Source organism: Brevibacterium sp. XM4083 (genome assembly GCF_006489205.2).
GTDB lineage: Bacteria > Actinomycetota > Actinomycetes > Actinomycetales > Brevibacteriaceae > Brevibacterium.
Window position 1 is genome coordinate 285,697 of sequence record NZ_VFYR02000005.1, and the last position, 54,091, is coordinate 339,787.

Sequence of the window (54,091 nt, forward strand, 5' to 3'; positions counted from 1 at the left end):
TGGTCAGGCAGGCGGCCAACACGAGCCAGAGGCGCGGTGTTCGCAGATCCGCGAGCCCGGACAGCATGGAAGACTCCTCGGGCTGTGCCTCGTCCGCCGGGACCAGTCGGGCGACGAATACCACGGCGACCGCCGCGGCGATCCCGAGCGCCCAGAAGGTGCCCCGCCAGCCCACATGTTGGGCGAGGTACGCTCCGATCGGAACTCCAAGCACTGTGGCCAGCGAACCTCCGGCGGCGACCACTCCCACCGCGGAGGACTTCAACGACGAGCCGACGACGTTCGAGGCCACGACTGCGGAGACGGCCCAGAAGGCGCCGGTGGCGAGTGCGGTGACGAAGCGCGCGCCGGTGAGGACTGTGAGGTCCTCGGCGAGCGCGACGACCAGATGCCCGGCGACGAACACGATCAGTGCGATGAGGAGCGTGAGCTTCTTCGACAGCCGCAATGTCACCATAGTCAGCAGCGGTGCGCCGATGACCATGCCGGTTGCGAACACTGTGATCAATGACCCGGCTTGGCCGAGCGAGATGTCCAGGTCGCCGGCGATCTCGGGCAGGATGCCCGCGATCACGAACTCGGTCGTGAGCATCAGGAACGTGCCCAGCGCCAGGACGTAGACGACGAGCGGAAGGCGGAGTTTTGGCGTGTCGTCACTGGGTGCGGTTTGCGTCGGGATGAAAGCCGTGGCGGCTTCGTTGTGCATGGATACCTCGTTGACGGTTGGACTATGTTTGCTCGATATCCATTTGGCATCCGTTCGCGCAGGCGGGGAAGGTCGAGTTCATAGGGGGTAGAAGATCGACCCCCTTCGCGCATGGGAACCCTTCTACTCTTGAACCATGGACAATCGCGACGACATCAAAGGCTTCCTCGCCAGCCGCCGCGCGAAGCTGACGCCCGATATGGTCGGGCTTCCTACCGGCACTCGCCGGCGTGTGCCGGGACTGCGCCGCGAAGAGGTCGCTGTTCTCGCCGGGGTGAGCACCGAGTGGTACACCCGCCTGGAGAAGGGCCACATCGGCGAAGTGTCTGCCGAGGTCCTCGACGCGGTCGCCGCAGCGCTGCGACTCGATGACGACGAACGCACTTACCTGAACGACCTCGCTCGCGCCGCCAAGCCCACCCACCGGAGGTCTGTCCGTCGCCGCGACGTCCCGATCGCGCCACAGGTACAGTGGATGCTCGACTCGATCACCGGCTCCGCCGCTTTCGTGCGCAATGGACGCCTCGACGTCATCGGCTCCAATGCCCTCGGTCGCGCTCTGCACTCACCGATGTTCGCCAGCCCTACCTCTGTGGATGGGACAGCGAACTTCGCCCGCTACCACTTCCTCGACGAAGGATCCAAGGACTTCTTCATCGACTGGGAGTCAGGAGCCGCCGCGACCGTGGCGCTCCTACGGGCCGAGGCCGGACGCGATCCTTACGATAAGATCCTGCGAGAGCTCATCGGCGAGCTGTCCACGGCAAGTGAGGCGTTCTCCGCATACTGGGCCTCCCATGACATCCGCATCCGCCACGAAGGCACTAAGCTCCTGCAGCACCCCGAGGTTGGCGAGATCGAATTGACATACCAGTCAGTCGGTCTCCCCACGGGCAAGCGCACCCGGCATGACCTGTCGATCTACACGGCTGAACCCGGCTCGCCGCACGAGGAAAGCTTGAAGCTGCTGTCGACCTTGGCGGCTCCAAGCGAGGGAGCGCACCCGACGACGCGCTGACGGCTGACGCGCGTCAGCCAAGCTGTAGAGGCTGGAATGTGGTGGAGTTCCGGTTCAACGTGTAGTCGCGTTCCGGTTCACCCTCAGTCTTGCTGCTGATCTGTGAGGGTGAGTTCGATGATCCAGGGCCCCGGTTCCGTGATGGAACCGGGGCCCTGTTGTCGGGAATCACAGGTAGGGCTGCGTGATCAATTCGAGGTAATGCCCTGAGGGGTCGAGCAGGTAGACGCCTCGTCCACCGTGCTCGTGGTTGATCTCGCCTGCACGGGTGCGCTGAGGATCTGCCCAGTGGTCGCGTCCGCTCGCCGTGATCTGCGTGTAGGCGCGATCGAAATGTGCATCATCGAGTCGGTAGGCGTAGTGCTGTGGTGGGAAATCGATCGGCGGGGTCGCGAACTGAAGCAGTACGCCGTCGCCGATCTGGAGGTTGAGGAACGGGCCCCATGCGGGGGCGTCGTCGGCCTCGAGAAGATCGCGATAGAACCGGGCCATTTCGGTCGGGTCCGTGGACGCGATGATCGTGTGGTTGAAGTGTGCTGTCATGGTTCTCCTTGTTGTCTCGTGGGTGAAAGTGGCTTCACTCACGCAAGGAGGTGCGCGGATCAGGGAACGACCAGATTGCCGTTCCGGGAGCGGCCGACAGCGGCCTGGCTGGTCATCATCGTCATCATCTTAGTGGATCAGCGGGAGCGGTCTCGCGCTCACCTCCGATGCCGCTGCTGGAGGTTGGTCGTGCCGGAGCCTGGTGGAGTTCCGGTTCACTGTGCAGCTGTGGGGCCTTCTTTGCCGCCCCACGCCCTGGCCAGTTCGAACCAGTTCCGGTTCGCGACCAAGGTGATCGTCTCGGCGGAGTCGACGGTGATCTGGTGAGTGAACTTGTCCGCGCGGAACGGGATGATCTCGTCTACGACCGGATCCTCGTGTGGTTCGTACATGTCGAGCGTCAGAAGCGACCGCGTCCGAGTGACGGGTGTGAGCCAGGCGAACTGGCGCTTCACGCGGTATGCCACCTGGGTGCGGGCGAATTGCTCCTCTGCCCCTCCGGCCGCTGCGATCGATGAGGCGAAGGCTTCATAGTGAGCTCGAAGAGAGCCCGGGAACAGTGTGTCGGGTCCTGTCATCGCGCGTCCTCCTGACGGAGATCACCTCGGTCAACCATTGTACGCATCGATCTCGTCGTTGCCGAGCGAAGTCGTGACGATGCGTACAGTCGGTCGATCAGAAGTACGTCGCCCTGCAGCGCAGGTCGTCGTGGGCGAGCTGGCCCTGTGGCGGCGACCGAAAGGGGATGGTGTTGCCGGGTGACAATCTGATGGCTGGTCGTGCCGGAACCCGGTGGAGTTTTGGTTTAACGCTTAGCGGTATTGACGAATTCCGTTATATAGTTGTTCCATGATCAGATCGTTCGGCAGTAAGGAAACCGAGCGCATCTGGCATGAGCAATACGTCAAACACGTAGACCGGATGGTCCAACGAGCGGCTCTGCGAAAGCTCGAATTGATCCACGCGGCGAACGATGTCGAGGATCTGAGGATTCCGCCAGGGAATCGTCTGGAGCGACTCGTCGGAGATCGTGCGGGTCAGCACAGCATCCGGGTCAACGCGCAATGGCGCATCTGCTTTGTCTGGAGAGAGGGAGGAGCGGACGATGTCGAACTCGTCGACTACCACTGAGAGTGACCTGATCGAGCCTGTCCATCCGGGAGAAATCCTGATGGAGGATTTTATCGAGGGTTTCGGGATCACCCAGAACAAGCTTGCAGTGTCCATCGGAGTGCCGCCGCGCCGAATCAACGAGATCGTGCACGGCAAGAGGGGGATCACCGCAGATACGGCGATTCGGCTGGCACGGTACTTCGGGACCTCGGAGGAATTCTGGATGAACCTGCAGTCAAACTACGAGCTGCGGATCGAACGTCGGACACTGCGGGACAAGGTCGCCGCGATCACGCCGCTGCAGGTTGCGTGACGCGTGTCCGAAATAACGATGAACATTGTCGTTGACCAGCGTGCTCGACGTTTGGGATTGTTGTGAAGTACCAATTCAATGTAAATCGTCAGTGGCGCACCCCGCGGGCAGGGCGACTGAGATCTCGTCGTGCTTGTACTCACTCGAGCCGGCGACTGTCTGGTGTCTAATTTGATCGGTTCTGTTCAGTCGATGCGCGAACACAATAGGCTGTTGTCCGATGGCCCTTTCAACTCGTACCGCAGCGCGGGTAATTTTGCTCGATCCCTCGTCACGCGTGTTGCTTTTCGAGGGACGCGATCTTTCAGATGGTGACGATATCGTGCGATTCTGGTTCACGGTGGGCGGCGGCGTAGAACATGATGAGTCTCTCACCGACGCTGCCGCGCGTGAGCTGCGTGAAGAAACCGGACTGACTGGATTGTCGATAGTGGGCCCGTTCCATCGCCGAGTTGCGAACTTCCTCAACCACGGCGAACGCGTCCTTCAGACCGAACATTTCTTCGCCGCGCGAGTCACCGCTGCCTCAGCACTCAAGTGCGAGGGATGGACGGAGCTGGAACGTGTAGCGATGACACGGTGGCGATGGTGGTCGCAGGCTGAGCTGAAAAGCACGACCGTAACGTACTTTCCCAGGAATCTTCCGCAACTTATCGCGAGGGCAATTGAGCTTGTTTAAGGAGGATCACGATGGAAACGTTCACCTCTGCGTCTGGCGTCGGATCGGGGGGCTTCGCTGATCGTCTTTTGGCGCGTACTCTAACGACGGTCTATGATTCGCACGCCATTGCTGACGTCTTCTGCCGCGTCCCATGTCAGGCTGAGTTCCGATGACTGTTGAGTTTCAGATTTCGCCCGACCTCGATGACCGGAAGCTGTCGGACCTGCACCATCAGGCATTCGGAACAGAGTCGACGGCAGTTTTCCCGTGGTCAGCTCGTCTCGAACGGCACAGCATCTTCTGGGTGACGGCAGAGGTCGAACAGCATCTTGTCGGATTCGTCAATGTCGTTGGGGACGGCGGTGCCCACGCCTTCATCCTCGATACCGCTGTACTGCCGGCATACCAAGGTCAGGGTCTTGGCTCCAAGCTCATCGACATGGCAGTTGCCGAAGCCCGCGACCGAGGATGTGAGTGGATGCACGTCGATTTCGAGCCTCGCCTCGCAGACTTCTATCTGAAAGCGAACAGGTTCTATCCGACGCAGGCGGGACTGCTTCGGTTGCAGTGAGGATCGTCCGTGCAGCAATGTCCCCGAATTCCGGTGCGAAACGACACTCTGGCGCGCCATCAAAGTATGGTCCCCAGCATCTGGGAGAGGCACCCAGCGACTGGGTGTCGACCGAGAGCCTGTCCGTGAAGGATGATCTGTGACTAATGTTCGCCATACCGATTAGCTCGAAGGTGTCAACGGAGTTCTAGCGTGACAGCGCAATATTTGTTCTAATGACCAAAAACGGATCTGTTTCACACTGACGGACGTCGCACGTAAGGGCTGGGGTCGTTGACTCGCGTTGGCAAGATCGAGCCGATCCACCCAGGGGAGGTCCTCATTGAGGACTTCATCGAGGGATTCGGTGTGACCCAGAACAAACTCGCCGTGTCGATCGGTGTGCCCCCGCGGCGGATCAATGAGATCGTGCACGGCAAGCGCGGGATCAGCGCAGACACGGCACTGCGCCTCGCGAGGTACTTCGGTACGTCTGCGGAGTTCTGGATCAATCTGCAGAGTCACTACGAGCTCGACCGTGCGGAAGAACACGCGGGGGAGCAGATCGCGTCGATCACCCCGCTGAGCGTCGCGTATCGCGTAATGGGCGAAGCTATCCAGAGCGCGGCACCCGACACGTCTGGCTTTACCCTGCAGGTCTACGTGCCTACTGATCAAGTCGCTTCGGCGCGGCAGTTCTATGCCCGTCTCTTCGGGCGAGAACCCGACTTCGAACCTCACGATGACTTCCTTGAGTGGGCACCGATCGCCGGGCAGGAATGCTTTTTCCAGGTGGCTGGCCGGTCGCCCGCACTCGCTCTGGGAAGCCGAGTGCGGTTCCGTGTGCGCGATCTTGCGGCAGCTGTGGCGTTCTTGGACGAGTGCGGCATTGCGCATTCAGTTCCCGCTCGGTTGCCGGATGTGGTCGCCTTTCTCAACTTCGCCGATCCGTGGGGCAATCAGCTCGGTTACTACGAGGACCTTGTGCCGACAGAACAGCAACGGACGTACTCGGGTACCTCGGTATCCGACGAATCTCAGTTCGAAGACCATCAAGTCTGAGGGCCATGCCGATGGCACGGCGAGACTGCCCAATGCCGAAGAGAATCGACGATGCCCCGAACCAACGTGTATGACGGAGTGGTCCTACGCAGGCTCTGACACTCACACTTTGCCGGCTTTTGCAGTGGTAATCGGGCAACATGTTCGCATGCGGACGAGCGCGGATTCGTCGGCACCAGCACATCCCTCAAGCACGCCTATGAATGCGATGATGAGGAGCCGATGTTCGGCCCGCCCAACCATCACTGCGAAGGGATCGAATGACGATGACATCCGACCGTGGGAGGTTTGTGCGCCGACTCGTCGCCGTCGGCATCGCCATTTCGGGGTGGGCGATCGCACTCCTCGTCGTCCGCGTGGGGTTGGACTGGTCAGATTCGCAGCCGTATGCACCCTGGGTTGAGACGTACTACATCGTTCTTGCCATCACGGCTGTGCTTCTCGCTGTCGTGGCAACCGTCACCGGAGGACTGCTGTGGCATCGAGCCCGACTTCGCCCCGAGTGAACCGAGACGTGAATCGGTCGCCCGAAGCACATGACGGTCATCGTTGACCGGAGCGATGCCCGACCGGAAGCGCCCGGGTCTGCTGAGCCGAGGCCGGCGAGACCTGCCCGGACAGACGCTGACTGTCCTGCGACCAATGGGCACCAGATGATGAGTGTCGTTTAGACTGAACTCGGTGGCGCTCAGCGTCACCTCCTGCACTTCCACGTGAGGATCACGTGAATCATCGCGGAGAGACTTGAGTTCCTCAGGACAAGTCCGGATGGGGTGCGGCGCTCCAACGCGCCGACTTCTGCCCGCCGATGTTCGACATCGGCCGATGAAAGGACATGACATGTCATCGAAAGATGAGAAGAACCTCACGCAGGTCATCGACAAGATCGCAGCCATGGATGAGCCGAGACGCTCGACTATGCAGCAGGTGCACGACCTCATCGTGGCGACCGCACCGGAGCTCAAACCCAGGATCTGGTACGGGATGCCCGCCTACGCCGCCTCCGCGAGCACTCCGGCACTGATCACCCTGCGCAACGACGAACGGCTGAACCTCGCGCTCACCGAGAAGGCTCCCTTCCGAGCTGCAGGTGGTGAGGACGGCTCGCTCATGCCTGCGGCCTGGTACTTCGAGACCGTGGATGCCGACGCGGAGAAGCGAATCGCGGAGATCGTTCGCTCGGTGGTTGGCTGACAGCATTGCACAGTGCTCTTCCCGGCGATGGGCTCTCGCCGGGAAGAGCACGGGTCGGTGCCCGAGTGCTCCTGAGCAGACCTGTTCAGGCCATGCACGGATGTGGCAAGATGGCTTTCCTCAGATGAGGCAACGGGGTCGAAGAGTGCGGTGACCCGGACGGCGGCTGAACGCCGTGCCCGCTCGATCTGAGTTTTCCGGATTCCTCGAAGGAGAGTGCGCGATGTCAGAGTCAACGGTTCGCTTCAGCCCGGACAACAGCAATGTGCTCTCGTGTCTGGGCGGTCTGCAGGAACTCGCGGGCTCTTGGCGCGGACACGGATTCAACCTGATCTCCCGACCCGACTACTCCGGGCACGCGAATCTCTATCTCCAGCTCAACCAGACCGAGGAAACCTACGACGTCACACCGATCGGCTCACCGGTGCCCAACCGTGCCTGCGGCGGAGACGGCGTCGATCTCCACGGCCTCACCTACCTGCACAAGGTCAGCGACAAGGACACCCACAGCGCGCTGCAGATCGAACCCGGCATGTGGATGATCCAACCACCGGCCGAATATCCGCCCCTGCGCAACCCCTCGAACGGGCAGATCGTCTACCGCATGTCGTCGATCCCGCACGGCAACACCCTCATCGCCCAAGGAACGGTCGTGCCGTTCTCCGGTGTGCCACCGGTGCTTCCGATCGGCGACCAGCCGTACGGCTACTCGGACTTCCTCTCGTTCAACAGCACCCCGATCACCGGCGTGACACCGCCTGAGGAAGCGATCATGAACGCGGCAGGCAGTTCGGAGGCCGGAACTTCACGCACCGACCACCTCAAACCGTTCCAGCAGTTCGACCTCAGCGTCCCCGAAGGCCCGGAGAACCCCCGCACTCCCTATGACACGCACCCTGCGGAGCCACCGCTGCCCGACCACATCCTCGGCGTGCCGATGCAGGACGTCGTCAACGATCCCATTCGCCTTCTCCAAGCCGATATTCATGACAAAGTCGAGGCCGGTTACTCGATCGACGGAGTCGCGATCAACGTGATGACGCAGGCCAAGGTCGGCTTCCGCAAACACCGGAACGACCCGTATGGCCCGCACGTCACCGTCGAACCGCAGCTCGCCGAGGGCGGTCTGACGAACTCGCCCTTTCTGCTCGGGGGCGTGCCGACGGGAGACAAAGGGCCGAACGCGCAGACCACCCTCGTCTACGCGACCATGTGGGTTGAGAGGCTCACCCATCCGGACCAGCCGACGATCATGCAGATCCAATACGCACAGATGTGCGTCCTCAACTTCCGCATCCTGCTCATGCCGGACCAGGGCATCGTCGGTTGGCCGCACATCTCGGTGGCCACACTTCGCAAGACCTTCGGCTGATCGCCCAGCGCCATCCACGATCGCCCTACGGCATGAACGAACGCCAGCGGCCCTTTCGCCGCTCGAAGGCGAAGCGCTCTGAGCGCAGTCGGCGGATGCGCGTGACGACATCCGGGGCGTAGCTGAACGCCGCGTCGGTGTCAGCGAGTCCGTCGAGCACCGCAGGGTATCTCTCGACGGCCAGTTCGATGCGACGGCACAGGATCACGCGGGTATCCGCCGATGACGGTGACCGCTCGAAGTCGAGGATCATCCGATCATGCGCGGAGAGCTCGTTGACGGTGCCTGGAACCACGACGCTCAGTCTCACACGAACCCATCGACGTATACGAACCCCGAGGTCACAGCGCCGAGGTTCGCATCACGTCGATCAGGCGAGGAGTCCGATCAGTGCAGGCGGGAGGCGATACCTCAGTGCCCCTTCGCCTCGTACTTCTTCGGCTCGGGCAGGCCGCGCTCAGCCCGCACTCGGCGCGAGACGGATTCGACCGCGCGGAGGGCGTCGACGACCATCTCCGGGGTCACCGGGAACGGCATGTTGTGGATCGTCTCCTCGGGCACGGTCGCTGCCTTCGCCACCGCTTCAAGCTCCTTCGTGTCATCGGGACTCAGCCCCACCTCGGTGAGGGTGTTGGGCAGACCGACGAGGGTCGTGAACTCGATGAAGTCCTCGATCTCCTCGGCATCGGCGCCTTCCATGATCAGCTGGGCGAGAGTACCGACGTTGACCTTCTGCCCGTGGGCGAGACCATGCGTCTGCGGAGCCGCGGTCAGCCCGTCGTGGATCGCATGGGCAGCGGCCAGCCCACCGGCCTCGAAGCCGAGACCGGACAGCAGGGTGTTCGCCTCGACGACGGCCTCGAGGGCCGGGGTGACGGTCTTCGCGTTGACCGCGTCGATCGCCGCCATTGCGTTGTCGTGGAGGATTTCCCAGCTCAGATGCGCCAGCGCGGTGCCGGCCTGGGTCGGGCGGCCGCCGGACATCGTCTCGCCGGTGCCGCGTGCCGTGGCCCGCGCTTCGATCCAGGTCGCGAGCGCATCGCCGATGCCGGCGATGAGGAAGTTCACCGGTGCGTTCGCCACGAGCTGGGTGTCGATGAGGACGAGATCGGGGTTCTTGTGGAAGAAGCGGTACTCGAGGAATTCGCCGTCAGCGGTGTAGACGACCGACAGGCCCGAGGTCGGGGCATCCGAGGACGCTGCGGTGGGAATCGATGCCCACTTGATGCCGGCCTTGTGCCCGGCGGCCTTGGCCGAATCGATCGCCGAACCTCCGCCGAGGCCGACGACGACATCGTGACCGCCCGACCGGATGCGATCGACCAGTCCGTCGATCGTCTCGGGGGTGGCGAATCCGCTGAACGACTCGCGGACTACGTCGATGCCCGCGTCGGTGAAGCTCGTCTCGATCGGTGCTTCGACGAGTCCCCAGACGGTGTCGTCGGCGATGAGCAGTGGAGTGGTGCCGAGGGGTTCGAGATGTGCGGCGAGGTCGGCGATGACGTTCTTCCCCTGGACGTAGTGCGAGGGGCTGGAGAATGCGTACTGGGTCGTCATGGGGTCTGTCCTTCCTGCGTGCGGCTTCCCGAGCCGACGCGACGAACCGTGGATGAGACCCGTCGGTCAGCCGATGGGGATCGCTCCTGTGCCGGAGCGCGCGGCCAGTCTATGCCCGTCGCCGAGGCGTCTCCACCTGACAAGGTGACTGTTCGATCACGTCAGCGACGTCCGGCTCTGCTTGGATCCCCGTGGCCAGCGGTTTTGCCGCTGTCGCCGTCGCCGTCGCCGTCGCCGGCGTCCTCCGCCTCGGCGTCGTCGAGAAGCTCGACGAGGGCGGTGAGCGCGGGCGGCTGCCAGCGGCGCTGGTGACAGATGAGCGAGATGCTCCAGTGGAGTGCTGCGTCGCGCAGGCCCAGGGTGACGACGCCCGGGGCCTGTCTGACAGCCGATTCGGGAAGCAGGGCGATGCCGAGCCCGTTGCGGACGAACGCGAGGATCATCGCCGCTGTCGAGGATTCGACCATGACCGATCTGCGCAGGCCCACCGCGCGGAAGGCATCGTCGGCGATCGCGCGGAGTCCGAAGCCGGCAGGGAAATCGATGAACGGATCCTCAGTGATGTCGGCCAAGGTCACGGTCGACTGCGTGGCGAGCTCATGGTCATCTGCGACGACGAGGACGACCGGAGTGCGCGCGATCTCGCGCACCGACAGCGCCGGATGCGGCGTGGGATCCGAGGAGAACGCCGCGTCCAGCTGGTTGTCGATGACATCCTGGCGCATGCCCACCGATCCGGTCGGTGAGGAGATGAGCTGCAGCTCGACGGCGGGGTAGCGCTGCCGGAAGCGGGCAAGCAGGTCCGGCAGGTCGAACGGCGGTTCGAAGGTCGGTGCACCGAGGCGAAGCCGACCGCTGACCACCCCGTCGGCACGCCGCACCGCTGCCAGGGCCGCCTGCTCATCGGCGAGCAGGCTCTGTCCCCGCATGAGCATCTCCGTCCCGGCAGGGGAGAGGTGGAACTGCCGCGTCGTCCTGATGATGAGCGGCACGCCCACCTCGCGCTCGAGGGCCTTGACCCCGGCCGACACCGTGGACTGCGAGACGTGGAGGGACTCGGCGGCACGAGTGAAGCTCTGGGAGTTCGCAACGGCGACGAAGTACTCGAGCTGACGAAGATCCATCCACCAATTATCGCATGAGGCGATTTCTCCTATCCGAATTATTCGTTGGACACGATGGCTGGGTGGGAGGACAGTGGAAAGGGCGTCCGGTGGACAGGGCGCTCCGAGCACCGAGAGGCAGGGACCCGAATGACGACGACACTCGACCGTGACCGCAGAGCAGTGAGCACCCGACACGGCGTCGGGTTCTGGCTCGTCGCCGCCGCCTTCCTCATCGGCATGGCCTACTCGACGCTGCCGACCCCGCTCTACCCGCTCTACGCCGAACGGGACGGCTTCTCGACGTTCGTCGTCACGATCGTCTTCTCCGTCTATGCCGTCGGCGTCGTCATCAGCCTCATCCTCGTCGGCCACATCTCCGACTGGGTGGGACGCAAGCGCATCATCATCCCCGCGCTCGCCCTCGAGGCCGCCTCGGCGATCATCTTCCTCCTCTGGCCCGACCTCCCCGGACTCATCGCCGCCCGGTTGATCTCGGGACTCGGCGTCGGCATGCTCACCGCCACGGCGACGGCGCACCTGCACGAACTCCACAGCCGTCACCGTCCGCACGCAGCCACCTCGGCGCGCTCCGAGGTCGTCTCGATCGCTGCGAACATCGGCGGTCTCGGTCTCGGCCCGCTCGTCGCCGGATTCCTCGCCCAGTACGTCACGGGTCCCCTCGTCGTGCCCTACCTCGTCTTCCTCGTCCTTCTCCTCGCGTCGATCGCCGCGGTCTGCCTCGCCCCCGAGACCGTCGACGTGCTGCCGTCGCGGCCGAGCTACCGCCCCCAGCTTCCCGGCGGCGCCGGATCGGGGTCGGGATTCTGGCAGGCGGGAGTCGCGGCGCTCGCCGCGTTCTCCGTCTTCGGTGTCTTCACCTCGGTGACTCCGGAATTCCTCGCCGAGGCGCTCCACGAACCCAGCAGACTCATCGCCGGTGCGGTGACGTTCGTCGTCTTCGCCGCCGCCGCGTTCGCCCAGACCGCAACCCAGCGGATGACACCGCTGGTGCGGCTGAGGGTCGGCGTGCTCGCCGAGATCATCGGGTTCGGATTCCTCGTCGCCGGCTCGGTCTCGGCGAGCCTCGTGCTCTTCCTCGTCGGGGGAGCGGTCGCCGGTGCCGGGGCCGGCTTCCTCTTCAAGGGCGCGGTCGGCACGATCCTCGCGACCACCTCGGCGGACCGTCGCGGAGCGGCCCTGGCCGGTCTCTACCTCGTCGCCTACCTCGGTCTCATCGTCCCCGTCGTCGGTCTGGGCCTGGCGGTCACGATCCTGCCGTCGACGACGGCGATGATCGGGCTGAGCATCATCCTCGTCATCGTGCTCGCCGGACTCGGTCTCAGCACCGTCCCCGGGGTGGGCCGGTCGGAGGCAGCGCGCGGGTGAGCGTCAGCGGTCGACTACGCTTGTCGACATGGCCAGCTCCCTGCACATCCGCCCGGCACGAGGCGCCGACGATTATCCGCGGCTCGTCGACATCTGGCGTTCGTCGGTGCTCGCGACGCACGATTTCCTCGCCGCTGACCACCGTGACGCCATCGAGGAGCGGTTCGCCTCGGACTACTTCCCGAATGTCAGGCTCACCGTCGCCGAGCGCGACGGAGTCGCCGTCGGCTTCGCCGGCACCGTCGATGGCAGCCTCGAGATGCTCTTCATCGACGCCGATCACCGAGGCGAGGGAGTCGGGACGAAGCTTCTCGACCATGTCATCGCCGCCGAGGACGTGACGGCCGTCGACGTCAACGAGCAGAATGAGCAGGCGTACGGGTTCTATCTGCGCCGCGGGTTCACCATCACCGGACGCAGCCCCGTCGACGCCGCAGGTCTGCCGTATCCGCTGCTTCACATGAGATTGGCCCGGGGCTGAGTGTCCGGGGCCTGACGGCAGACCCGGACCGGTGTCAGTTCCCGAACTGCTCGAGCAGCGCCTTCGCGGAATCCTTCCCAAGTTGGTTCGCCGCAAGCGGGCTGTCGCCGGTGAGGAGGTTGCGGTCGCGCGTCGTCGCTCCTGTCATGTCCTCGTTGGCGATCTCGATGCCCGCCTCCGTCAGCGCCTTTCCGAGCGCCCACGGCATCTTGCCCGGCAGGTAGCCGATCTCGATGTTCGCGCCTTCGTCGAGGGTATCCGGGAACGCGACGATCCGGTATCCCGCGAAGGGGTTCTCATCGCGGCCGACACCGGAGGCCAGCAGTGCGGCCGGGCCGTGGCAGAGGGTGATGATGAGTCGGTCGTTGTCGAGGAAGTAGTCGAGGGTCTCGCCGAGGACAGCGCTGAAGGGGATGCCGTTCATCGCACCGTGACCGCCGGGAATGAAGATCGCCGCGTAGTCGTCGAGACCCTGTTCGAGCACCTCGGTGAGCTTCTTCGGCGCCTTGAACGCCTCCTTCGTCTCCTCCCACTCCGCGGTGACGGCCTCGTCGTCCTTCGGGTACGCCCACCATTCGAACTTGCCCGGTTCGCCGTCGAGGGTCGCGATGTCGATTGCGTAGCCGGCCTGGGCGATGTGGTACATCGGCAGGAGCGTTTCGACCGGGTGGTTGCCGGTGGAGAAGAACGTCTCGTTCTGCATGAGCATGTAGCGCTCGTCGGTGGCGATGACGAGCACCTTCCACTTGCCGCCCGTGTACGTCTCGTCGGTGCCGAGGCCGTCGAAATCGGTCGTCGGCGCCGTGTACTGCGACAGCGAGTACGGCGACGGGAAGAAGGCGTTGTTCTCCGCCGGGTCCGGGGTGGGCTGGCGGTCCTGTGCTGAGTCGGCCATGGGGTTCCTTCCGAAGAGCGTCGCCGAGGTAGTCCCCGGCTGGCAGCGGATGTGCAAGGCATCTTGCTGCTCGGTACGGCTTCAACATAGTTCACGGTGCGTGCGCGCACAAGGGACCGACGACGCCGGTGGGCCGGGAATCGGCTGTGAGCCCAGCGGATGTGACACGATGAGCCCATGTCACCGCCGACACCGATGCTCCCGACCCCGACGCTCACCACGGACCGTCTTCGCCTGGGGCCGTTCGCGGAGGCCGACGCCGAGGCGCTCTATGCGCTGCAGTCGAATGCGCGGGTGCTCGAGTACTGGGATTCGCCGCCGTGGACCGAGCGGACGATGATCGCGCGTTTCATGGCCGGCTGCCGGAACGTTTCATGGCCGGCTGCCGGAACATGGCAGAGAACGGGACCGGCGCACGGGTGGCCGTCGAACGGAGCGCAGACGCCGCGTTCATCGGCTGGGTCACGTTCAACAGCTGGAACCCCGATTTCCGGAGCGGATCCCTGGGATTCTGCTTCGCCGAGGAGGTCTGGGGACGCGGTTACGCGACCGAGGCGGCGAGGGCCACGCTGGCGTGGGCGTTCGACGCCCTCGACCTCAATCGTGTGCAGGCCGAAGCCGACACGCGCAACATCGGTTCGGCCCGCGTGCTCGAGAGGCTCGGCTTTCGCCGGGAGGGGACCCTGCGCGAGGACTGCATCGTGGGCGGTGTGGTCTCCGATTCCTGGGTCTACGGGCTGCTGCGGAGGGAGTGGGACCATGGCCCGGATTGAGCTGCGTCCGCTGCTCGGCTATGTTCAGGCGACCGTCACCGATGGTGGCGGCACAGCGGAGATTGTTTGGGTGGGCAACGGTGGGTGACTACCATCCGTGGATCGTCGAGCTCTATGACAGCGACAATCCCGGTGGCGCCGACCATGAGTACTTCGGTGCGCTCGCTCACCGAATAGGTGCCCGATGGATCCTCGACCTCGGCTGCGGGACGGGATTGCTCACGCGCTCGCTCGCCGTGGACGGACGCCGAGTCGTCGGAATCGATCCGTCGGCCGCGATGATCGCCTTCGCGGCGAGTCGAGATGAAGGACAGCGCGTCGAATGGATCAACGGCGATTCGACTGCGGTCCCGGCCGAGCGCTTCGACCTCGTCATCATGTCGGGAAACGTAGCCCAGCACATCAGCGACCCCGACTGGCAGGGCACTCTCCTCGACGTCCGCGCTGCACTGCGCACAAATGGAGTCCTGGTTTTCGAGAGCCGCAATCCGAGCGCTCGCGCGTGGGAGACGTGGTCGCAGCCCGAGGCGACGACGCGGATGACCGAACACGGGCCGCTGGAGGAATGGGCCGATGTCGACGACCTCGGCGAAGGTCGCATCCACGTCCGGTTCTCGAATCGTTTCGTCGACACCGATGAGGTCCTCGTTGAGGACGAGACCTTCGTCTTCCGCAGCAGGGAAACGCTGGAAGCACAGCTGACCGCAGCCGGGTTCACCGTCACCGAGGTGTGGGGTTCCTGGTCGCGCCGAGCATTCGTCGGAACCGAACCGCTCATCATCATCGAGGCGCAGGCAGTGTGATCGGCGCGTAGACTGCGTCGGGTCAGCCGTCCGCGCAGAAGGGGGTCCGTCGTGTTCACCGCGCCGCCGCTCGTCATCGCCGTCGTCCTGTTCCTGGTGCGCGGTCTGCTCGCCTTCACGTTCTTCCACGAATCACTGCTCAAGCTCAAGGACGTGCGCCGCTTCGCGAAGAACGACGGCCTGCCGCTGCCGCTGGCCTGGTTCGTGCCGATCGCGGAGTTCGCCGCCGCCCTGTCGTTCGCCACCGGTGTGCTCGCCCAATTCGCCGGCATCGGCGTCGTCGTGCTCATGCTCATCACGATCTCGATGCAGAACTTCCGGTGGCACAGCAAGTACTGGGCCGCCGACAACGGGTGGGAGTACGACCTCTTCCTCCTCACCCTCGCCGCGGTGATCGCAGTCTTCGGCGCCGGCCCGATCGCGATCCCGACACTCTTCGGCATGGCGTAGCGGGATCAGCCGAGGTCAGCGGGGCACTCCGGCGGCATAGGCCGCCTGCCCGGCGTGCTGGGCGGCATCGTCGACGATCGAGACGAGGCGGACGCCGCGGGTCACCGGGGGAGTCCAGTTCTCATCGATGACGACGTCGAAGTCCTCCGCGCTCAGCCGGTTCGCGTAGTCGATGAGGGCGCTGAGTGCAGCGGTGGCGTAGTCGACGAGGAGCCCCTGATCGTTGACGACGATCTCCGAGGCCTGCTCGGGGGTGTGCCCGTAGCCGATGGTGTCGCCGATCGGACCGAGGTCGAAGCGGTCGCGGTACCGCTCCCACACCTGGTCCTCACCGGTGAGGCCGGCGAGCTGGACATCGACCTCGCGTCCGATGTGCCACAGCAGCCACGCGACCGAATTGGGATGGGACCCCGGGTGAGCGTTGAGCTCCTCGGGGGTGAGTGTCGGGAGGTTCGCGATCGTCTCGAGGGGACGCTTGGCGACATCGGCGAAGAGCTCAGTGATCGTCATGCCTCCTATTGTCCTCCGGCAGGGCCGGTTTGAGAGGTGCCGCGCACAGAATTCTTCAGCCCGTCCCTTCCCCGGGATGACGGCGATCGCACGCGATCGGCACCAAACGCCGGGCCGCCTCGGCGGAATAAATGATCGCCGGTCGCGGCTGTTGTGGGCACCACCCATCGTCAACGAAGGAGCAAGCACATGTCGGACTCAGGTCGCGTCGTCATCCTCGGCGGACACGGGAAGGTCGCCCTGCTGGCGGCCCCGAAGCTCACGGCCGCCGGCTTCGCCGTCGACTCGGTCATCCGCAACCCCGACCAGGCCGGCGACGTCGAAGCCGCCGGGGCGCATCCGGTCGTCCTCGACATCGAAACCGCGGACACCGATGCCCTCGCCGAGGTGTTCGCCGGTGCCGCGGCGATCGTTTTCTCCGCGGGGGCCGGCGGCGGCAGCCCCGAGCGGACCAAGGCCGTCGACCTCGAGGCCGCCAAACGCGCGATCGACGCCGCCGAACAGGCCGGAGTCAAGCGCTTCGTCATGGTCTCCTTTGCCAGTGCGAGCGTCGACCGCGACCGCGTCGACCCCGAGAGCTCGTTCTACCCCTACGTCGAGGCCAAGGCCGGGGCGGACGCCTACCTGCGTGAGAGCCCGCTCGACTACACGATTCTCGGACCCGGCGGTCTGACCCTCGAGCCCTCCAGCGGCAAGGTCCTCATCGCCGATGCGGCCGGCGATCTCGATGGTGAACGCCCGGCAGACGTGGTGCGGGTGACCTCCCGCGAACTCGTCGCTGATGTCATCACCTACGTCATCGCCAATGACGCCGACGTGCGAGAGACCGTGAACTTCTACGACGGTGCGACCCCGCTCGCCGAGGCTCTCAGCTGAGCCGATTCCACAGCCGGTGAGTCAGTCCGCTGGGCGTGCTCACCGATTCGAGAGCGAAGCGCTCGTCGATGACGCCGGGATCGTCCCACAGTCGCACCCCGGTGCCGAGGACGATCGGCACGGTGATCGTGTGCATGAAGTCGACGAGGTCGGCGTCGAGGAACTGTCTGATCGTCGACGGGCCGCCGCCGAGCCGGACATCGAGTCCGCCGGCGGCGGCCTTTGCCGTCTCCAGGGCCGTGGCGGGGTCGGCGTCGATGAAGTGGAAGACGGTGCCGTTGGCGAACTCGATGGGCGGCCGGGGATGGTGGGTGAGGATCAAGCACGGAGTCCCGAACGGCGGCGCATCATCCCACCACCCCTGCCAGCCGTCGTCGGGCCACGGTCCGGTCTGAGGGCCGAACTTCTTGCGGCCCATGATCTCGGCGCCGATGCCCTGGCCCCACGTGCTGAAGAGCGCACGGTCGACGGTGATCGGGGCATCAGCGCGATCGACGCCCATGATGACTCGACCGTCGAAGCGGGAGAAGAGCGCCGCGGCGTTGCCGATGGGCTCATCAAAGGTGACGTGGTCGCCCGCGGCGAAGCCGTCGAGGGAGACGAAGAGATTGTGAATGCGCGTGCGGAACATCGTTGTCCTCCGGAGCCGGTCGATTGTCGGCGACAATGGACCCCAGCGTAGGATGATGCACTTGCAGAACACAACCACCTGAGGGAGGGCGCGTGGCTGGGCAACCGCGGTCAGGATGTGCGATCAATGCCGCCGTCGAGGTGCTCGGCGATTCGTGGAGCCTCATCATCCTCCGCGACATCGTCTTCGGCGGTCGCCGCCGCTTCCGGGAGCTGCTCACGCAGAACAACGAGGACATCGCCTCGAACATCCTCGCGAGCCGACTGAGGAAACTGGTGGACGAAGGGCTCCTGACCAAGGCGGAGGCGGTCCGTGGTCAGAAGGTGACCTACTCCCTCACCGAGGCGGGGATCCAGACCCTGCCGGTCATGGTTGCACTCGGAACCTGGGGGATGACCTACAGGCAGACCTCGCGCGAACTCACCGTGCGCTCCCGCCTCCTCGCCGAATCACCGGATCTCGTGGACGGGCTCATCGACGAACTGCGCGAGACCCACCTCGGCGTTCCGCGTCCCGATCCGGATTCACCGCGCGCTTCAGAACGGCTGCAGGCTGCCTTCGAAGCGGAGATCGCCGGAAGCTGAGTCGATCGTCGAACCTGGTTGCGGCCGGCGCCGATGATCGGTGGATTGCCGTGCTGAGGTCGCTTGGACGATTCTGTTGTCTGATCCTTCGAGGTGTGGTTCCATGGAAAAAGCAGTTGCAGAATGCAATCGCCTTGGTCTGAATACTGATCCCGAAGGAGCGATCATGGAGAGCAGACTCATGGCCGGCATCAGCGTCGGCAGCGAGCAGGACTCGCCGTCCCCTGGGGTCGGGTGCCGCATTCTCCCGATCACCGATCCGGACGGAGACCAGGTGGTGTTCTTCGGTGAGTGAGTTCGCAGACGATCAGGGCGCACCTGTGACCGCGACGATCAGCCTCGGTGCTGATATCGCACACCCGGTCTCTGCAGTGTGGACCGCCTTCGCCGATACAGATCAGCGCGTGCAGTGGGGAGTCCCCGAAGGGGAGGAGATGGTCTGCGACATCGACGAATTCCGCCCCGGTGGATCGATCCGCGCCCGTTGCGGGGCGCCTGGAGCACTGGAGTTCGCATCGACTGGGCAGTACTGCGCTCTCATGCCGGAGCGTCACATCGTGACCACCGAGACGCTTACCAAAGCCGACGAGATCCTCTCGACCGCCATCATCACCTGGACCCTGACGGCCACCTCGACAGGCACCAGAGTCGAGCTCGTCGACCAGGTCGTTTCGTTCGTCGGTCAGGGGATGATCGACGGTCACCGCAACGGCCACGACATCTGCCTGCGACAGCTCGGCGCATTCCTCAGTTCGTGAGATCCGCAGCCCACGGAAGGTCGGCGCCAATACGGCCGACGGTGATCCCGGCCAGAGCCGATGCCATGTCGCCCAATGACGTCAGCTCCGCAATGCCGAGGTCGGACACCGCCGACGTCGCGGCATGCAGATCGTGGATGAGGGAGACCATGAACGTGTCCCCGGCCCCGATCGTATCCGCGACGTCGACCCGAGCCGAAGCCACCCTCACCCGCGCCGAGGCGGTCGCCAGGATTGCGCCCTCACCCCCGCGAGTCATCGCCACCAGGTCCGGACCAAGGCCGAGCAGGCGATCGACCTGTGCTTCTTCGGCGAGGTCGGGGTAGAGCCAATCGGCATCGACATCGCTGAGCTTGAGGACGTCGACGCGTGCGGCGAGTTCTTCGAAGCGGGCCAACGCCGCCGCGTGCCCGCCGATGATCGTCGGTCGGATGTTCGGGTCGAACGTCACCAGTCGCGTCGACGCGCGGTGGTCGTCGAGCAGGTCGTCGATCGTCGCTGCCCCGGGTGACAGGAATGCCGCGATCGACCCGATGTGGAGGGCCTCCCAGCGCTCATCTTTGACCGGTGTCGGATCGGGATTCCAGCGCAGGTGGAAGTCGTATTCAGCCGACCCGTCGGCGGAGAGCGTCGCGCGCGCGGTCGAGGTCGCACCCTGAGGGGACGCGTGGACGGTGACGTTCGAGGCCCGCAGGTGGGAGAGGACGAATCCGCCGTGGAAGTCATTTCCGAGGTCCGTGAGCAGAGCGACCTCGTCACCGAGGCGACCGAGGCCGAGTGCGACGTTGGCCGGTGCGCCTCCAGGGGCGTACCTGTCGGGTGCGTCGGGAGTCGCGACGATGTCGATGAGGGCCTCACCGATGACGAGAGTGGTCATCTGCTCAGTCTATGGATCGGCGGTGGTCGTCGATGCTGAATCGTCTGATCGCGCGGGAGCGGTTCTCGGTGCGCAGCCCGGGATGCGACCCGATGTGGACGGCTCGGGCAATCGCACACCGGGGAAGGAGAATCGTAGATGACTCGAAACTCTCTGTGACCTGAGTCTCTCTCATGTCAGTGCCGGATGGCACCGTGAGGTCATGGACAACATCACGGAGAACCCAGAGATCAGGCACCTCGACGACGATTCAGAGTCGCGGCTCAACCCCCTGCCGGGAGAATGCGTCGTCTGCTTCGTCCACCGACAACTCGCCGAGTTCGGGTGCGACGACACTCATCGCTTCGCCGAGCGCTTCCGGGAGCAGACGGCACCGAGGGCTACCGCACTGATCCCGCGACTGCGAGGAATGGGAGCAGAGCACTGCGACTGCCAATTGTTCCGCGAAGTCTTCACCTTCGCACCACGGCCGCTGCTGGCTCGGGGCATCTTCGCTTCGACCATCGGCGGCAGGTTGGATGCCGAAGAGCTGACCGACATCGGAGTGTTCGCTGACCCGAGAGGGGACGGACGCGGCATCGGATACGGCCACCTGAAGACGGGCCGAACCGTCGATCGGTTCGACTGGTCGGACCGGCGCGAATACGTCGACACCGCCGGGTACGACGACGGAGTCGGATTCCCCGGCATGGACGGTCCCGCCGGATACACCGACATCTTCGGTTTCGCGGAGGACGACTACCCGTTCGGGCGCGAACGAGTCGACGCCCCGACACCGGCAGCGATCTATCTCTGCTGTCAGTACGTCCGCCGCGGCTCGACACAGGCATGCGGCAATTGGCAACGGGGGAGACGACGTTCGCGGTGGGCGGACCAGTGGAGGATGATGCCGCCGGACTACTCCAGCGGCCCCAGTCCCTTCTGACAGCTCTCCGGGTCGGCAGATCCGGCAGAATGACCGTATGACTCTGCCGCTCTTCCTCGACTGCGACCCGGGCATCGACGACGCGATCGCGCTCGCCTACCTCCTCTGCCAGGACGACATCGACGTCGTCGGCATCGCCGCCTCGGGCGGGAACGTCCCCACCGCGCAGGTCGTCGAGAACACGCTGGGGTGGCTCACGCTCGCCGGACGCGACGACATCCCCGTCCACCCGGGCCATGCCCTGCCGCTGGTTCGCCAGGAATCAGCGGGCGCACAGACGCCACCCGGACCGACTGCGGGAGAGCCCGAGACCGCCGACATCGAGTACGCGGACCTCACCCACGGTCAGACCGGTGCCGGGTACGCCGCCCTGCCGGAACCGACGGTGCCGCTCAGCCCCACCTCGGCGGCACAGGCATGGGTCGACGCCGCCCGCGCGCACCCCGGCGAGCTCATCGGCATCGTCATCGGGCCGTCGACGAACCTCGCGCTCGCCCTGGAGATCGAACCCCGGCTGCCTCTCCTGCTCCGCCGTCTCTTCATCATGGGCGGGGCCTTCAACTACCGCGGCAACACGCACCCGACGACGGAATGGAACGTCACCTTCGACCCCGAATCGACCGCCGCCGTCCTCGCGGCATTCGACCGGGCCCGTCGCGAGCTCCCCGACATCGCTCTGCCCGTCATCGCCCCGATCGAAGCCACCGAAGCCGTGGCGATGACCCCCGAACGCTGGGCGGCCATCCTCTCAGGCGATGCGGACGACCGGTGGCACGCCGTGCTCCGCGAACTCGGCGAGGCCCTGCGCTTCTACTTCGAGTTCCACGAATGGGACGGACTCGGCTACCTCGCCCACATCCACGACCCCTTCGTCGTCGCCTGCGCCCTCGCGTGGGCCCGCGAACCCGACCGGCCGGAGAGCACCCTGCCCTGGGCGCGAAGCGCCACAGCACCGGTCGACGTCGAACTCACCGGTACACTCACACGAGGCGAAACCGTCGCCGACTGGCTGGGGCGGTGGGGGAGAGAACCCAACGCAGAGATCATCCGCTCGATCGCTGCCGACCTCTTCCTCGACCACCTCGGCGCCACACTGAAGAAGGGACCACACCATGGTTAGAGACACGACCACCCGCACCCTGTCTGGGCAGGGGCCAGCCGCACCGACTGGTCCCGGACAAACCCCCATCACTCTCACCCTCACCGTCCTCGGCACCGCCGTCATCCTCGCGACCTACCTCGTCGTCCTCCTCACGCAGCCCGCCAACCTCGGCACCGACCTCGGCCACACCACCCTGTGGGTCATGGCCGGGTACCTCGCCGGCGGCATCCTCCTCGCGGCCGGCACCCTGCCGCTCATTCCGCGCAGCATCATCGCGCTCATCCCCGTAGCCATCGCCCTCAACATCGTCATCGGCCAGGTCGTCGGCACGCTCACCCCGATCCCGCTCTACCTCGACTCCATCGGCACCGTGATGATCGGCGTTCTCGCCGGACCGGCAGCCGGAGCGTTCACCGGCATCATCTCGAACCTCATCTGGGGAGTGACCCTCAACCCCAGCGTCATCGCCTTCACCACCGGCGCTGCCTTCATCGGCGCCGCCGCCGGATGGGCCGCCCGCCTCGGCGCCTTCCGCACCCCCTGGTTCGCGGTTCTCACCGGAGCGCTCGCGGGAATCCCCGCCGCAGCCCTCGGCGCCCCGGTGGCCGCCTACGTCTTCGGCGGCGGACTCGGGGCCGGCACCGGTGGCATCGTCGCGGTCCTCCAAGCGGCCGGACAGGAGATGCTCGCGGCGACACTGGCCCAGAGCATCGTCTCCGACATCATCGACAAGGCGCTGATCTTCGGCCTCGCTTACCTCGTGCTCCGCACCCTGCCCCGCCGGATCCTCGACAGGTACCCGTTCACCGAGCACAGCCGTCCCCCGCAGGCGCGCGCCGCGCGTCTGAGCTGAATGGCGACAGCGATCCCGGAATCCCGAACCCCCTGGCACCCGGCCACCGACCTCATTGTCATGGCCTGCGCCCTCTTCCTCGTGTTCGGGATTCCGTCGCCGGTCGTCCCCGCCGCCGTCATCCTCGGCACGCTCATCGCAGCGGTGACGACGAGGAGGGTCTCTCTGGCCCGATGGGCGCTGACAGTGGCGGCACTGAGTCTGCCGCTGCTCATCGTCGTCGGACTCGTGCAGGGACTCTTCTACCCCGGGCCGGCGGTGACCGTGCTCTGGCAGTCCGGGGCCGTTCGCGTCACCGTCGAAGGACTCGCGATCGCCGCGCAGATCTGGCTGCGGGTCACCGCGCTCATCGCCCTCGGCGCGCTGTTCGGGCTCGGCAACGACTCCGCGCGGCTCTTCGACGGTCTCATCGCCCTCCGCCTGCCCGCAGCAGTGGCCTACATCTGCGCCTCCGCGCTCAGCCTCATCCCGGATGTGCGCCGACACACCACCGAAGTCCTCGACGCCCTCGCCGCCCGCGGATGGCCGACGCACCGCTGGGGAATGCGCATCCGGCTCCTCCCGCGCATCGTCGCAGGCCTCTTCACCTCCCTGCTCGTCGGGGTCGACCAACGCCATGAGGTCCTCGACCAGCGCGGCTTCGCCCGCTCCGACCACGCCGTCGCCCTGCAGGATCACCGCGATGGTCGGGTGCAGTCCCTCATCCGCCGAGGCGGCCCCGTTCTCACGCTCATCCTCGTCGTCGCCTCGGTGGCAGGCCTCCTGCCCCTGCCCAGCGCCGACACGCTCCTCGGAGGTTGGGGATGAGCGCCGTGCTCGACCTCGCCGGGGTCGACGTCACGTACCGGACGGCGGTGATGCCGGCGCTCTCCGACATCAGCCTGCGACTCGATCCCGGACGGATGCACGCGGTGCTCGGTCCGCAAGGGGCGGGGACCTCGACACTGGCCCGGCTCACCGTCGGACTGCTCAGCGAGCAGGCGACCGTGACCGGCCACGCGGTCGTCACCGACAGCGCCGTCATGCTCGGTGACGATCCCGAGGCGCAGCTGTCGGGGATGACGAGCATCGTCGGCGACGAGGTGCAGCTGCCGAGCCGACTCCACGGCGTGGCCGCCGACAGCGCGCGGATGGCGGCCGCGCTCAGTGCTTTCGGTCTCGACGGCCTGTGGGACCGACGTCTCGACACGCTGTCCGGTGGACAGCGGCAGCTCGTCGCGCTTGCCGGTCTGCTCGCCCTCGACCCCGTGCTCCTCGTTCTCGACGAGCCCGCGCTCTCACTCGACCCGCGGATGCGCCGCAGTCTCATCGCCGGGCTGCGCGCCCACACGGACTCCGGGGGCGCGGTCCTCCTCACCGGTCATCAGTTCGACGACGTCGCCGAGGCCTGCGATGCCGTCAGCTTCCTCTCCTCGGGCACACTGAGCGCCGCCGTGGAACCGTCCTCCCTCGGGGACGCGGCGATCGCGGGGCACGGGGTGTGGACATCGGTGCCGGGGCGTGCACCCGGCCGGTCCCGAGACGCAGTCGCCCTCGCCTCCGAATCCGCTGAGCGGGTGCCCGCCGAACCTGACGCAGGACAGCAGGCCCCTCACCCACGCGCATCCGGTGCGCCCGTGCTCACGATCGACGGCCTGCGGGTGGAACGGGGTGAGGCGGTGGTCCTCGACGGCGTCGACCTGCGACTGCATCCGGGTGAGCTCGTCGCACTCACCGGGGCGAACGGCGCCGGGAAGTCGACGCTGCTGCGGGCGCTCCTCGGCCTCCTCGACCGCAGGGCCACGGTGACGGGCGCAATGAGCGTGCACCGCCTCGGCGAGGACATCTCCCTGCCGGGCATGCCCGCCTGCCGGCGAGCCGCGCATCTCGGGTGGGTCGGTCAGGACCCGGGCACTCAGCTCTCGGCAGCGACGGTGGCGAACGAGCTGCGGCGAGCCGCGCCCCTGCCCCGGCATCGGCGGCGTGAGCGTGAGGCCGTCGTCGCAGAGCGGACCGCGGCGGTCGCCTCGGCGATGGCATTGGTGGGACTCACCGAGGCGGCCGAGGCCCATCCCTTCGACCTCGGGACTGCGCGGCGGAAGGACGTCGTCATCGCCTCAGCGCTCATCACGGAACCGGCGGTCCTCCTGCTCGACGAACCCACACAGGGCAGGGACGCGGCGGCGATGGAACGGCTGAGCGCAGTCGTCGCGGACTTCTGCGAGCGAGGCGGAGCCGTCATCGCGGTCACCCATGACCGACGGTGGGCGCGATCGGCCGCCGACCGGATCGTCACGCTCGACGGGGGTCGCCTCGTCGCGGCGGGCGTCGACGTCTGAGCGCGGCCGGTATCGCCATTCAGGGGTGCGTGAGCGGCGGGGCGTGCTCAGTAGTCGTAGGACGAATCGGTCGTCAGCGTGCCCGGGGTGCGGAACTTCTGGAGGTGGATGTGGCGGGCGAAGCGGATGACCGGGCGGATGAGCATCTCGATGCTGCCGAGGACGAAGAGGCAGGTGCCGGCGAACATGAGGGAATCGGAGAAGAACATGAAGCTGCCGATGAGGAACCACAGGCCGATGAGGACATCGTTGGCGATGCTGATCATCTGGTAGCGCTGGCGGATGACGATCTCGTCGTGTCCGATGTGCATGATGAGGTCGTGTTCCTGCGTGGTCAAGCAGTCCTCCGGAGGATGAGTGGGAAAAGGGCCGTTGTGATTTTACGCGGGGCCGCGGTGCGCGCGCCATCCGAGACCGGTCACGGCGGCGGACTCACAGGAAGACTCAGCCCGCGTGGAGGTCAGCCGGTGGTCGCTGCGGGCTGCGGACATGCGGCGCTGCCGACCAGGTCGCTCGGAGGCGGCGCCGATTGTGCAGTGCGACGCTTCGGAGCGTGGGCGCCGGAATCGAGGACACGAGATCGTCACGCACGCGTCATGCGGGGGACGAGCCGGCGCGGCCGTGTCCGTGGGGTCGGCTACAGTCAGAATCACCGACTCTCAACACGCGCCAGAATCTCAATGAGGAGACATCATGAGCCGTTCCGTACAGATCACCGTTGACTGTCATGACCCGATCCTCCTCGCGAGGTTCTGGGCAGAGGTCCTCGGCTACGTCATCCCCGGTCCACCCGGGACCTCGCTGTCCGACGGGCAGGATCCGTTCGATGCGTGGAGGGAGTTCCTCGAGGGGCTCGGCGTCGAGATGAGACCGGAGGACATGCGTGCTGCGATCGAAGACCCGGCCGGGCGCGGCCCGCGGGTGTTCTTCCAGACAGTCCCCGAGGACAAGACGGTGAAGAACCGCATCCACCTCGATGTCCGTGCCGCTCCAGGACTGCAGGGCGCCGATCGGATGGACGCCCTCGAAGCCGAATGCAATCGACTGGTCGCCCTCGGGGCCACGCGGTTGCAGCGGTTCGAACCGAAACCGCCGATGGAGGCCGGTTTCATCGTCATGGCCGATCCCGAGGGCAACGAGTTCTGCCTCGACTGAACCGGCTGCCTGGACCGGCCAGGCTGCCCGGATCGACCACGTTGCCGCGGTCGACTTGTCGGCCCGGACCGATCCGATGATAGTTCTCTTAGATTCCTGACGGGCTCTCGGCCGCGTTGCTACCGTGATTGGTATGAAGACTGCGAAGCCGACCTACCTCGCCGCTGTCGTCACGCTCGCCTTCAGCCTCGCCTTGACCGGGTGCGCCGGCGGGAATGCCAAATCCCAGAGCCCAGACGCCGCGTCGAGCCAGCCGACGCAGGCCGGAGCGGTCGGCTCCGCATCGGCTGAGGAGAGCGAACAAGCCGGCCAGACCGGGCAATCTGACCAGTCCGATCAAGCTGGACAGACTGGTCAGTCCGGACAGACTGGTCAGTCCGGGCTGTCGGCCGACGCCGACCTGAGCAGAGCCCAGCCGCAGGTGACGCCCGAGGACGCGATCACCGCAGCGCAGACCGACGTCGGCGACGGCACCGTCCACGCCATCGAACTCGACCACGACCGCCGTGACGACGCGTGGCAGTACGAGGTGAAGATCCTCTCCGGCACGACGGACTACGACGTCACGGTCGATGCGGACTCCGGCGACGTCGTCGGCCGCGACGAGGACACCACCGACGACTCCGAGCAGGCCATCGACCTCAGCGCCCCGATGACCTTCGACGAGGCGCTCGGCCTCGCCGCCGGGCAGGGCACAGGGCGGCTGACGAGCTGGAAGCTCGAATCCGACGACGGTCGCGTCGAGTATCAGTTCGACTACGAGGACGGCAGCGCGGACACCGAGGTGACCGTCGACGTGAACTCGAAGAAGGTCACCGTCGACAACTGAGGTGATCTCGCGCCCGGTCCGACGCCCGTGTGCCCCGGTCCGACCCCTGTGTGTCACCGCCTCGGGCTAGGCTGATCCCATGCACGCCAACGCTGCGCCTCCGGTCGGCCGCCTCGAAGTCATCACCGGTCCGATGTTCTCCGGCAAATCCGAAGAGCTCATGCGCCGTGTCCGCCGCGCTCGCATCGCGGGCGTCAACGCGCTCGTCATCAGCCATTCTCTCGACACCCGCGCCGAACTCTCGGCCGTCACCTCGCACATCGGGGTCAACATTCCCGCGATCCCCGTCGGCAACGTCACCGACCTCGCAGCGGTCGCCGCGACGGAGGACTTCGACCTCATCGCCATCGACGAAGCTCAGTTCTTCGGTCCCGACCTCGTCCCGGTCGTCGACGACCTCCTGGCCACGGGTGCCACGGTCATCGTCGAAGGCCTCTGCGTGACCTTCGACGGCGCACCGTTCGAACCGCTGCCGACCTTCATGGCGCTCGCTGAGGACGTCACGAAGCTCACGGCAGTCTGCACGATCTGCGGCCGCGACGCCGTGTTCCATGAGCGCATCGCCGCGCAGCCGACCGGCGCCGCCACCGACATCGACGCCAGTCACGTCGGCGGCCTCGACTCCTATGTCGCCCGCTGCCGCGTGCACTTCCGTGAGGGAACGGCGTGCACCGATCCGGACCGGCCATGAGCCCGGCACCTTCCTCACCCTGATCCCGCGGCGGCCCTGTCGTCAGCCGGGCAGCGTCACTGCTCGATGGCAGCCCACGTCTCCCGCCAGATGTCGGCGAGCGCTGCGATGTTGTAATGCGCGTTCAACCCGCTCGGCTGCGGCACGACGCGCAGAGCGACGTCCTCCGGCCAGCCGGGAATGAGCGAGGTGTCCTGGACGCCGAGCGTCGCCTTCGGCTGGGAGAACGCGATCCGGAACGAGGTGATCCCGGCGATCGCCACGGCTGCCGGTCGAATCTCGGCCAAGCGCGCGACGAGCCGGGCACCGCCGGCGCGCAACTCCTCGTTCGTCAGCTCATCGGCCCGGGCAGTGGCCCGTCCGACGAGGTTGGTGATCCCGATGCCCCGGGAGAGCAGATGCTCCTCGTCCTCGGCGGAGAGACCGAGCGAGGCATCGACGAGGTGATCGGTCAGCCCGCCCCGATGGAGCGAGGGCCAGAAGCGATTGCCCGGACGCGCGAAGGGCGCATTGACCGCCGCCGTCCACAGTCCCGGATTGATGCCGACGATGAGCAGGGAGAGTTCTCCGGGCCCGACCGGGAGAACATCGTCGATGGCGTCGGGATCGTCGGTGGCGAACTGCGCGAGGTCGTCCTTCGTCGGCTTCCGCCCGCCGAGCGGCGATGGTCTGCGGGGTCGGCGATTTTCGGCTGGCACGCCACCCAGACTACCGTCGAAGGACGACGCGTCGAACGGAGGCCCGCCATGAGCCACGAGCACACCCGGCCCCGCCCCGGTGAGTCCGCGCCCTTCCACTTCGAGTCGGTGTGGCGGGTGGCCGATCCCCTCGCAGCGGTGTGGTCGGTCCTCACCGACGTCGAGGCCTGGCCGCAGTGGTGGCCGGGCATCGCCGCGGCCACCACAGACGACTCCGGTGTGCACCCCGGCAGTCGCGCGGGGATCACCGTGCGCAGCCCCCTCGGCGTCGCGTTCGACATCACGCTGTCCATCGAGGGTCTCACTCCTGCGCGGCAGGTGCGCCTCGTCGCCGACGGCGATCTGCGCGGCTTCGGCGTCTGGACCCTCGCGCGCACCGGGCCGCTCACCGCGATCTCTTCGACCTGGTGCGTGACGACGCGTCGGCGCTCCGTCCGGGTCCTCAGACCGGTCTCCGCCGGCATGCACGGCTTCGTCATGCGAGCAGGCGAGGACGGACTCCGCCGCCGCCTCAGCGCACTGGCGTAGACCCCGCCGCAGCCCACGCCTCGATGCCTCCGGCCAAGGACCGGATGCGGATGTCCGGCGGCACCTCGCTGCTCATTGCCGAGACGGCGCGAGCCGACCGCACCCCCGACTTGCAGTGGACGACGATGTCGGCGGCAGGGCCGACCGCCTCGGCGAGGGACTGCCAACCGCGGTCGACGACGTCGGCAAGCGGGACGTGCACGCTGCCGGGGATCGCCTCGAGCTCCCGCTCCCACGCCTCCCGGACATCGACGATCACCGGCGCCGGGGTGAGCGCGCGGACCTCGTCGACCGTGACCTCCGCAACCCCGACCGGAGTCGGGGCTCCCACCGCCGGTGCCGCACAGGCGAGGGCCACCTCGGCGAGATCCGTGACTGCGGGCCGGTCCGGGTCGGGCGAGAAGCGCAGCGTCGTCAACGTCGTGCTCAGCGCATCGACCCGCAGCAGGCGGCCGAGCAGGGGATCGCCGATACCGCAGATGAGCTTGATCGCCTCGGCGGCCATGACCGACCCGACGAGACCGCAGAGCACCCCGAGCACCCCGCCTTCGGCACAGCTCGGCACGGAATCGGCATCGGGGATGTCGGGGAAGAGGTCACGCAGCATCGGACCGTGACCGGGGAAGAACGTGCTCACCTGCCCCTCGAAGCGGAAGATCGTTCCCCACACGAGCGGTGTGCCGGTGAGTTCGGCGGCGTCGTTGGACAGGTAGCGGGTCGCGAAGTTGTCCGCCCCGTCGATGACGAGGTCGTGGCCGGCGAAGAGTTCGAGGGCATTGTCCGGGCTCAGCCGCTCGGCGATGGTCTCGACGGTGAGGGCGGGATCGAGCCGGAGCAGGGCGTCACGTGCGGATTCGACCTTGGGACGGCCGACATCGGCATCCCGATGGAGGATCTGGCGCTGCAGGTTCGAGACGTCGACGACATCGTCGTCGATGACGGTCAGCTGCCCGAGCCCAGCCGCTCCGAGGTACTGGAGGACCGGGGCGCCGAGACCGCCGGCGCCGATGACGAGGACTTTCGCCGTGCGCAGGCGGCGCTGACCGGTCACCCCGACATCGGGCAGGCTGAGATGCCGAGAGTAGCGGGCGATCTCCGCGGGGGTGAGCTCGGGTCCGGGGTCGACGAGCGGTCTCACGGCCCCATCACCAGGTTCTCGACCGAGGTCGTGCGGGCGGTCTCCGCGGTGACCCGTCCGTCGTCGGGGGACGAGGCCAGCGCAAGCGGTCGTTTGGGGATCCGTCCCGCCCCGGCCGCCAGACGACCGGCGTCGACGGCGAGCCGCATCGCCTGCGCCATCGCGGGGGCGTCGTGCGCACGAGTGACGGCGGAGGCGAGCAGCACCGCGGTGCACCCGAGCTCCATGGCCAGGGCGGCGTCCGAGGCGGTGCCGATGCCCGCGTCGAGGATGACGGGCACCTGGGCGCGGGAGACGATCGTCTCGATGTTGTGCGGGTTGAGGATGCCCAGGCCCGAACCGATCGGAGCGCCGGCGGGCATGACCGCGGCGGCCCCGGCGTCCTCTAGCCGCTTCGCCAGTGCCGGATCGTCGTTCGTGTAGGCGAAGACCGTGAAACCGTCGAGGACGAGCTCCTCGGTGGCGCGGAAGAGTTCGACGGGGTCGGGCAGAAGGGTGTCCTCGTCGGCGATGACCTCGAGTTTGACCCAGTTCGTCTCGAGCGCCTCGCGGGCCAGCTGAGCGGTGAGCACGGCATCGCGGGCCGTGTAGCAGCCGGCCGTGTTCGGCAGTGAGCGGATGCCCAGCCGTTCGAGGAGCGCGAACACCGAATCCCTGGCTTCGGCGTCGAAGCGGCGGATCGCGACCGTCGTCAGCTCTGTCGCCGAGGCGGTCAGGGCGTCCTCGAGGATGCGCAGGGTGCTCGCCCCACCCGTGCCCATGACGAGGTGGGAGTCGAAGGTCACGGTGTCGATGGTCCAGCTCATGTCAGCCTCCCTGGACTGCGGTGACGATGTCGACGGTGTGGCCGTCGGTGATGGTGAAGCCGGCCCACAGGCCGCGGCGCACGACTTCGCCGTCGACGGCGAGGGCCACCCCGAGGCGGCCGCCGTCGACCGGGGTGCCGTCCTCGCTCAGCTGCCGTCCGGTGATGTCCTCGACGAGGGTGCGGGCGGTCGTGCCCGCGGTGATGTCCCGGCGGTCGCCGTTGAGAGTGATGGTCATGATCCCTTCCTTGCTGTCAGTAGTGGCGCAGCAGGTGGCTGCGGTGATGGTGGCGGGTCGGGCTCGAACCGTCCCGGTGCCACGGCTTCGCGCGCACCGACGGGCAGCCACGCGGAGTCGGCGCCGAGGACGAGATCCGCACCGAGGCGGGCGCCGAACGGTGCGAGGAGCACCCCGTGGCGGAAGTACCCGGTGGAGACGACGAGACCGGGGTCGCTGCGGCCGAGCAGAGGGAGGTCGTCGGGCGAACCGGGCCGGGCCCGCGCGGTGATCTCCGTGATCTCACATCCAAGGAGCCCGGGAACGAGGCGTTCGGCGTCGTGGAGGAGACGGTGGACGCCCTCGGCGAGGATGCCCGCCTGACCGTCCTCCCGGGACGTCGCCCCGAGGACGAGCTCCCCATCGGGGCGCGGCACGACGTAGACGGGCCGACCGGCGACGAGTCCCCGGATCGTGCGGGTGAGCAGCGGGGGAGCGTCGGGGTCCGAGCGGAGCCGGATGACATCGCCGTGGACGGCCCGCAGCGGCAGCGGCGGAGCCCCGGCGATCGCATTGTGCGCCATGCCTGCGGCGAGCACGACCTGATCGGCGCGGGCTCGGCGCCCCGAGGCGAGCACGACTCCGGTCGTCCGAGCCGGGGCTTCGCCGGCCGGTGACCCCTCCTCGCCGACCAGCCCCGTCACCCGATCCTCGATGACGCGGTCACCGAGGACGGTGAGCAGCGCGCGCGTCACCCGCCGGGGATCGATCGCATGATCGCCGGGAATGAGGACGGCCCCGCACACACCGGGAGCCAGGGCGGGTTCGAGGTCGCGGGCCCGGGAACCGGTGAGCAGTTCGAGGTCGGAACCGGCCGCGGACTGAAGCGCGCTGAGTTCGCACAGGGCCGTGAGATCCGCGCGGTCCCCGGCGCAGACGAGCGTGGCGGTCGTCGTCTCCCCGAGGTCGGCCCCCGAATCCCGGGTCAGTGCCGCAGTGAAGTCGGGGTAGAGGTCGGCGGAGACGCGCATGAGCGGAAACAGCGGAGTCTGGCCCCACGCGATCTCGGCGGCAGGGGCGATCATCCCGGCCGCGGCCGATGTGGCACCCGTGCCTGGGTGCGGATCGATGACGGTGACGGCCGCCCCGCGCCGGTGCAGCTCCCACGCCGTGGCCAGGCCGATGATCCCGGCGCCGACGACGATGACGTCCATGCGATTCTCCCTCCGGCGGCATGACCCGCATCAGGTGAGGCGGTCGGCACGAAGCCCTCTCAGCCTCCCAGCGAGGCTCCCGCGAACTCCTCTACTCTAGGAGCATGGTTCCCACGATGCCAACGTCTCCCGCAGTGCAAGACCCTGTCACCGCCCCTGCTGAGCACGCGGGCCACCCGGTCGACCGCGACGCCTCCGGGCCGGATGCCGCGCGGACCCGTGCGCTCGCCTCCGCCCGGCTCTACCTCTGCACCGACGCCCGCACGCAGCAGGGCGACCTCGGTGAGTTCCTCAACGCCGCCTACGCCGGGGGCGTCGACATCATCCAGCTCCGCGACAAGGGTCTCGAAGCGCGGGAGGAGATCGCCGCCCTCGAGATCCTCGGCGATGCCGCGCGCCGGCATGGGAAGCTCTTCTCCGTCAACGACCGTGCCGATGTCGCCCTCCTCGTCGGCGCCGACGTCTTCCATGTCGGGCAGGGCGACCTGACGAGCGCGCAGGCCCGCACGGTGCTCGGCGACGACGTCATCCTCGGCCGGTCCACGCACTCGGTCGAGCAGGCGCTCGCCGCAGCCGCCGACCCGGAGATCGACTACTTTTGCGTCGGCCCCGTGTGGGAGACCCCGACGAAGCCGGGCCGCCCGGCCGCCGGACTCGATCCGCTGGCGGAGGTGAGCGGGAGTACGGAGAAGCCGTGGTTCGCGATCGGCGGGATCTCCGCCGGTGACCGTCTCCGGGCGGTGCAGGAGACCGGGGCGACGCGCATCGTCGTCGTCCGCGCGATCACCGAGGCGCCTGACCCCGCCGAGGCGGCCGCTCGGCTGCGGGCGCAGCTGGCATCCGCTGACCCCGACACGACCACCGGCACGACCACTGGCACGACCACGAAGGACGGCACCCTGTGACAATCCTCATCGCCGGAGCCGGGGCGACCGGCGGCGCCTTCGGCACCCGCCTCGTCGAAGCCGGACGCGACGTCGCCTTCCTCGTCAGGCCCGCCCGTGCCGAGGCTCTGAGAGAGACCGGACTGCGATTCATCGCCCCCGACGAGGACCGGACGAACCCGGTGACCGTGACGACAGCGGAGGAGCTCGCAGCCGACCCCACCCCGGTCGACCTCGTCCTCGTCGCCGTCAAGGCCGGTGCCCTCGAATCGATCATCGCCGACCTCCGCCCGGCCGTGGGACCCCAGACCCTCATCATCCCGTTCCTCAACGGGATGGCGCAGATCGGCCGCCTCGAAGCGGAGTTCCCCGGACAGGTGCTCGGCGGCCTCGTCAAGATCGTCGGCACGATGCGCGGGGCCGACATCGTCCAGATGACGGATCTCGCGACGATGACGATCGGCCGCCTCGGCGGGGGAGAGGTCCCACCCGCGGTCGTCGACGCGCTCGACGTCCCGGGCTTCCGGCTCCAGGTCATCGACGGCATCGACGACGCCCTGTGGGAGAAATGGGTGTTCATCGCCGCGGCCGGAGTCGTCACGTGCCTCTTCCGGGCACCGGTGGGCGCGATCATGGCCGCCGGCGGCGAACCCCACGTCGTGGGGATCATCGACGAACTCGAAGCCGTCGCCATGGCCGCCGGCCACCCGGTCTCCGCGCGGGCGCGCGCCGCCACCCTCTCGATGCTCACCGCCGAGGGCTCCGCCTTCACCTCCTCGCTCTACCGCGACGTCACGGCCGGACTGCCGAACGAGACCGAGCACATCCTCGGCCACCTCCAGACCACGGCACGCGACCTCGGCGTGCCCACCCCGCTGCTCGATCTCACTCTCGTGCAGCTGCGAGCAGGCGAGTTCGACCGGAGCGCGTGAGCCTCGAACGCTGCGGCCCCGGAGCGCACCGTCGTACCGCGACCGCGGCTCCGACCGCAGGCGCGGGGACCGCGGACTCGGGGTCTGCGGTGACGGGGACCGTGCTCCGGGGGCCGACGGTCAGGCCGGTCGCGGACTCGGTGTCTGCGGTCCTCCGCTTCACACGGAGACGGCGGACCGCCTCGGCGAGGGTGGTGAGGGTGAGCGCGATGCCGACGCCGAGGACGACACCCCACAGCGGCTGATCAGCGAAGACGGCCCCACCGAGAAGCCCGATGCCCGTCGAGTAGGCCGCCCACGCCAGCGCCCCGAGGACGTCTGCGGCGAGGAACCGGGGCAGGGGATAGCGGAGCATCCCCGAGGCGATCGTCGTCGCCGTCCGCCCGCCGGGGATGAACCGTCCTGCGACGAGCATCGCGCCGCCCCGAACGGCGAACATCTCCGCCGTCGAGGCGAGCAGTCTGCGCAGCCGGGCCGACCGGACCCACCTGTCGGTGGCGCGACTGCCGCCGCGGCCGACGAGGTGGGCGGCGAGATCGCCGAGGAGCGCACCGACGGTCGCCGCCGCGATGATGCCCGCCGCCGCCGGACTGCCGGTCACGGCGTACGCGGCGGCGGTGATGACGACGGTCTCCGAGGGCACGATCGGAACGAGGGAGTCGAGGGCGGCGACGACGGCGATGAGGAGATAGAGCCACGGGGAGGTCAGCGTCTGCTGGATGAGGTCGAGAGCGAAGTCCATGGTCATCGACCCTAGTGACGCAGCCGTGGCCGCCGGTACGAGGCGGAGCGCAGACTGCGGGCGGGCTCACCCGAGCCGATGATGCGGAAAACCGGAACGAGAAGTGAGGTCTGACCCCTCCAGACGCCCTGACCTGCGTTGCTACGATCGAGCCATGCCGTGGCCCGCGACGATCCCGCGCGAACCCCGCATGTTCCTGAAGCGGTGGTCGCTCTCCGTGCTCGGGGTGCTGTGGGGCGGCCTGCTCTGCCTGCCGCTGCTGCTCGCCGCATGCTTCCCGCCCGCCTCGGCGCTCTCCCGCCGCGTCCTGGCCTGGGAGCGGAACCGGCAGGAGCGGACCTTGGGCATCGTGCTCGCCGACGCCCGGCCGGGGCGCGGATTCTTCGCCCTGACCGGCCTCGTCGCCCTCCTCATCGCCGTGCCCGTGGTCAACCTCCTCACCGGCTTCGTCTTCGTCACCCTCGGCGCGCTCATCCAGGGCCTGTTCGCCGGTGGCGGGGTGACGATCAGCTTCTCACTGTGGACGATTAGCCAGCCGCTGCTGCTCGTCGGCGTCCTCTACGGGGCGGCGAACCTCATCGGCGCGGTCCTCCTCGCCGAACTCGGCAACTGGCTGCACGGGCGCATCGACGCCTCCGCCGGGCAGGTGAGCCGACCGACCGCCGTCCACAGCCGCATCACGGAGCTCATCACCACCCGCCGCGGGGTCGTCGTCGCCATCGACGACGAACGCCGCCGCATCGAACGCGACCTCCACGACGGGGTGCAGCAGAACGTCGTGTCCCTGTCCGTCCTCATCGCCCGGGCCCGCCGGGCACAGGACCCGGAGAAGGCGGCCGCCCTCCTCGACAGTGCGCTCGTCCAGTCCCAGGACCTCATCGACGAGATGCGCGAGGTGGCATGGCGGGTCTATCCGACGGCCCTCGACGAGCACGGGCTGGCGTCGGTGCTCACGCGCATCGCCGACCACTGCCCGGTGCCGGTGTCCATCCTCGAGCAGCCGGGCAGGCGCATCCCGCAGGCCGTCGAATCGGCCGCGTACTTCGTCGTCCGCGAAGCCGTGACGAACGTCGTCAAGCACGCCGACGCCTCGGCGATCACCATCCGCGTCCACGACGGCGGGTCCGCGCTGGTCGCCGAGGTGGTCGACGACGGCCGGGGAGGCGCCGACCTGCGCGGGGGCGGGCTCCAGGGCCTCTCCCGGCGGGTCAGCGCACTCGACGGCCGACTCGAGATCATCAGCCCCGTGGGTCAGGGCACGACAGTGAGAGCGGAGATCCCCTATGACTGAGCCCATCCGCACGAATGCGCCGACGCCGGCGACCCCTGACGCGCTGCGCGTCGTCCTCGCCGACGACGCCGTCCTCCTGCGGGAGGGCGTGCGCAGTCTCCTCGAGGACGAGGGGATCTCCGTCGTCGCCTCCGTCGATGACGGTACCCAGCTGCTCGCCGCCGTCGACGCCCTGTCCCCGCAGCTGGCGATCGTCGACGTGCGGATGCCGCCGACGCACACGACGGAGGGCCTCGAGGCGGCGCTGACGATCAAGCGCACCCACCCGGACATCGGGGTGCTCGTGCTCAGCCAGTACGTCCTCCACGAGTACGCGACCGAGCTGCTCAGCTCCGAATCGGTCGGTGTCGGCTACCTGCTGAAGAACCGGGTCACCGACATCGACAGGTTCCTCGACTCGGTCATGCGCATCGCCGCCGGCGGCACCGTCATCGACCCCGAGGTCGTCCGGCAGCTCCTGCGCACCTCGGAGCGGCAGTCGACGCTCGAGGCGCTCAGCCCCCGGGAGCACGACGTCCTCGAGGCGATGGCCGAGGGCCTGTCGAACCGCGGCATCTCAGAGCGCCTCTATGTCTCGATCAGCTCGGTGGAGAAGGCGATCAGCGCGATCTTCGACAAACTCGACCTCCAGGCGGGGGAGACGACGAGCCGCCGGGTCGCAGCCGTCCTGCGCTTCCTCGACCGCACGTGAGGGCACTCCGATCTCCGCTCGGGCTCGGATCCCGAAGCGCTGACCATTCTGCACGAACCGCTCGCGTCACCGTGATGTGATAAGAATGGCCGGGGCCCGCAACCGGGACCCGACCGAACGCGAGCAGGGGACACGATGCCACAGCCGACCACCTCGGCGACGACCACCCGGAACGAGAACTCCCGGGAACTCAAGCGGGGACTGCGGTCGCGTCACCTGCAGATGATCGCGATCGGCGGCGCCATCGGCACCGGCCTCTTCCTCGGATCGGGCGGCACGATCTCCCAGGCGGGCCCCGGCGGGGCGCTGCTCGCGTACGCCGTCATCGGGATCATGGTCCTCTTCGTCATGCAGTCCCTCGGCGAGATGTCGACCCATCTGCCCGTCGCCGGGTCCTTCCACACGTACGGCTCGAAGTACGTCAGCCCCTCCTTCGGCTTCGCGATGGGCTGGAACTACTGGTTCAACTGGGCGATCACCCTGGCCGCCGAACTCGTCGCCGCCGGTGTCATCATGTCGTTCTGGCTGCCCGACGTGCCGTCATGGGTGTGGGCGGCCGTCTTCCTCGCCCTCCTCACCGGCCTCAACTTCCTCTCGGCCCGCGCGTTCGGCGAAGGGGAGTTCTGGTTCGCCGCGATCAAGGTCACAGCCGTGCTCGCGTTCCTCGTCCTCGGCGTGCTCATGATCGCCGGCATCATCGGCGGCAGCTCACCGGGACTGAGCAACTGGACGACCGGGGAGGCGCCGTTCGTCGGCGGGTGGGTCTCGATCATCTCCGTGTTCATGATCGCCGGCTTCTCCTTCCAGGGCACGGAGCTCGTCGGGGTCACCGCGGGCGAATCCCGGGACCCTCGTCGCGACATGCCGCGGGCGATCCGGACCGTGTTCTGGCGGATCATGCTCTTCTACATCGGGGCGATCGTCGTCATCGGATTCCTCCTGCCCTACACGGATCCGTCGCTGCTGGCCGCGGCGGACAACGACGACATCACCGCGTCGCCGTTCACCCTCGTCTTCGAGCGCGCGGGCATCGCCGTGGCCGCGAGCGTGATGAACGCCGTCATCCTCACCGCGATCCTCTCCGCCGGCAACTCCGGACTCTACGCCTCGACCCGCATGCTCTACGCGATGGCGAAGGACGGCACCGCCCCACGGCTGTTCGCCCGTCTCAACGCCCGCGGGGTACCCGTCATGGCCCTCTTCGCGACCGCGTTCATCGGGCTCTTCGGATTCCTCACCGAGGTGATGGGCGACGGGGCGGCGTACACCTGGCTCATCAACGTCTCCGGTCTCTCCGGGTTCATCGTGTGGATCGGCATCGCCTGGTGCCATTTCCGCTTCCGTCGCGCCTACGTCCGCCAGGGCCATGACGTCGCCGCCCTGCCCTACCGGGCACCGCTCTTTCCCATCGGGCCGATCATCGCGCTCATCATGCTCATCGTCGTCGTCGCCGGGCAGAACATCGAAGCCGTCGTCGACGGCCGCGTCCTCGAGGTCGCCTCCGCCTACATCGGCCTTCCCGCCTTCCTTCTCGTGTGGGGCATCTACCGGCTCGTCAAGGGTCGCCCTGCCGGACTCGTGCCCCTGGAGAAGGTCGACGTCGGCGGACTCGAGATCAGACCCGAGCGCTGAGCTCGGGCACGGGTGGCCGGTGGCGTTCACCCCACGCCCCGTCATGGATTAAGCTAGGCTTGCCTAAACTCCGACGAAAGAGATCCATGCGCAGAATCCTCGCCCCCATCCTCGCCTCCGTCCTCCTGCTCACCGCCTGTTCCGGCGGCGGCGCCGACGATGCGGAGACGGCCGCGACCGGGGCCAGCGTCGACACGAAGTTCGGTGCCGTCGAGGTCCCCGCCGACCCGCAGCGCGTCGTGGCGTTGGGCTGGGGTGACGCGGAGACGGCGCTGGCGCTCGGCGTCCAGCCCGTCGGCGCCTCCGACTGGGTCGAATTCGGCGGCTCCGGCGTCGGCCCGTGGGCGGATCAGCTCTACGACACCCCGCCGGAGATCATCGCGACCCTCGAACCCGACTATGAGGCGATCGCCGCGCTCGAACCCGACCTCATCCTCGACACGAAGAGCTCGGGCGAGCAGGAGCGCTACGACCGTCTCAGCGAGATCGCCCCGACCGTCGGTCCGCCCGAGGGCGGCGACAACTACCTCACGTCCATGGATCAGCAGGTGACGATGGTCGCAGAAGCCCTCGGCGAGGAGGACAAGGGCAAGAAGCAGCTCGAGGACCTCGACGCCGAGTTCGCGGCCGCCCGGGACGCCAACCCCGAGTTCGCGGGCAAGTCAGTGACCGTGGCGGCGAAGACGTCCGAGGGCTGGGGTGCCTACATCAAGGGCACCGAGCGCGTGCAGTTCATGGAGAACCTCGGTTTCACGCAGTCGTCGACGATCGACGGACTCAAGCCGGAGGGCTTCACGGTGCCGGTGTCGGAGGAGAAGCTCGATGACCTCGACGCGGACCTCCTCCTCGTCTTCCCCATCTACATCCCTGACTCCGAGGTCACTGACGATCCCGCATTCCAACGGATTCCCGCGGTCGCCGACGGTCGCTCGGTCGTGCTCACCCAGGACGACGACGAAGTGCGGAAGGCGTTCTCGCTCAACTCCGTGCTCTCGGCGCGCTACGCCGCGCAGACGATGCCGGAGCTCCTCAAGCCCGCGGTCAAGTAGCGGCGTGCGGCAGGTGGCGCGAGAACCTCACCGCCTGCTCGCCCGCTTCGCCTCATCGGCCAGCCACGCCTCGAGTCCGACGTCGATGATGCGGGCGTGGCGGATCCGCGCGAGTGCGGGAATCGCGATCCACTCGGCTCTGTCGGTCGTGCCGTCGACCTCGAGGGTGCCGAGGCTGCCGCCGACGATCCGCGCAAGATAGACGACCCGCACACCCTTGAAGGGGCGCCCGCTGCGGCGGTGCTTCTCCGTGAAGCTGTGCGTCGTCAGCGGGCGGAGGAGTTCGGCGTCGAACCCGGTCTCCTCCCGGATCTCCCGCACGGTGCCGTCTTCGATGCTCTCCTCGTAGTCGATGCCTCCGCCCGGCAGCGTCCACAGGGCACGGTTGGGCTCGCCACCGCCGTTGAACCAGCTGAGCAGGATCTCATCGCTGTCGTTGACGATCACGGCGTAGCCGGCGACGCGCGTGTCGTATTCGGAGAAGTGCAAGTCCATGTCCACACCCTACCCATGAGTTGAGAACACCCTCGGCGCGGACTTCCCAATTCCCATCCCCATGCCTAGGCTGAGGCCATGGCCGACACGCGCGCAGCACGCTCCCAGACGACCTATCCCGGCGACAAGATGTCGAGCACCCGCGTCATCCCAGCTTCACCGGCGGAGATCTTCGCCGTGCTCGCCGATCCCGGCCGCCACCAGGACACCGAACCCGGCGACTGGGTGCGCTCGGCGATCTCGGCCGAACCGATCACCCGCGTCGGACAGGTCTTCTCGATGAACATGTTCCTTGAGCAGGCCGGCGGCGCCTACCGGATGGACAACGTCGTCACCGCCTTCGAACCCGACACGGCGATCAGCTGGGATCCCGGCCAGGACGACGGCACGGGCGACGTCGCCGTCGGCGGCTGGCGCTGGCGCTATGACCTCGCCCCCGTCGACGGGGGCACCGAGGTGACTCTGACCTACGACTGGTCGGGGACGACGCAGGCGGTGCGCGATGATTTCGGGGGCTTCCCGGTCTTCCCGCCGGCCTTCCTCGACGCCTCCCTGGCGGCGCTGGCGAAGACGGTGACAGGGCGCCGCTGACGGGTAGGCTGGTGACGTGAGTGAGATCGCCAGCAGACGCATCGGAGACACGGGGAAGCTCATCGTCTTCCTCCACGGACTGTTCGGGCGCGGCAAGAACTTCGCGTCGATCGCGAAGGCCCTGAGCCCGGAGTTCTCGAGCCTCCTCATCGACCTCCCCGATCACGGGGAATCGGCGTGGACGGACGCCTTCAGCTACGTCGCGACCGCGGATGCCGTGGCCGCCGCCATCACCGAGGCGACCGATCCTGAGGATCGCCCCGTCCACCTCGTCGGCCATTCCCTCGGGGGCAAGGCGGCAATGGTGCTCGCACTGCGCCACCCCGACCTCGTCGACCGCCTCGTCGTCGTCGACATCGCCCCGAGCGGTGGGGGAGACGTCGGCACATTCGACCACCTGCTGACGAGCCTCGCCGAGCTCGACCTCGACACCGTGGCCTCACGCACCGAGGCGGACGCGGCGCTCGCGGAGAAGATCCCCGACCCGACGGTGCGCGGCTTCCTCCTGCAGAACCTCAGACCGGATTCGGGCGGCTACGCGTGGCAGCCGAACCTCACGATGCTGCGGGCGAACCTCCCGGTCATCGGCGGCTTTCCGGAGGAGTCCGACCTCGTCGATGCGGCCACCGGTGCGACCCGGTTCCCCCGCCCCGTGCTCTGGGTCGCCGGCGCGGAATCGGACTACATCGACCGTGCACAGCTGCCGCTCATGCGCTCCTTCTTCCCCCGGACCACGCTCGTCACCGTCAAGGGGTCGGGACACTGGGTCCATTCGGAGAAGCCCGAGGCGTTCGTGACGGCTCTGCGGACGTTCCTCAACCGTCCGGAATATGCTGGCTGAACACGGCGTTGTCGCCACAGAGGACGCTGCCTCGACCGCCGAGGCGACGGCAGCGGCCTCGGACACGCTGAACTGACATCGATCCCACAGGAGGAACGCGTGAGCGCACCCATCGACCAGACTCCCAAGTTCGCCGACTACGCCGACGGATCCCGCCTGGTGAGCACCGACTGGGTGGCCGAGCATGCGAGCGATCCCGGCGTCGTCATCGTCGAAAGCGACGAGGACGTCCTCCTCTACGAGACCGGCCACATCCCCGGCGCCGTCAAGGTCGATTGGCACACCGAGCTCAACGACCCCGTCTCCCGTGACTATGTCGACGGTGCGGGGTTCGCGGCGCTCATGGCCGCCAAGGGGATCTCCCGTGACGACACCATCGTCTTCTACGGCGACAAGTCCAACTGGTGGGCCGCCTACGCGCTGTGGGTGTTCTCGCTCTTCGGCCACGCCGATGTCCGCCTGATGGACGGCGGCCGTGCGAAGTGGGAGGCCGAGGGCAGGGAGATGACGACCGAGAAGCCGCAGCGGGAGACCACCGACTACCCGGTCGTCGAGCGCGACGATGCGACGCTGCGGGCCTTCCTGCCCGAGGTCAGGGACGGACTCGGCACACGTCCGCTCATCGACGTCCGCAGCCCCGAGGAGTACAGCGGCGAACGCACCCACATGCCCGCTTACCCCGAGGAGGGCGCCCTGCGCGGCGGTCACATCCCCGGGGCGCAGTCGGTGCCGTGGGCGAAGGCCGCGAACGAGGACGGCACCTTCCGGACCGCGGACGAGCTGCGCGCCATCTACACCGACGGCGCGGGCCTCGGCACCTCCGACGACGTCATCGCGTACTGCCGGATCGGGGAGCGCTCGAGCCACACGTGGTTCGTCCTCCAGCACCTCCTCGGCTACGACCACGTCCGCAACTACGACGGATCGTGGACGGAGTGGGGCAACGCGGTGCGCGTGCCGATCGCCACGGGCACCGAACCGGGCGAGGTGCCGGCGCGCTGATGGCCGACGACATCACCACCTCCGACCTGCCGGACTCGCTGGCCGAGATCGTCACCGACTTCGCCGAGACCGAGCCGGCCGAGCGGCTCCAGCTGCTCCTCGAGTTCTCGAGTGAGCTGCCCGAGCTGCCGGCGAAGTACGCCGATCATCCCGAGCTCCTCGAACCGGTGCCCGAATGCCAGTCGCCGATCTTCCTCGTCACCGAGGTCGACGACCCCGAGAGCGGAGAGCAGGCGACCGTGCGCCTCCACTTCTCCGCCCCGCCCGAGGCGCCGACGACCCGCGGGTTCGCCGGCATCCTCTCCGAAGGCCTTGACGGGCAGTCCGCGGCGACGGTGCTCTCCGTGCCCGCGGACCTGCCTCTGCGGCTGTCGCTGACCGACGCGGTGAGCCCGCTGCGACTGCGGGGGATGAGCGGAATGCTCTCGCGCATCCAGCGTCAGGTTTCTGAGAGGATCGGCAAGATCACATCCGCATGAGCGCGGAGGCGGTTGGCTGAGCGACGCATGTGGGCTAGATTGTGGTTAGCCTGTCCTTAATCAATCGACCTCCGAGGATCTTCCGATGACTGCTCTCGCCACCCCCGCCTCGGCGACAGCAGACTCCCCTTCGAAGCCCTCGACCTCGACCGCACTCAGGGCGAGACGCGCCATCGGCCTCGTCATCGCGCTCATCGCGCTCGTCGTCGTCATCCTCGCCTCCCTCGCGATCGGCACGCGGGACATGCCGGTCTCGGAGGTCATCGGCGCGTTCGTGGCCCCCTCCGGCAGCGACGATCAGCTCGTCGTCCTCGAGCTGCGGTACCCGCGGACCGTGCTCGGCATCATCGTCGGCATGGGACTCGGGCTGTCCGGGGCGCTCATCCAAGCGCTCACCCGCAACCCGCTCGCCGATCCCGGCATCCTCGGCGTCAATGCCGGGGCGTCGTTCGCCGTCACCGTCGGCATCGGCTTCTTCGGCATCACCTCGATCAGCGGCTACGTCTGGTTCGCCTTCCTCGGCGCCCTGCTCGCGACGACCGGCGTCTACGTCATCGGCTCCGCCGGACGCACCCGCACGGTCGATCCCATCCGGCTCACCCTCGCCGGGGTCGCGGTGGCCGCGGTGCTCACGGGACTGACGAAGGGCATCCTGCTGACCAACGAACGCGCGTTCGACGCGTTCCGCTCGTGGGACGTCGGCGCGATCGCCGGCCGCGGCTTCGACACGGTCTCCGCGGTCGTCCCGTTCATCGCGATCGGCATCGTCCTCGCGCTGGCGCTCTCGCACTCGCTCAACGCCGTCGCCCTCGGCGACGATCTCGCCGCGAGCCTCGGCACCTCGGTCAACCGCACGCGGATCCTCTCGATCATCGCCGTCACCCTCCTCGCCGGAGCCGCCACCGCAGCGGCCGGTCCGATCGGCTTCATCGGACTGATGATCCCGCACATCGCGCGGTGGATCGTCGGTCCCGACCAGCGGTGGATCCTGAGCTATTCGCTCATCCTGTCCCCGATCCTCCTGCTCGCCTCCGACATCATCGGCCGGGTCGTCATGAAGCCCGGTGAGCTGCAGGTCGGAGTCGTCACCGCGTTCGTCGGCGCCCCCGTCCTCATCGCGCTCGTGCGCCGGAAGAAAGCGAGCGGCCTGTGAACCCGACATCAGCAGGCGCGGACACCAGGCCGGTCCGCGAACTCGTCCCCGGCAAGGGCGCGGCCGCGGGGGAGCGGATCGACTTCGGTCGGCCGATGGCCCGGGTGCTCGGCCACCGCATCGACGTCCGTGTCGTCGTGGCCGCCGGCATCGTCGCGCTCCTCGCCCTCGTGTGCGGCTTCTTCGGCCTTCTCCTCGGGGAGTTCTCCCTCACCCCCACCGAGGTGTTCGAAGGTCTCTTCGGAGCCGCTGACAAGCGCATCGTCAACACCGTCGTCGGCGAATGGCGGGCCCCGCGGATCGTCGCCGGCATCGTCCTCGGCGCCGGCCTCGGCGTCTCCGGTGCCGTCTTCCAGTCGCTGACGCGCAATCCGCTCGGCAGTCCGGACATCATCGGCTTCTCCACCGGCGCCTACACCGGCGGCATCGTGACGATCATCTTCTTCGGGTCGAGCTTCGTCTCCACCGCCTTCGGCGCGATCGTCGGCGGCATCCTCACCGCCGTCCTCGTCTACGTCCTCACGTGGAAGGGCGGTGTCCAGGGCTTCCGACTCATCATCGTCGGCATCGCGCTCACGGCGATGCTCAGCGCCTTCAACACGTGGCTGATCATGCGCGCCGACCTCGACCTCGCGATGGCCGCCGCCACGTGGGGTGCCGGCACCCTCAACGGCATGGGCTGGTCGACGATCCTGCCGGCGACGATCGCCACGATCGTCCTCGGCATCGCCTGCGGACTCTTCTCCCGCGACCTCGGCACGCTTGAGCTCGGCGACGACACCGCGAAGGCTCTCGGGGTGCGCAACGAACCCGTGCGGGCGGCGCTCATCCTCGTCGCCGTCGCGCTCGTCGCCGTGGTCACCGCCGCTGCCGGTCCGATCGCCTTCGTCGCCCTCGCCGCCCCGCAGATCGGACGGCGCATCGCGAAGTCGCAGGGCACGAGCCTGCTCATGGCCGCCGCCGTGGGCGCGCTCCTGCTCGTCGGGGCCGACCTCATCGCCCAGCACGCTCTGGGTGAGATCCAACTTCCCGTCGGAGTCGTCACCGTGTGCATCGGCGGCGTCTACCTCATCTGGCTACTCGTCCAAGAAGCTCGGAGGGCACAATGAGCGCTCACACCATGGCCGCAGACCTCGCATCCTCAGGGGTCGACGCCCCGGCGCCGCTGATGGCGGAGAACCTCGACCTCGCCTATGACCAGCGCCAGATCGTCACCGACCTCGATGTGCGGATCCCGGAGGGGAAGTTCACCGTCATCGTCGGGCCGAATGCGTGCGGCAAGTCGACGCTGCTGCGGGCCCTCGCGCGTCTCCTGCCGCCGGCGAATGGGACCGTCCTCCTCGACGGCACCGACATCACGAAGCTGAAGACGAAGCAGATCGCCAAGCGCCTCGGCCTGCTGCCGCAGAGCTCGATCGCCCCGGAGGGCATCACGGTCGGCGAACTCGTCGCACGCGGCCGCCACCCGCATCAGTCCTTCCTCAAGCAGTGGACGGATGACGACGAGATCGCCGTGCTCTCCGCGCTGCGAGCGACGAACGCCGAGGAGCTGTCGGCCCGTCAGGTCGATGAGCTCTCCGGCGGTCAGCGGCAGCGGGTGTGGGTCGCGATGGTGCTCGCCCAGGAGACGCCGCTGCTCCTCCTCGACGAGCCGACGACGTTCCTCGACGTCGCCTTCCAGATCGAACTGCTCGACCTGTTCGCGCAGCTCAATCACGAGCACGGGCACACCCTCGTCGCCGTGCTCCACGACCTCAATCAGGCGTGCCGCTACGCCGACGAGATCATCGCGATGAAGGACGGCGCGATCGTCGCCCAGGGCGCCCCCTCGCAGATCGTCACCGCCGAGCTCGTCCACGATGTGTTCGGCATCGATTGCAGCGTCATCGACGACCCTGTCACCGGCGCGCCGATGATCGTGCCCGGCCCGCCGAAGAAGACCTTCGCCGAACGCGCGGAGAAGGCCCGCGCCTGACGGGTGCGCGGCCGCTCAGCTGAATCCGGGGGTGCCGCCTACCGCTTGGCGGTCCCGTCGCCGTCAGCCCCGTCGGTGGTGGGCCGGGCGGTGTTGGTCCCGTCGGTGGTGGGCCGGGCACCGTCAGGCCCGTCGGTGTCGGGCCGACGGGTCTGTGTGCCGGTGTCAGACGCGTCCGATGCGGCACCCTGCGCGCTCCGCGCATCGGCGACTCGAGCGCCGCTCGCGGCCGTGTGATCGGATGAGTCGTGGTTCGGCTTCTTCACGAGCTTCTGGATGCCGATCGCGATCGCCGCGACGTTGGCGCCCCAGACCGCACCGAGGATGAGCGAGAAGAACGTGTTGACGAGCCAGCCGAGGATGCCGGCCACCTCGCCGGCAGGTGCCTCGAGGCTGTGGACGAAGTCGTAGATGGCGGTGAAGCCGAGTTCGTCGGTGCCGACGAGGATGATGTGGCCGCCGACCCAGAGCATCGCCAGGGTGCCGATGACGGAGAGCCCGCCGAGGAGCTTCGGCATCGCCTGGACGAGGAAGCGCCCGAACTTCTGCGCACCCGGATTCTTTCGACCGGCGAGGTTGAGGCCGATGTCGTCCATCTTGACGATGAGGGCGACGACGCCGTAGACGCCGACGGTGATCGCCAGCGCGACGACGACGAGGATGATCGCCCGGGACAGCAGCGGCTCGTCGGCCACCTCGTTGAGGGCGATGACCATGATCTCGCAGCTGAGCACGAAGTCCGTGGTGATCGCCGAGCGCACGATCTTCTTCTCACGACCGGCCTCATCCTCGGGCTCCTGCCCGGCGGCCTCCTCCTTGTCGTCGTGCGCCTCGACCCAGCCGAGCTTCTCGAAGATCTTCTCGGCCCCCTCGAAGCACAGGTACGTGCCGCCGACCATGAGCAGGGGAGTGAGCAGCCACGGGAGGAACTGACTGAGCAGGAGGATGATCGGCAGGATGATGACGATCTTGTTGAATAGCGAGCCGAATGCGATGCGCTTGATGATCGGCAGCTCGCGCTTGGGATCGACGCCTTCGACGAACTTCGGAGTGACGGCGGCATCGTCGACGACGACGCCGACGGTCTTGGCACCGGCACGCGACGCACCGGCGGCGACGTCGTCGAGGCTGGCCGCGGAGAGTCTGACGAGTGCGGCGACATCGTCGAGGAGGGCGAAGAGGCCGCCGGCCATCTACTTCTCCCCGCCGTGGTCGCGGATCAGCTCGCCGAGGCGGTTCCCGCTCTGGTCGAAGACCGCGAGGACATCACCGTCGGCCTCGACCCGGCGCACGCGCCCGAGCCACGTCTTCATTCCCGGCGCGGCCATCTGCGTGGTGAGGAACGGGGCGATGACTGCGCTGGCGTCACCGTCAGACTGCCAGGTCGTCACAATGCGATTGGCCCCGTCGCTTCCGTTGAGAGTCCCGTCGGCCGCGAGTGCGAGGAACGCCTTCGAATCCTTGCCTGCCGACCACTGTCCGTCGAGAGTCACTTGTCCTTCTCCAATCCGCCGATGACAGATCCCTGCCCGTCTTTGACGGTCATGACATCGCCTTCGACTGTAGCGGTCGCCGCCTTCGACAACCACGCGTCGACGCCTGCACACGCCTTCTGAGTGCTCGTGAACGATTCGATCACGATGGTGTCGCCGTCGAGCGTCCACGAAGTCTGGATTCTGTTGCAGCCGTCGGACCCGGTCAGCGTTCCGTCATCGGCGAATTCGAGGAACGGATCTCCGGCCTCCGGTGAGGACCATCTGCCGGTGGGATCGAGTTCCGCCGCGGCGGACCCGGTCTGAGAGGCCGTCTCGCTGGGTGCCGAACTTGTGGGTGATTCGGCAGGAGAGCCTGTGCTGCACGCGGCAAGGGGCAGCGTCGCCGCAAGGGCGACCGCGCCGAAGACGCGCCGGAGGCCGGGAGACAGTCGGTGCACGCTGAGGGTCGTCATGCACCGATCATAACGGGGACGCCCGAGAGGTCGATCCCCATCGCCGACGAAGCGGACGAATCCATGTTTTGTTCGTTTTGTTCACCGGCAACACGCAAACTTGTTGCTTCGCACCGTTGCCGATCCGTAACCTGGCACACGGTTGACACCTGTTTTCGTGACCTGTTTGTGACAGTGCAGATGACTGCTGGATCGGCATGTTCACGGACTCACCAGACAATCGCATCAATGAATCCGACCAAGGGAATCCAAGAGTATGCAGAAGAAACTCGTGCAGAGTTCGCTCGCCCTGTCCGCTGTCGCAGCGCTCAGTCTCGGCAATGCGTTCTTCGCGTCGCCTGCGATGGCCACCGCCGCCCCGCAGAAGCTCGACGTGCAGAGTGACACCCAGATCCAGAAGGCGCTGTCCGACATCGAAGGCGTCAATGCCTACGGTGAGCGCGACGGCAAGCTCAGCCTCGGCGTCGAGAAGAAGACGCAGGAGATCAAGGATCTCGAGAAGAAGTACTCGAACATCACGATCACCGAAGGCATCAAGGAGCTTCAGCCGTACGCGAAGAACGACCTCGTCGGTGGTGCCGGGTACCTCGTGCAGACCCCGGCCGGCGGCGGCGTCTGCTCGACCGGATTCTCCGGCTGGGACGACGCGGGCAAGCCGGTTGTCCTCACTGCGGGTCACTGCGCGAAGAACTACAACGCCGACACCGGTGAGATCAACGGTGACTCGACCGTCGACCAGACCGAGCGTCCGAGCACCGCGCAGGCCAACGGCGGCGAGGGCTTCGATCCGTCGGGCCTCGGCATCGCCGGCAAGTGGGGCTTCACGAGCTACGGCAGCGGTGACCTCCTCGACCCGACGGACCCGAATCCGCCACTCCCGAAGGAAAGCGACATCGACTTCGCCGTCATCAACGTCGACGAATCGAAGTACAACGTCAAGAACGGCGTGACCGACTGGACCACCGCGGACACCGAGGACCTGTCCTCGAGCCTCGCGACGAACATCGCGAAGGTCGGTGCCCATACCGAAGGCAAGATCCAGAAGTCCGGACGCACCACTGGTCTGACCGAGGGCGAAGTCATCCCGCGCGAGGAGTACGACTACGACTTCACCAACGTCGGCGGATACTGGGTGCACGGCTTCGGCGTGAGCTCGCCGGCCGACAAGCCGTTCTCGCAGCCGGGCGACTCCGGTGGAGCCGTCTTCCAGGGTGAGACCGCTGTCGGCGTCATCTCCGGCGGCGGACCTGCCGACGACGGCACCCAGTTCGGTTGGGTCGCTGACCTCGACTACTCGCTCGAGCAGTCCGGCCAGTCGTTCAACGTCGAGAAGCCGGGCACGGAGACGCCTGAGGCCCCAGCCGCTCCCGTGGTCGAAGATCAGACGATCAAGCCCAACGGTGACGTCAAGGGCAAGGCAGCGGCGAATGCCGAGGTCAAGGTCGCCTGGAAGCCGGCAGCCGATGCCGGCACGAACAGTGCGCAGGCTGCGACGGAGGGCTCGGAGACGGTCAAGGCCGATGCCGATGGCAACTTCGTCCTCGAAGGCCCCGAGGCCGCCGGCGATTACGACTACACCGCGACGGCTGTCGTCGACGGTCAGGAGTCGGAAGCCGCTGCCTTCACGGTGACAGTCGAGGAGGAGAAGACCGAGACCCCGGCTCCGGTGGAGCGCGGAATCACGGTCGACCCGAAGGAGATCGCCGCCTCGGACTTCGTCCAGAAGGACAAGGCCGTGCAGATCACCGTCAAGGGCTTCGACGAGGGCGAGAAGGTGTCGCTCAAGCTCGTGTCCGGACCGGAGAACGTCAAGGGCATCGAACTCGACGAGACGGCCAACGCCGATGGCGTCGCCGCCTTCTCGATCTACGGGACGAGCGCCTCCGACCCCTCGGTCTACGTCGGCCAGTACGACGTGTCCGTCACCGGTGCCAATGACACCGAGGACGAGTCGGCTCTGACCGGGTCGTTCAAGGTTGTTGCCGATGAGAAGGGCAACGGCGGCGGAAGCGACGACGGCAAGGACGGCGGTGACGGCGGCGGCGACCTGCCCCGCACCGGTGCTGAACTCACCGGTCTCGCTGCCGGTGCAGGTCTGCTCCTCGTCGGCGGCGCCGCTGTGGTGCTGACGATGCGTCGCGCGAAGAAGAACTGAATGCGCTGAGAGTCGCACAGTGACCGACTCTGGTCGGTCGCGGTGTGAGCACAGTTGACAGGGCGCCCTCGGTGGAGACACTGGGGGCGCCCTTGTTTTCCGTTTCGTGATGCTGCACTGCGGCAAGCGCCCGATGAGTCGAGATGTTGCCGCGCCGGGGCCGAGCGGCGTTCTGGTGCGGTTCTCACAACTCAGCAGCGGTCTGAACTGGAACGAAGACAGTCCCATCGCTCGGTCTCGCTGGAGCAGTCTTCTGTTTCGTTCATTTAGTTCACAGGAACAGACCCCATTTCTTGGTGGTCCATGGATGCGGCCCGTAACCTGTTTGTGACTAAGGTCATCACTTTGTGACATTGGCAACTCCCCGAAGAAGAGAGACGGAAAGTATGCAGAAGAAGCTCGTGCAGAGCTCGCTCGCTATGACCGCCGCCGCGGCCCTCGGCCTCGGCAGTGCGTTCTTCGCGTCCCCTGCGATGGCCACCGGCCCGCAGAAGCTGGACGTGCAGAGTGACAAGCAGGTCGAGAAGGCTCTGGCAGAGATCGATCCCGGGAACGTCAACGCCTATGGTGTGAAGAACGGGAAGCTCAACCTCGGCGTTCAGGAGAAGACCGCCGAAATCGAGGACCTCGAGAAGAAGTTCGACAATGTCGATGTCATTGAAGGCGTCGGCGAGCTCGAGCCCTATGCGGCCAACGACATCGTCGGTGGAGCGGGTTACCTCGCAACGTCTCCTTCCGGTGGTGGAGCGTGTTCGACCGGTTTCTCCGGCTGGGACGGGGCGGGTAACCCGATCGTCCTCACCGCTGGACACTGCGCGAAGGATTACAACGCGGACACCGGTGTCATTTCGGGGTCGACCACGGTCGACCAGACTGAGCAGCCGGCGACCGCTCCCGCTGCCGGAGGCGACGGATTCGTTCGATCCGGACTCGGTGTCATCGGCACCTGGGGATTCACGAGCTACGGCAGTGGCGACTACCTGGTCGGTGACGACCCGAACGGATGGCCGCAGCCGAAGTCCACTGACATCGACTTCGCCGTCATCAATGTCGACGAGGCCAAGTACGGTGTCAAGAACGGCGTGACCGATTGGACGAGTGCCTCGACCAACGATCTGTCGACGAGTCTCGCGACTGATATCAAGCAGGTCGGCTCTGAGCAGCCTGGCAAAGTGAAGAAGTCCGGTCGCACTACCGGAGTCACCGAAGGCGATGTCTGGACGGAATACAACGAGCGGTTCCAGTACGCGAACATCGGCGGATACTGGGTCCACGGATTCGGCGTCCGGTCGGAAGTCAGTGACCCGTTCTCGCAGCCCGGTGACTCGGGTGGAGCCGTCTTCCAGGGAGACACTGCCGTCGGCGTGATCTCGGGTGGCGGACCTACCACGTCGAACGGCACCACGTTCCAGTTCGGTTGGGTTGCCGACCTCGACTACTCCCTCGAACAGTCCGGCCAGAGCTTCAAACTGACCCCGCCGGACAACGGTGGCGGCGACGATGCGAACGCCGACTCCACCGCTGGTGCCGAGGCTGATGCCTCGACCGGTGCCAATGCTGATGCGGGCGCTGACGGTGCCGAGGCTGACGCTTCGACCGGTGCCAATGCTGATGCGGGCGCTGACGGTGCCGAGGCTGACGCTTCGACCGGTGCCAATGCTGATGCGGGCGCTGACGGTGCCGAGGCTGACGCTTCGACCGGTGCCAACGCTGATGCCGGTGCTGACGGTGCCGAGGCTGATGCTTCGACCGGTGCCAACGCTGATGCCGGTGCCGCCGGTGCCGAGGCTGACGCCTCCGACGACGGCAACCCGGAACAGCCGGAAGCGCCGAAGGCCGGCGACCAGACGATCAAGCCCAACGGTCAGGTGACCGGCCAGGCCACTCCGAACGCTGAGGTGAAGATCACCTGGGCACCGAAGGCCGGCACGCAGTCCGCTTCGAAGCAGACGGCGGGTGCCAAGGCTGAGGCCGCTCCGACCGGTGCGGAGACCGTCAAGGCCGACGCCGACGGAAACTTCACCATTGAGGGCCCCGAAGCTGTCGGTGCCTACGACTACACGGCCCAGGCTGTCGTCGACGGCCAGGAATCCGAGGTCACGAAGTTCACCGTGACCGTCGAGTCCGCTGATGACGCGAACGCTGCGGCCAACGGTGACGATGCCGAGGCTGACGCTGGTGCCGAAGCCGATGCCGGTGCCGATGCCAAGGACGCCAACGCGGACTCGGGTGCCGACACGAAGGATGCGGGTGCCAACGCCGCAGCCGACGCGAAGGACGCCAACGCCGACTCGGACGATTCGAAGGACGGCGAGGCCCCGGCCGAGCGTGCGATCTCGATCACCCCGAAGGAGATCGTCGACACGGACTTCGTCCAGAAGGACAAGGGCGTGAAGATCACCGTCAAGGGCTTCGACGAGGGTGAGAAGGTCACGCTCAAGGTCGTCGCCGGTCCTGACAACGTCAAGGGCATCGAGCTGACCGAGACCGCGAACGCCGACGGTGTCGCCGGATTCTCGATCTACGGCACGAGCGCCTCCGACCCCTCGGTCTATCGCGGCAAGTACGACGTGTCCGTCACCGGTGCCAACGACACCGACGACGAGTCGCCCCTGACCGGTTCGTTCACGGTCGTCTCCGATGACCAGGGCAACGGCGGCGGTGGCAGCGACGACGGTGGCAAGGACGGCGGTGACGGCGGCGGCGACCTGCCCCGCACCGGTGCCGAGCTCACCGGCCTCGCAGCCGGTGCCGGCCTGCTCCTCGTCGGCGGTGCCGCTGTGGTGCTGACGATGCGTCGGGTCAAGAAGAACTGAGACTCTGTGATCACTGAGTGATCGCTCGAGCACAGCAGAAGCGCCCCTGGTGGACATCACCAGGGGCGCTTCGCCGTCCCCGAACTCTGCGCTCAGTCCCGATCGCGGTGCTCGATCCTGATCTCTGCGCTCAGTCCCGATCGAGGTGCCCAATCCTGATCTCTGCGCTCAGTCCGGTTGGTCGTCCCACTCGACTGGAATCCTCACGCCGGTCTCCCATTCTTCGCGGAGAATCGCATAGGCGACGGCATCGAGCCGGTCACCGCCCTCGACGGTCCAGGCTCGCCGATGGTGAGCCTCCTTCGTCCACCCCGCCCGGACGAACACCTTCCGCATCGCGACGTTGTCCGCCCTCGTCATTCCTTCGAAGCGCTGCGCCGAGGTGGTCGTGAACAGATGGTCCGTCACCGCCCGCAGGATCTCCTCGCCCAAGCCCCTGCCGCGGTGATCCGCCGCCACGCGCAGATCGAACTCCGGAGTGTCATCGCCGAGGTCATCGATCCGCACGAGGCCGATCCGACCCAGCTCGGCGTCGACGACCCACAGTGCGACACCGTCGTCGCCGAGGAAGCCACCGGAGTCGACGAACTCCGCGGCCTCACCGACCGACCGCACACCCGCCCGCGCATGGTACGGAAAGGCGTTCGTCGAGAAGAACTCGATGAGTGCGGTGCGATCGCGGCCGCCGGGAACGATCGGTTCGAAGGATATGCTCATGGCAC

63 protein-coding genes, 1 pseudogene and 1 riboswitch (1 of these 65 cut by a window edge) are annotated in these 54,091 nt (G+C 67.2%); of the genes and pseudogenes, 42 read left to right on the forward strand and 22 right to left on the reverse strand.

Annotated features, from left to right (window positions below):
- Positions 1-706, reverse strand: the 5' portion of a protein-coding gene (locus FJ887_RS16450; protein ID WP_137824706.1) for an MFS transporter. It extends 539 nt beyond the left edge of the window; 706 of the gene's 1,245 nt are visible here — the first part of the coding sequence; it begins with the start codon at positions 704-706; the stop codon falls past the left edge of the window.
- A gap of 136 nt (positions 707-842) precedes the next feature.
- On the opposite strand from FJ887_RS16450, the gene FJ887_RS16455 reads away from it, so the two are divergent.
- Entirely contained in the window at positions 843-1,724 is an 882-nt protein-coding gene (locus FJ887_RS16455; RefSeq protein ID WP_137824705.1) for a helix-turn-helix transcriptional regulator, read from the forward strand.
- A gap of 168 nt (positions 1,725-1,892) precedes the next feature.
- Here FJ887_RS16455 and FJ887_RS16460 read toward each other — a convergent pair whose 3' ends face one another.
- Positions 1,893-2,267, reverse strand: a complete 375-nt coding sequence (locus FJ887_RS16460) for a VOC family protein (RefSeq protein WP_137824704.1) — start codon at positions 2,265-2,267, stop codon at positions 1,893-1,895.
- Between the two features lie 215 nt (positions 2,268-2,482).
- Complete coding sequence (locus tag FJ887_RS16465; protein WP_137824703.1) at positions 2,483-2,845, reverse strand: DUF5655 domain-containing protein; 363 nt, start codon at positions 2,843-2,845, stop codon at positions 2,483-2,485.
- 271 nt (positions 2,846-3,116) lie between these two features.
- Here FJ887_RS16465 and FJ887_RS16470 point away from each other — a divergent pair, with 271 nt between their 5' ends.
- The 8 genes and pseudogenes from FJ887_RS16470 (at position 3,117) to FJ887_RS16505 (ending at position 8,532) form a co-directional block, all read left to right on the forward strand.
- Positions 3,117-3,398: a type II toxin-antitoxin system RelE/ParE family toxin gene (locus tag FJ887_RS16470; RefSeq protein WP_137824702.1), complete on the forward strand. Its 282-nt coding sequence runs from the start codon at positions 3,117-3,119 to the stop codon at positions 3,396-3,398.
- Positions 3,373-3,693, forward strand: a complete 321-nt coding sequence (locus tag FJ887_RS16475; protein ID WP_137824701.1) for a HigA family addiction module antitoxin — start codon at positions 3,373-3,375, stop codon at positions 3,691-3,693. The genes FJ887_RS16470 and FJ887_RS16475 overlap by 26 nt, the downstream gene beginning before the upstream one ends.
- Positions 3,694-3,913: 220 nt before the next feature.
- Complete coding sequence (locus FJ887_RS16480) at positions 3,914-4,372, forward strand: NUDIX hydrolase (RefSeq protein ID WP_137824700.1); 459 nt, start codon at positions 3,914-3,916, stop codon at positions 4,370-4,372.
- A 151-nt stretch (positions 4,373-4,523) separates the two neighbouring features.
- A complete protein-coding gene (locus FJ887_RS16485; RefSeq protein ID WP_137824699.1) occupies positions 4,524-4,925 on the forward strand; it encodes a GNAT family N-acetyltransferase in 402 nt (133 codons plus the stop codon).
- 273 nt (positions 4,926-5,198) lie between these two features.
- Positions 5,199-5,498: pseudogene (locus tag FJ887_RS16490) on the forward strand (HigA family addiction module antitoxin); the annotation flags it as partial.
- 728 nt (positions 5,499-6,226) lie between these two features.
- Positions 6,227-6,472 (forward strand): hypothetical protein, encoded by a 246-nt coding sequence (locus tag FJ887_RS16495; RefSeq protein ID WP_137824698.1) that lies wholly within the window; start codon positions 6,227-6,229, stop codon positions 6,470-6,472.
- Between the two features lie 334 nt (positions 6,473-6,806).
- Positions 6,807-7,160 (forward strand): DUF1801 domain-containing protein, encoded by a 354-nt coding sequence (locus FJ887_RS16500; protein ID WP_137824697.1) that lies wholly within the window; start codon positions 6,807-6,809, stop codon positions 7,158-7,160.
- Between the two features lie 223 nt (positions 7,161-7,383).
- Entirely contained in the window at positions 7,384-8,532 is a 1,149-nt protein-coding gene (locus FJ887_RS16505) for a heme-binding protein (protein ID WP_140955617.1), read from the forward strand.
- Between the two features lie 25 nt (positions 8,533-8,557).
- Here FJ887_RS16505 and FJ887_RS16510 read toward each other — a convergent pair whose 3' ends face one another.
- From FJ887_RS16510 to FJ887_RS16520, 3 genes are all read right to left on the reverse strand, one after another.
- Entirely contained in the window at positions 8,558-8,827 is a 270-nt protein-coding gene (locus FJ887_RS16510) for a DUF3263 domain-containing protein (protein WP_137824695.1), read from the reverse strand.
- Between the two features lie 116 nt (positions 8,828-8,943).
- Complete coding sequence (locus FJ887_RS16515) at positions 8,944-10,089, reverse strand: glycerol dehydrogenase (protein WP_140955618.1); 1,146 nt, start codon at positions 10,087-10,089, stop codon at positions 8,944-8,946.
- Between the two features lie 161 nt (positions 10,090-10,250).
- The gene (locus FJ887_RS16520) at positions 10,251-11,213 is read right to left on the reverse strand and encodes a LysR family transcriptional regulator (RefSeq protein WP_140955619.1); all 963 of its coding nucleotides are present in this window, start codon (positions 11,211-11,213) and stop codon (positions 10,251-10,253) included.
- 129 nt (positions 11,214-11,342) lie between these two features.
- On the opposite strand from FJ887_RS16520, the gene FJ887_RS16525 reads away from it, so the two are divergent.
- Both FJ887_RS16525 and FJ887_RS16530 read left to right on the forward strand, forming a co-directional pair.
- Positions 11,343-12,581: an MFS transporter gene (locus FJ887_RS16525; RefSeq protein ID WP_140955620.1), complete on the forward strand. Its 1,239-nt coding sequence runs from the start codon at positions 11,343-11,345 to the stop codon at positions 12,579-12,581.
- A 28-nt stretch (positions 12,582-12,609) separates the two neighbouring features.
- A complete protein-coding gene (locus tag FJ887_RS16530; RefSeq protein WP_140955621.1) occupies positions 12,610-13,062 on the forward strand; it encodes an acetyltransferase in 453 nt (150 codons plus the stop codon).
- A 34-nt stretch (positions 13,063-13,096) separates the two neighbouring features.
- Here the strand turns inward: FJ887_RS16530 and hchA are convergent, their stop codons facing one another.
- A complete protein-coding gene (hchA, locus tag FJ887_RS16535) occupies positions 13,097-13,957 on the reverse strand; it encodes a glyoxalase III HchA (protein WP_140955622.1) in 861 nt (286 codons plus the stop codon).
- Positions 13,958-14,277: 320 nt separating this feature from the next.
- Between hchA and FJ887_RS16540 the strand changes: the two genes are divergently transcribed.
- From FJ887_RS16540 to FJ887_RS16550, 3 genes are all read left to right on the forward strand, one after another.
- Positions 14,278-14,730, forward strand: coding sequence for a GNAT family N-acetyltransferase (locus tag FJ887_RS16540; RefSeq protein WP_250786267.1), 453 nt, complete (start codon positions 14,278-14,280; stop codon positions 14,728-14,730).
- Between the two features lie 80 nt (positions 14,731-14,810).
- On the forward strand, positions 14,811-15,533 hold the full coding sequence (locus FJ887_RS16545) for a class I SAM-dependent methyltransferase (protein WP_250786268.1): 723 nt from the start codon (positions 14,811-14,813) through the stop codon (positions 15,531-15,533).
- 51 nt (positions 15,534-15,584) lie between these two features.
- On the forward strand, positions 15,585-15,983 hold the full coding sequence (locus FJ887_RS16550) for a DoxX family protein (RefSeq protein WP_140955624.1): 399 nt from the start codon (positions 15,585-15,587) through the stop codon (positions 15,981-15,983).
- A gap of 15 nt (positions 15,984-15,998) precedes the next feature.
- Here FJ887_RS16550 and FJ887_RS16555 read toward each other — a convergent pair whose 3' ends face one another.
- Positions 15,999-16,493: a mycothiol transferase gene (locus tag FJ887_RS16555; RefSeq protein ID WP_140955625.1), complete on the reverse strand. Its 495-nt coding sequence runs from the start codon at positions 16,491-16,493 to the stop codon at positions 15,999-16,001.
- Positions 16,494-16,682: 189 nt separating this feature from the next.
- Here FJ887_RS16555 and FJ887_RS16560 point away from each other — a divergent pair, with 189 nt between their 5' ends.
- Entirely contained in the window at positions 16,683-17,369 is a 687-nt protein-coding gene (locus FJ887_RS16560) for an SDR family oxidoreductase (RefSeq protein ID WP_140955626.1), read from the forward strand.
- Here FJ887_RS16560 and FJ887_RS16565 read toward each other — a convergent pair.
- On the reverse strand, positions 17,362-18,000 hold the full coding sequence (locus tag FJ887_RS16565) for a dihydrofolate reductase family protein (protein ID WP_140955627.1): 639 nt from the start codon (positions 17,998-18,000) through the stop codon (positions 17,362-17,364). The two genes, FJ887_RS16560 and FJ887_RS16565, sit on opposite strands and share 8 nt — an antisense overlap.
- A 92-nt stretch (positions 18,001-18,092) precedes the next feature.
- Here FJ887_RS16565 and FJ887_RS16570 point away from each other — a divergent pair, with 92 nt between their 5' ends.
- The 3 genes from FJ887_RS16570 (at position 18,093) to FJ887_RS16575 (ending at position 19,342) form a co-directional block, all read left to right on the forward strand.
- Positions 18,093-18,584 (forward strand): winged helix-turn-helix transcriptional regulator, encoded by a 492-nt coding sequence (locus FJ887_RS16570; protein ID WP_140955628.1) that lies wholly within the window; start codon positions 18,093-18,095, stop codon positions 18,582-18,584.
- A 166-nt stretch (positions 18,585-18,750) separates the two neighbouring features.
- Positions 18,751-18,879, forward strand: coding sequence for a hypothetical protein (locus FJ887_RS18445; RefSeq protein ID WP_284711319.1), 129 nt, complete (start codon positions 18,751-18,753; stop codon positions 18,877-18,879).
- Positions 18,872-19,342, forward strand: a complete 471-nt coding sequence (locus tag FJ887_RS16575; protein ID WP_181365673.1) for an SRPBCC domain-containing protein — start codon at positions 18,872-18,874, stop codon at positions 19,340-19,342. Before FJ887_RS18445 ends, FJ887_RS16575 begins: the two co-directional genes overlap by 8 nt.
- Here the strand turns inward: FJ887_RS16575 and FJ887_RS16580 are convergent.
- Positions 19,332-20,219: a carbohydrate kinase family protein gene (locus tag FJ887_RS16580; protein WP_140955630.1), complete on the reverse strand. Its 888-nt coding sequence runs from the start codon at positions 20,217-20,219 to the stop codon at positions 19,332-19,334. The genes FJ887_RS16575 and FJ887_RS16580 overlap by 11 nt on opposite strands.
- Positions 20,220-20,421: 202 nt before the next feature.
- On the opposite strand from FJ887_RS16580, the gene FJ887_RS16585 reads away from it, so the two are divergent.
- From FJ887_RS16585 to FJ887_RS16605, 5 genes are read left to right on the forward strand one after another with little or no spacing between them, the layout of a single operon-like run.
- The gene (locus FJ887_RS16585) at positions 20,422-21,144 is read left to right on the forward strand and encodes a DUF2695 domain-containing protein (RefSeq protein WP_140955631.1); all 723 of its coding nucleotides are present in this window, start codon (positions 20,422-20,424) and stop codon (positions 21,142-21,144) included.
- A gap of 37 nt (positions 21,145-21,181) precedes the next feature.
- A complete protein-coding gene (locus tag FJ887_RS16590; protein WP_140955632.1) occupies positions 21,182-22,264 on the forward strand; it encodes a nucleoside hydrolase in 1,083 nt (360 codons plus the stop codon).
- Entirely contained in the window at positions 22,257-23,099 is an 843-nt protein-coding gene (locus tag FJ887_RS16595) for a histidine kinase (RefSeq protein ID WP_140955633.1), read from the forward strand. Before FJ887_RS16590 ends, FJ887_RS16595 begins: the two co-directional genes overlap by 8 nt.
- Positions 23,100-23,906, forward strand: coding sequence for an energy-coupling factor transporter transmembrane component T family protein (locus FJ887_RS16600; protein ID WP_140955634.1), 807 nt, complete (start codon positions 23,100-23,102; stop codon positions 23,904-23,906). It abuts the gene before it with no gap.
- Positions 23,903-25,417 (forward strand): ATP-binding cassette domain-containing protein, encoded by a 1,515-nt coding sequence (locus FJ887_RS16605; RefSeq protein WP_140955635.1) that lies wholly within the window; start codon positions 23,903-23,905, stop codon positions 25,415-25,417. Before FJ887_RS16600 ends, FJ887_RS16605 begins: the two co-directional genes overlap by 4 nt.
- A gap of 47 nt (positions 25,418-25,464) precedes the next feature.
- Here FJ887_RS16605 and FJ887_RS16610 read toward each other — a convergent pair whose 3' ends face one another.
- The gene (locus FJ887_RS16610) at positions 25,465-25,755 is read right to left on the reverse strand and encodes a YrhK family protein (RefSeq protein WP_219993839.1); all 291 of its coding nucleotides are present in this window, start codon (positions 25,753-25,755) and stop codon (positions 25,465-25,467) included.
- 355 nt (positions 25,756-26,110) lie between these two features.
- On the opposite strand from FJ887_RS16610, the gene FJ887_RS16615 reads away from it, so the two are divergent.
- The 3 genes from FJ887_RS16615 to FJ887_RS16625 all read left to right on the forward strand — a co-directional run bounded on the left by FJ887_RS16615 (position 26,111) and on the right by FJ887_RS16625 (position 28,092).
- Positions 26,111-26,572 (forward strand): VOC family protein, encoded by a 462-nt coding sequence (locus FJ887_RS16615; protein ID WP_137824674.1) that lies wholly within the window; start codon positions 26,111-26,113, stop codon positions 26,570-26,572.
- Between the two features lie 133 nt (positions 26,573-26,705).
- Complete coding sequence (locus tag FJ887_RS16620; protein WP_140955636.1) at positions 26,706-27,401, forward strand: PepSY domain-containing protein; 696 nt, start codon at positions 26,706-26,708, stop codon at positions 27,399-27,401.
- A gap of 79 nt (positions 27,402-27,480) precedes the next feature.
- Positions 27,481-28,092 (forward strand): thymidine kinase, encoded by a 612-nt coding sequence (locus FJ887_RS16625; RefSeq protein WP_140955637.1) that lies wholly within the window; start codon positions 27,481-27,483, stop codon positions 28,090-28,092.
- A 56-nt stretch (positions 28,093-28,148) separates the two neighbouring features.
- Here the strand turns inward: FJ887_RS16625 and FJ887_RS16630 are convergent, their stop codons facing one another.
- The gene (locus tag FJ887_RS16630) at positions 28,149-28,790 is read right to left on the reverse strand and encodes a mismatch-specific DNA-glycosylase (protein ID WP_140955638.1); all 642 of its coding nucleotides are present in this window, start codon (positions 28,788-28,790) and stop codon (positions 28,149-28,151) included.
- Positions 28,791-28,838: 48 nt separating this feature from the next.
- On the opposite strand from FJ887_RS16630, the gene FJ887_RS16635 reads away from it, so the two are divergent.
- Positions 28,839-29,318 (forward strand): SRPBCC family protein, encoded by a 480-nt coding sequence (locus FJ887_RS16635; protein ID WP_140955639.1) that lies wholly within the window; start codon positions 28,839-28,841, stop codon positions 29,316-29,318.
- Here FJ887_RS16635 and moeB read toward each other — a convergent pair.
- The 4 genes from moeB to thiO form a co-directional block, all read right to left on the reverse strand.
- Positions 29,302-30,456, reverse strand: coding sequence for a molybdopterin-synthase adenylyltransferase MoeB (gene moeB / locus FJ887_RS16640; RefSeq protein ID WP_140955640.1), 1,155 nt, complete (start codon positions 30,454-30,456; stop codon positions 29,302-29,304). The two genes, FJ887_RS16635 and moeB, sit on opposite strands and share 17 nt — an antisense overlap.
- The gene (locus tag FJ887_RS16645; protein ID WP_137824668.1) at positions 30,453-31,262 is read right to left on the reverse strand and encodes a thiazole synthase; all 810 of its coding nucleotides are present in this window, start codon (positions 31,260-31,262) and stop codon (positions 30,453-30,455) included. The genes moeB and FJ887_RS16645 overlap by 4 nt, the downstream gene beginning before the upstream one ends.
- Position 31,263: 1 nt before the next feature.
- On the reverse strand, positions 31,264-31,500 hold the full coding sequence (gene thiS, locus FJ887_RS16650) for a sulfur carrier protein ThiS (protein WP_137824667.1): 237 nt from the start codon (positions 31,498-31,500) through the stop codon (positions 31,264-31,266).
- Positions 31,497-32,693, reverse strand: a complete 1,197-nt coding sequence (gene thiO, locus FJ887_RS16655; RefSeq protein ID WP_140955641.1) for a glycine oxidase ThiO — start codon at positions 32,691-32,693, stop codon at positions 31,497-31,499. Before thiO ends, thiS begins: the two co-directional genes overlap by 4 nt.
- Positions 32,684-32,786: riboswitch (TPP riboswitch) on the reverse strand. It overlaps the preceding gene by 10 nt.
- Positions 32,787-32,809: 23 nt before the next feature.
- On the opposite strand from thiO, the gene thiE reads away from it, so the two are divergent.
- Both thiE and FJ887_RS16665 read left to right on the forward strand, forming a co-directional pair.
- Entirely contained in the window at positions 32,810-33,598 is a 789-nt protein-coding gene (gene thiE, locus FJ887_RS16660) for a thiamine phosphate synthase (protein ID WP_140955642.1), read from the forward strand.
- Entirely contained in the window at positions 33,595-34,509 is a 915-nt protein-coding gene (locus FJ887_RS16665) for a 2-dehydropantoate 2-reductase (protein WP_140955643.1), read from the forward strand. Before thiE ends, FJ887_RS16665 begins: the two co-directional genes overlap by 4 nt.
- Here FJ887_RS16665 and FJ887_RS16670 read toward each other — a convergent pair.
- Positions 34,463-35,257 (reverse strand): DedA family protein, encoded by a 795-nt coding sequence (locus tag FJ887_RS16670; protein WP_250786269.1) that lies wholly within the window; start codon positions 35,255-35,257, stop codon positions 34,463-34,465. The genes FJ887_RS16665 and FJ887_RS16670 overlap by 47 nt on opposite strands.
- A 148-nt stretch (positions 35,258-35,405) precedes the next feature.
- On the opposite strand from FJ887_RS16670, the gene FJ887_RS16675 reads away from it, so the two are divergent.
- The 4 genes from FJ887_RS16675 (at position 35,406) to FJ887_RS16690 (ending at position 39,914) form a co-directional block, all read left to right on the forward strand.
- Positions 35,406-36,542 (forward strand): sensor histidine kinase, encoded by a 1,137-nt coding sequence (locus FJ887_RS16675; protein ID WP_140955644.1) that lies wholly within the window; start codon positions 35,406-35,408, stop codon positions 36,540-36,542.
- The gene (locus FJ887_RS16680; protein WP_140955645.1) at positions 36,535-37,233 is read left to right on the forward strand and encodes a response regulator transcription factor; all 699 of its coding nucleotides are present in this window, start codon (positions 36,535-36,537) and stop codon (positions 37,231-37,233) included. The genes FJ887_RS16675 and FJ887_RS16680 overlap by 8 nt, the downstream gene beginning before the upstream one ends.
- Before the next feature lie 135 nt (positions 37,234-37,368).
- Positions 37,369-38,865 (forward strand): amino acid permease, encoded by a 1,497-nt coding sequence (locus FJ887_RS16685; RefSeq protein ID WP_140955646.1) that lies wholly within the window; start codon positions 37,369-37,371, stop codon positions 38,863-38,865.
- An 86-nt stretch (positions 38,866-38,951) separates the two neighbouring features.
- The gene (locus FJ887_RS16690; RefSeq protein WP_140955647.1) at positions 38,952-39,914 is read left to right on the forward strand and encodes an iron-siderophore ABC transporter substrate-binding protein; all 963 of its coding nucleotides are present in this window, start codon (positions 38,952-38,954) and stop codon (positions 39,912-39,914) included.
- 27 nt (positions 39,915-39,941) lie between these two features.
- On the opposite strand, the gene FJ887_RS16695 is transcribed toward FJ887_RS16690, so the two are convergent.
- Positions 39,942-40,409: an NUDIX hydrolase gene (locus FJ887_RS16695; protein ID WP_140955648.1), complete on the reverse strand. Its 468-nt coding sequence runs from the start codon at positions 40,407-40,409 to the stop codon at positions 39,942-39,944.
- A 78-nt stretch (positions 40,410-40,487) separates the two neighbouring features.
- Between FJ887_RS16695 and FJ887_RS16700 the strand changes: the two genes are divergently transcribed.
- The 7 genes from FJ887_RS16700 to FJ887_RS16730 all read left to right on the forward strand — a co-directional run bounded on the left by FJ887_RS16700 (position 40,488) and on the right by FJ887_RS16730 (position 46,450).
- Positions 40,488-41,000, forward strand: a complete 513-nt coding sequence (locus tag FJ887_RS16700) for an SRPBCC family protein (RefSeq protein WP_140955649.1) — start codon at positions 40,488-40,490, stop codon at positions 40,998-41,000.
- A 16-nt stretch (positions 41,001-41,016) separates the two neighbouring features.
- A complete protein-coding gene (locus tag FJ887_RS16705; RefSeq protein ID WP_137824654.1) occupies positions 41,017-41,841 on the forward strand; it encodes an alpha/beta fold hydrolase in 825 nt (274 codons plus the stop codon).
- Between the two features lie 99 nt (positions 41,842-41,940).
- Complete coding sequence (locus tag FJ887_RS16710) at positions 41,941-42,843, forward strand: sulfurtransferase (protein ID WP_140955650.1); 903 nt, start codon at positions 41,941-41,943, stop codon at positions 42,841-42,843.
- Positions 42,843-43,322 carry a SufE family protein gene (locus FJ887_RS16715; protein ID WP_140955651.1) on the forward strand — a complete coding sequence of 160 codons (480 nt, stop codon included), beginning with the start codon at positions 42,843-42,845 and terminating at the stop codon, positions 43,320-43,322. Before FJ887_RS16710 ends, FJ887_RS16715 begins: the two co-directional genes overlap by 1 nt.
- Before the next feature lie 85 nt (positions 43,323-43,407).
- Positions 43,408-44,475: an iron chelate uptake ABC transporter family permease subunit gene (locus FJ887_RS16720; RefSeq protein WP_140955652.1), complete on the forward strand. Its 1,068-nt coding sequence runs from the start codon at positions 43,408-43,410 to the stop codon at positions 44,473-44,475.
- Positions 44,476-44,570: 95 nt separating this feature from the next.
- On the forward strand, positions 44,571-45,584 hold the full coding sequence (locus FJ887_RS16725) for a FecCD family ABC transporter permease (protein ID WP_140955674.1): 1,014 nt from the start codon (positions 44,571-44,573) through the stop codon (positions 45,582-45,584).
- Positions 45,581-46,450, forward strand: coding sequence for an ABC transporter ATP-binding protein (locus FJ887_RS16730; RefSeq protein ID WP_140955653.1), 870 nt, complete (start codon positions 45,581-45,583; stop codon positions 46,448-46,450). Before FJ887_RS16725 ends, FJ887_RS16730 begins: the two co-directional genes overlap by 4 nt.
- A gap of 38 nt (positions 46,451-46,488) precedes the next feature.
- Here the strand turns inward: FJ887_RS16730 and FJ887_RS16735 are convergent, their stop codons facing one another.
- From FJ887_RS16735 to FJ887_RS16745, 3 genes are read right to left on the reverse strand one after another with little or no spacing between them, the layout of a single operon-like run.
- Positions 46,489-47,643, reverse strand: a complete 1,155-nt coding sequence (locus FJ887_RS16735; protein WP_140955654.1) for a DUF808 domain-containing protein — start codon at positions 47,641-47,643, stop codon at positions 46,489-46,491.
- Positions 47,644-47,943: an META domain-containing protein gene (locus FJ887_RS16740; RefSeq protein ID WP_140955655.1), complete on the reverse strand. Its 300-nt coding sequence runs from the start codon at positions 47,941-47,943 to the stop codon at positions 47,644-47,646.
- Positions 47,940-48,398: an META domain-containing protein gene (locus FJ887_RS16745; RefSeq protein WP_140955656.1), complete on the reverse strand. Its 459-nt coding sequence runs from the start codon at positions 48,396-48,398 to the stop codon at positions 47,940-47,942. Before FJ887_RS16745 ends, FJ887_RS16740 begins: the two co-directional genes overlap by 4 nt.
- 256 nt (positions 48,399-48,654) lie before the next feature.
- Between FJ887_RS16745 and FJ887_RS16750 the strand changes: the two genes are divergently transcribed.
- Positions 48,655-50,553, forward strand: a complete 1,899-nt coding sequence (locus tag FJ887_RS16750; protein WP_140955657.1) for a S1 family peptidase — start codon at positions 48,655-48,657, stop codon at positions 50,551-50,553.
- 386 nt (positions 50,554-50,939) lie between these two features.
- Positions 50,940-53,369 (forward strand): S1 family peptidase, encoded by a 2,430-nt coding sequence (locus tag FJ887_RS16755; RefSeq protein WP_250786271.1) that lies wholly within the window; start codon positions 50,940-50,942, stop codon positions 53,367-53,369.
- A 168-nt stretch (positions 53,370-53,537) separates the two neighbouring features.
- Here the strand turns inward: FJ887_RS16755 and FJ887_RS16760 are convergent, their stop codons facing one another.
- A complete protein-coding gene (locus FJ887_RS16760) occupies positions 53,538-54,086 on the reverse strand; it encodes a GNAT family N-acetyltransferase (RefSeq protein WP_140955659.1) in 549 nt (182 codons plus the stop codon).
- Between the last annotated feature and the right edge of the window lie 5 nt (positions 54,087-54,091).

Coding starts and splice junctions, on each gene's coding strand:
- FJ887_RS16620 (WP_140955636.1), top strand. CDS start 26,706: ATGAAGACTGCGAAGCCGACCTACCTCGCCGCTGTCGTCACGCTCGCC.
- FJ887_RS16520 (WP_140955619.1), bottom strand. CDS start 11,213: ATGGATCTTCGTCAGCTCGAGTACTTCGTCGCCGTTGCGAACTCCCAG.
- FJ887_RS16560 (WP_140955626.1), top strand. CDS start 16,683: ATGTCGGACTCAGGTCGCGTCGTCATCCTCGGCGGACACGGGAAGGTC.
- FJ887_RS16485 (WP_137824699.1), top strand. CDS start 4,524: ATGACTGTTGAGTTTCAGATTTCGCCCGACCTCGATGACCGGAAGCTG.
- FJ887_RS16480 (WP_137824700.1), top strand. CDS start 3,914: ATGGCCCTTTCAACTCGTACCGCAGCGCGGGTAATTTTGCTCGATCCC.
- FJ887_RS16725 (WP_140955674.1), top strand. CDS start 44,571: ATGGCCCGGGTGCTCGGCCACCGCATCGACGTCCGTGTCGTCGTGGCC.
- FJ887_RS16600 (WP_140955634.1), top strand. CDS start 23,100: ATGGCGACAGCGATCCCGGAATCCCGAACCCCCTGGCACCCGGCCACC.
- FJ887_RS16465 (WP_137824703.1), bottom strand. CDS start 2,845: ATGACAGGACCCGACACACTGTTCCCGGGCTCTCTTCGAGCTCACTAT.
- FJ887_RS16625 (WP_140955637.1), top strand. CDS start 27,481: ATGCACGCCAACGCTGCGCCTCCGGTCGGCCGCCTCGAAGTCATCACC.
- FJ887_RS16760 (WP_140955659.1), bottom strand. CDS start 54,086: ATGAGCATATCCTTCGAACCGATCGTTCCCGGCGGCCGCGATCGCACC.
- FJ887_RS16580 (WP_140955630.1), bottom strand. CDS start 20,219: ATGACCACTCTCGTCATCGGTGAGGCCCTCATCGACATCGTCGCGACT.
- FJ887_RS16605 (WP_140955635.1), top strand. CDS start 23,903: ATGAGCGCCGTGCTCGACCTCGCCGGGGTCGACGTCACGTACCGGACG.
- FJ887_RS16675 (WP_140955644.1), top strand. CDS start 35,406: ATGCCGTGGCCCGCGACGATCCCGCGCGAACCCCGCATGTTCCTGAAG.
- FJ887_RS16455 (WP_137824705.1), top strand. CDS start 843: ATGGACAATCGCGACGACATCAAAGGCTTCCTCGCCAGCCGCCGCGCG.
- FJ887_RS18445 (WP_284711319.1), top strand. CDS start 18,751: ATGGAGAGCAGACTCATGGCCGGCATCAGCGTCGGCAGCGAGCAGGAC.
- FJ887_RS16635 (WP_140955639.1), top strand. CDS start 28,839: ATGAGCCACGAGCACACCCGGCCCCGCCCCGGTGAGTCCGCGCCCTTC.
- FJ887_RS16500 (WP_137824697.1), top strand. CDS start 6,807: ATGTCATCGAAAGATGAGAAGAACCTCACGCAGGTCATCGACAAGATC.
- FJ887_RS16715 (WP_140955651.1), top strand. CDS start 42,843: ATGGCCGACGACATCACCACCTCCGACCTGCCGGACTCGCTGGCCGAG.
- FJ887_RS16585 (WP_140955631.1), top strand. CDS start 20,422: ATGGACAACATCACGGAGAACCCAGAGATCAGGCACCTCGACGACGAT.
- FJ887_RS16755 (WP_250786271.1), top strand. CDS start 50,940: ATGCAGAAGAAGCTCGTGCAGAGCTCGCTCGCTATGACCGCCGCCGCG.
- FJ887_RS16690 (WP_140955647.1), top strand. CDS start 38,952: ATGCGCAGAATCCTCGCCCCCATCCTCGCCTCCGTCCTCCTGCTCACC.
- FJ887_RS16475 (WP_137824701.1), top strand. CDS start 3,373: ATGTCGAACTCGTCGACTACCACTGAGAGTGACCTGATCGAGCCTGTC.
- FJ887_RS16750 (WP_140955657.1), top strand. CDS start 48,655: ATGCAGAAGAAACTCGTGCAGAGTTCGCTCGCCCTGTCCGCTGTCGCA.
- FJ887_RS16670 (WP_250786269.1), bottom strand. CDS start 35,257: ATGACCATGGACTTCGCTCTCGACCTCATCCAGCAGACGCTGACCTCC.
- FJ887_RS16615 (WP_137824674.1), top strand. CDS start 26,111: ATGAGCCGTTCCGTACAGATCACCGTTGACTGTCATGACCCGATCCTC.
- FJ887_RS16505 (WP_140955617.1), top strand. CDS start 7,384: ATGTCAGAGTCAACGGTTCGCTTCAGCCCGGACAACAGCAATGTGCTC.
- FJ887_RS16695 (WP_140955648.1), bottom strand. CDS start 40,409: ATGGACTTGCACTTCTCCGAATACGACACGCGCGTCGCCGGCTACGCC.
- FJ887_RS16555 (WP_140955625.1), bottom strand. CDS start 16,493: ATGACGATCACTGAGCTCTTCGCCGATGTCGCCAAGCGTCCCCTCGAG.
- FJ887_RS16730 (WP_140955653.1), top strand. CDS start 45,581: ATGAGCGCTCACACCATGGCCGCAGACCTCGCATCCTCAGGGGTCGAC.
- FJ887_RS16595 (WP_140955633.1), top strand. CDS start 22,257: ATGGTTAGAGACACGACCACCCGCACCCTGTCTGGGCAGGGGCCAGCC.
- FJ887_RS16590 (WP_140955632.1), top strand. CDS start 21,182: ATGACTCTGCCGCTCTTCCTCGACTGCGACCCGGGCATCGACGACGCG.
- FJ887_RS16495 (WP_137824698.1), top strand. CDS start 6,227: ATGACGATGACATCCGACCGTGGGAGGTTTGTGCGCCGACTCGTCGCC.
- FJ887_RS16515 (WP_140955618.1), bottom strand. CDS start 10,089: ATGACGACCCAGTACGCATTCTCCAGCCCCTCGCACTACGTCCAGGGG.
- FJ887_RS16680 (WP_140955645.1), top strand. CDS start 36,535: ATGACTGAGCCCATCCGCACGAATGCGCCGACGCCGGCGACCCCTGAC.
- FJ887_RS16745 (WP_140955656.1), bottom strand. CDS start 48,398: ATGACGACCCTCAGCGTGCACCGACTGTCTCCCGGCCTCCGGCGCGTC.
- hchA (WP_140955622.1), bottom strand. CDS start 13,957: ATGGCCGACTCAGCACAGGACCGCCAGCCCACCCCGGACCCGGCGGAG.
- FJ887_RS16525 (WP_140955620.1), top strand. CDS start 11,343: ATGACGACGACACTCGACCGTGACCGCAGAGCAGTGAGCACCCGACAC.
- FJ887_RS16735 (WP_140955654.1), bottom strand. CDS start 47,643: ATGGCCGGCGGCCTCTTCGCCCTCCTCGACGATGTCGCCGCACTCGTC.
- FJ887_RS16460 (WP_137824704.1), bottom strand. CDS start 2,267: ATGACAGCACACTTCAACCACACGATCATCGCGTCCACGGACCCGACC.
- FJ887_RS16565 (WP_140955627.1), bottom strand. CDS start 18,000: ATGTTCCGCACGCGCATTCACAATCTCTTCGTCTCCCTCGACGGCTTC.
- FJ887_RS16685 (WP_140955646.1), top strand. CDS start 37,369: ATGCCACAGCCGACCACCTCGGCGACGACCACCCGGAACGAGAACTCC.
- FJ887_RS16470 (WP_137824702.1), top strand. CDS start 3,117: ATGATCAGATCGTTCGGCAGTAAGGAAACCGAGCGCATCTGGCATGAG.
- thiO (WP_140955641.1), bottom strand. CDS start 32,693: ATGGACGTCATCGTCGTCGGCGCCGGGATCATCGGCCTGGCCACGGCG.
- FJ887_RS16720 (WP_140955652.1), top strand. CDS start 43,408: ATGACTGCTCTCGCCACCCCCGCCTCGGCGACAGCAGACTCCCCTTCG.
- thiS (WP_137824667.1), bottom strand. CDS start 31,500: ATGACCATCACTCTCAACGGCGACCGCCGGGACATCACCGCGGGCACG.
- FJ887_RS16530 (WP_140955621.1), top strand. CDS start 12,610: ATGGCCAGCTCCCTGCACATCCGCCCGGCACGAGGCGCCGACGATTAT.
- FJ887_RS16700 (WP_140955649.1), top strand. CDS start 40,488: ATGGCCGACACGCGCGCAGCACGCTCCCAGACGACCTATCCCGGCGAC.
- thiE (WP_140955642.1), top strand. CDS start 32,810: ATGCCAACGTCTCCCGCAGTGCAAGACCCTGTCACCGCCCCTGCTGAG.
- FJ887_RS16645 (WP_137824668.1), bottom strand. CDS start 31,262: ATGAGCTGGACCATCGACACCGTGACCTTCGACTCCCACCTCGTCATG.